Annotated in this window: 46 protein-coding genes and 3 tRNA genes; 20 read left to right on the plus strand and 29 right to left on the minus strand. The window is 70.9% G+C overall.

Annotated features, from left to right (window positions below; genetic code table 11):
* Nucleotides 1-64: 64 nt before the first annotated feature.
* The 5 genes from ACE3T5_RS10920 to ACE3T5_RS10940 all read right to left on the minus strand — a co-directional run bounded on the left by ACE3T5_RS10920 (nucleotide 65) and on the right by ACE3T5_RS10940 (nucleotide 5,298).
* Entirely contained in the window at nucleotides 65-304 is a 240-nt protein-coding gene (locus tag ACE3T5_RS10920; RefSeq protein ID WP_374667458.1) for a hypothetical protein, read from the minus strand.
* Nucleotides 305-395: 91 nt separating this feature from the next.
* The gene (locus tag ACE3T5_RS10925; protein WP_374667460.1) at nucleotides 396-1,508 is read right to left on the minus strand and encodes a mandelate racemase/muconate lactonizing enzyme family protein; all 1,113 of its coding nucleotides are present in this window, start codon (nucleotides 1,506-1,508) and stop codon (nucleotides 396-398) included.
* 65 nt (nucleotides 1,509-1,573) lie between these two features.
* A complete protein-coding gene (locus ACE3T5_RS10930) occupies nucleotides 1,574-2,446 on the minus strand; it encodes an NAD-dependent epimerase/dehydratase family protein (protein WP_374667461.1) in 873 nt (290 codons plus the stop codon).
* 74 nt (nucleotides 2,447-2,520) lie between these two features.
* Nucleotides 2,521-3,516 (minus strand): catalase, encoded by a 996-nt coding sequence (locus tag ACE3T5_RS10935; protein ID WP_374667463.1) that lies wholly within the window; start codon nucleotides 3,514-3,516, stop codon nucleotides 2,521-2,523.
* Between the two features lie 87 nt (nucleotides 3,517-3,603).
* Entirely contained in the window at nucleotides 3,604-5,298 is a 1,695-nt protein-coding gene (locus ACE3T5_RS10940) for a long-chain fatty acid--CoA ligase (protein ID WP_374667465.1), read from the minus strand.
* 147 nt (nucleotides 5,299-5,445) lie between these two features.
* Between ACE3T5_RS10940 and ACE3T5_RS10945 the strand changes: the two genes are divergently transcribed.
* On the plus strand, nucleotides 5,446-6,408 hold the full coding sequence (locus tag ACE3T5_RS10945) for a Bug family tripartite tricarboxylate transporter substrate binding protein (protein WP_374667467.1): 963 nt from the start codon (nucleotides 5,446-5,448) through the stop codon (nucleotides 6,406-6,408).
* 18 nt (nucleotides 6,409-6,426) lie between these two features.
* Here ACE3T5_RS10945 and ACE3T5_RS10950 read toward each other — a convergent pair whose 3' ends face one another.
* From ACE3T5_RS10950 to ACE3T5_RS10960, 3 genes are read right to left on the minus strand one after another with little or no spacing between them, the layout of a single operon-like run.
* Nucleotides 6,427-6,810 (minus strand): hypothetical protein, encoded by a 384-nt coding sequence (locus ACE3T5_RS10950; protein WP_374667468.1) that lies wholly within the window; start codon nucleotides 6,808-6,810, stop codon nucleotides 6,427-6,429.
* A gap of 39 nt (nucleotides 6,811-6,849) precedes the next feature.
* Nucleotides 6,850-7,797 (minus strand): hypothetical protein, encoded by a 948-nt coding sequence (locus ACE3T5_RS10955; protein ID WP_374667470.1) that lies wholly within the window; start codon nucleotides 7,795-7,797, stop codon nucleotides 6,850-6,852.
* Nucleotides 7,794-8,168, minus strand: a complete 375-nt coding sequence (locus tag ACE3T5_RS10960; protein WP_374667472.1) for a PaaI family thioesterase — start codon at nucleotides 8,166-8,168, stop codon at nucleotides 7,794-7,796. The genes ACE3T5_RS10955 and ACE3T5_RS10960 overlap by 4 nt, the downstream gene beginning before the upstream one ends.
* Nucleotides 8,169-8,297: 129 nt before the next feature.
* Here ACE3T5_RS10960 and ACE3T5_RS10965 point away from each other — a divergent pair, with 129 nt between their 5' ends.
* The 10 genes from ACE3T5_RS10965 to ACE3T5_RS11010 all read left to right on the plus strand — a co-directional run bounded on the left by ACE3T5_RS10965 (nucleotide 8,298) and on the right by ACE3T5_RS11010 (nucleotide 14,864).
* Complete coding sequence (locus ACE3T5_RS10965) at nucleotides 8,298-9,308, plus strand: glycerophosphodiester phosphodiesterase (protein WP_374667474.1); 1,011 nt, start codon at nucleotides 8,298-8,300, stop codon at nucleotides 9,306-9,308.
* The gene (locus ACE3T5_RS10970; RefSeq protein ID WP_374667476.1) at nucleotides 9,305-9,574 is read left to right on the plus strand and encodes a hypothetical protein; all 270 of its coding nucleotides are present in this window, start codon (nucleotides 9,305-9,307) and stop codon (nucleotides 9,572-9,574) included. The genes ACE3T5_RS10965 and ACE3T5_RS10970 overlap by 4 nt, the downstream gene beginning before the upstream one ends.
* Nucleotides 9,575-9,608: 34 nt before the next feature.
* Nucleotides 9,609-10,022, plus strand: coding sequence for a hypothetical protein (locus ACE3T5_RS10975; RefSeq protein WP_374667478.1), 414 nt, complete (start codon nucleotides 9,609-9,611; stop codon nucleotides 10,020-10,022).
* A 76-nt stretch (nucleotides 10,023-10,098) separates the two neighbouring features.
* The gene (locus ACE3T5_RS10980; RefSeq protein ID WP_374667480.1) at nucleotides 10,099-10,446 is read left to right on the plus strand and encodes a hypothetical protein; all 348 of its coding nucleotides are present in this window, start codon (nucleotides 10,099-10,101) and stop codon (nucleotides 10,444-10,446) included.
* Nucleotides 10,447-10,455: 9 nt separating this feature from the next.
* Nucleotides 10,456-11,856, plus strand: a complete 1,401-nt coding sequence (locus ACE3T5_RS10985; protein WP_374667482.1) for a TolC family protein — start codon at nucleotides 10,456-10,458, stop codon at nucleotides 11,854-11,856.
* A 2-nt stretch (nucleotides 11,857-11,858) separates the two neighbouring features.
* Nucleotides 11,859-13,241: a multicopper oxidase family protein gene (locus ACE3T5_RS10990; protein WP_374667484.1), complete on the plus strand. Its 1,383-nt coding sequence runs from the start codon at nucleotides 11,859-11,861 to the stop codon at nucleotides 13,239-13,241.
* A complete protein-coding gene (locus ACE3T5_RS10995) occupies nucleotides 13,231-13,746 on the plus strand; it encodes a plastocyanin/azurin family copper-binding protein (protein ID WP_374667486.1) in 516 nt (171 codons plus the stop codon). Before ACE3T5_RS10990 ends, ACE3T5_RS10995 begins: the two co-directional genes overlap by 11 nt.
* Nucleotides 13,743-14,234, plus strand: coding sequence for a DUF411 domain-containing protein (locus ACE3T5_RS11000; RefSeq protein WP_374667488.1), 492 nt, complete (start codon nucleotides 13,743-13,745; stop codon nucleotides 14,232-14,234). Before ACE3T5_RS10995 ends, ACE3T5_RS11000 begins: the two co-directional genes overlap by 4 nt.
* Before the next feature lie 27 nt (nucleotides 14,235-14,261).
* Entirely contained in the window at nucleotides 14,262-14,546 is a 285-nt protein-coding gene (locus ACE3T5_RS11005; RefSeq protein ID WP_374667490.1) for a copper-binding protein, read from the plus strand.
* A 114-nt stretch (nucleotides 14,547-14,660) separates the two neighbouring features.
* Nucleotides 14,661-14,864 (plus strand): hypothetical protein, encoded by a 204-nt coding sequence (locus ACE3T5_RS11010; protein WP_374667491.1) that lies wholly within the window; start codon nucleotides 14,661-14,663, stop codon nucleotides 14,862-14,864.
* 2 nt (nucleotides 14,865-14,866) lie between these two features.
* Here ACE3T5_RS11010 and ACE3T5_RS11015 read toward each other — a convergent pair whose 3' ends face one another.
* The 6 genes from ACE3T5_RS11015 to arfB all read right to left on the minus strand — a co-directional run bounded on the left by ACE3T5_RS11015 (nucleotide 14,867) and on the right by arfB (nucleotide 19,652).
* Nucleotides 14,867-16,135, minus strand: a complete 1,269-nt coding sequence (locus ACE3T5_RS11015) for an MgtC/SapB family protein (RefSeq protein ID WP_374667492.1) — start codon at nucleotides 16,133-16,135, stop codon at nucleotides 14,867-14,869.
* An 85-nt stretch (nucleotides 16,136-16,220) separates the two neighbouring features.
* On the minus strand, nucleotides 16,221-16,916 hold the full coding sequence (locus ACE3T5_RS11020) for an enoyl-CoA hydratase/isomerase family protein (protein WP_374667494.1): 696 nt from the start codon (nucleotides 16,914-16,916) through the stop codon (nucleotides 16,221-16,223).
* A gap of 111 nt (nucleotides 16,917-17,027) precedes the next feature.
* Nucleotides 17,028-18,062, minus strand: coding sequence for an MBL fold metallo-hydrolase (locus ACE3T5_RS11025; RefSeq protein WP_374667496.1), 1,035 nt, complete (start codon nucleotides 18,060-18,062; stop codon nucleotides 17,028-17,030).
* A 71-nt stretch (nucleotides 18,063-18,133) separates the two neighbouring features.
* The gene (locus ACE3T5_RS11030) at nucleotides 18,134-18,673 is read right to left on the minus strand and encodes a DUF924 family protein (RefSeq protein ID WP_374667498.1); all 540 of its coding nucleotides are present in this window, start codon (nucleotides 18,671-18,673) and stop codon (nucleotides 18,134-18,136) included.
* 33 nt (nucleotides 18,674-18,706) lie between these two features.
* Complete coding sequence (locus tag ACE3T5_RS11035; protein WP_374667500.1) at nucleotides 18,707-19,153, minus strand: SRPBCC family protein; 447 nt, start codon at nucleotides 19,151-19,153, stop codon at nucleotides 18,707-18,709.
* Between the two features lie 91 nt (nucleotides 19,154-19,244).
* Nucleotides 19,245-19,652 (minus strand): alternative ribosome rescue aminoacyl-tRNA hydrolase ArfB, encoded by a 408-nt coding sequence (arfB, locus tag ACE3T5_RS11040; RefSeq protein ID WP_374667502.1) that lies wholly within the window; start codon nucleotides 19,650-19,652, stop codon nucleotides 19,245-19,247.
* 115 nt (nucleotides 19,653-19,767) lie between these two features.
* Here arfB and ACE3T5_RS11045 point away from each other — a divergent pair, with 115 nt between their 5' ends.
* The 4 genes from ACE3T5_RS11045 (at nucleotide 19,768) to ACE3T5_RS11060 (ending at nucleotide 21,920) form a co-directional block, all read left to right on the plus strand.
* Complete coding sequence (locus ACE3T5_RS11045; RefSeq protein ID WP_374667504.1) at nucleotides 19,768-20,748, plus strand: Bug family tripartite tricarboxylate transporter substrate binding protein; 981 nt, start codon at nucleotides 19,768-19,770, stop codon at nucleotides 20,746-20,748.
* A gap of 16 nt (nucleotides 20,749-20,764) precedes the next feature.
* Nucleotides 20,765-21,145 carry a tautomerase family protein gene (locus ACE3T5_RS11050; RefSeq protein WP_374667506.1) on the plus strand — a complete coding sequence of 127 codons (381 nt, stop codon included), beginning with the start codon at nucleotides 20,765-20,767 and terminating at the stop codon, nucleotides 21,143-21,145.
* Between the two features lie 15 nt (nucleotides 21,146-21,160).
* Nucleotides 21,161-21,565 (plus strand): MAPEG family protein, encoded by a 405-nt coding sequence (locus tag ACE3T5_RS11055; protein WP_374667508.1) that lies wholly within the window; start codon nucleotides 21,161-21,163, stop codon nucleotides 21,563-21,565.
* A 64-nt stretch (nucleotides 21,566-21,629) separates the two neighbouring features.
* Nucleotides 21,630-21,920, plus strand: coding sequence for a hypothetical protein (locus ACE3T5_RS11060; RefSeq protein WP_374667510.1), 291 nt, complete (start codon nucleotides 21,630-21,632; stop codon nucleotides 21,918-21,920).
* 97 nt (nucleotides 21,921-22,017) lie between these two features.
* Here ACE3T5_RS11060 and ACE3T5_RS11065 read toward each other — a convergent pair whose 3' ends face one another.
* The 12 genes from ACE3T5_RS11065 to folC form a co-directional block, all read right to left on the minus strand.
* The gene (locus tag ACE3T5_RS11065) at nucleotides 22,018-24,141 is read right to left on the minus strand and encodes a 3-hydroxyacyl-CoA dehydrogenase NAD-binding domain-containing protein (protein WP_374667512.1); all 2,124 of its coding nucleotides are present in this window, start codon (nucleotides 24,139-24,141) and stop codon (nucleotides 22,018-22,020) included.
* Between the two features lie 42 nt (nucleotides 24,142-24,183).
* Nucleotides 24,184-25,098 carry a metallophosphoesterase gene (locus tag ACE3T5_RS11070; protein ID WP_374667514.1) on the minus strand — a complete coding sequence of 305 codons (915 nt, stop codon included), beginning with the start codon at nucleotides 25,096-25,098 and terminating at the stop codon, nucleotides 24,184-24,186.
* Nucleotides 25,099-25,130: 32 nt separating this feature from the next.
* Nucleotides 25,131-26,339 carry a serine hydrolase domain-containing protein gene (locus ACE3T5_RS11075; protein ID WP_374667516.1) on the minus strand — a complete coding sequence of 403 codons (1,209 nt, stop codon included), beginning with the start codon at nucleotides 26,337-26,339 and terminating at the stop codon, nucleotides 25,131-25,133.
* 164 nt (nucleotides 26,340-26,503) lie between these two features.
* Nucleotides 26,504-26,580, minus strand: a tRNA-Asp gene (locus tag ACE3T5_RS11080).
* 46 nt (nucleotides 26,581-26,626) lie between these two features.
* Nucleotides 26,627-26,702: transfer RNA gene (locus tag ACE3T5_RS11085), tRNA-Glu, on the minus strand.
* Nucleotides 26,703-26,734: 32 nt separating this feature from the next.
* A tRNA-Ala gene (locus ACE3T5_RS11090) sits at nucleotides 26,735-26,810 on the minus strand.
* Nucleotides 26,811-26,844: 34 nt separating this feature from the next.
* The gene (gene gltX / locus ACE3T5_RS11095; RefSeq protein ID WP_374667518.1) at nucleotides 26,845-28,227 is read right to left on the minus strand and encodes a glutamate--tRNA ligase; all 1,383 of its coding nucleotides are present in this window, start codon (nucleotides 28,225-28,227) and stop codon (nucleotides 26,845-26,847) included.
* Nucleotides 28,228-28,240: 13 nt separating this feature from the next.
* Nucleotides 28,241-29,473, minus strand: coding sequence for an O-succinylhomoserine sulfhydrylase (locus ACE3T5_RS11100; protein WP_374667521.1), 1,233 nt, complete (start codon nucleotides 29,471-29,473; stop codon nucleotides 28,241-28,243).
* Nucleotides 29,457-30,965, minus strand: a complete 1,509-nt coding sequence (gene purF, locus ACE3T5_RS11105; RefSeq protein ID WP_374667523.1) for an amidophosphoribosyltransferase — start codon at nucleotides 30,963-30,965, stop codon at nucleotides 29,457-29,459. Before purF ends, ACE3T5_RS11100 begins: the two co-directional genes overlap by 17 nt.
* A 12-nt stretch (nucleotides 30,966-30,977) precedes the next feature.
* A complete protein-coding gene (locus ACE3T5_RS11110) occupies nucleotides 30,978-31,466 on the minus strand; it encodes a CvpA family protein (RefSeq protein WP_374667525.1) in 489 nt (162 codons plus the stop codon).
* Between the two features lie 2 nt (nucleotides 31,467-31,468).
* Entirely contained in the window at nucleotides 31,469-32,257 is a 789-nt protein-coding gene (locus tag ACE3T5_RS11115; protein WP_374667527.1) for an SPOR domain-containing protein, read from the minus strand.
* A gap of 15 nt (nucleotides 32,258-32,272) precedes the next feature.
* Nucleotides 32,273-33,568, minus strand: a complete 1,296-nt coding sequence (folC, locus tag ACE3T5_RS11120; RefSeq protein ID WP_374667529.1) for a bifunctional tetrahydrofolate synthase/dihydrofolate synthase — start codon at nucleotides 33,566-33,568, stop codon at nucleotides 32,273-32,275.
* Nucleotides 33,569-33,609: 41 nt separating this feature from the next.
* On the opposite strand from folC, the gene ACE3T5_RS11125 reads away from it, so the two are divergent.
* From ACE3T5_RS11125 to argG, 4 genes are all read left to right on the plus strand, one after another.
* Complete coding sequence (locus tag ACE3T5_RS11125) at nucleotides 33,610-33,966, plus strand: ArsC family reductase (RefSeq protein ID WP_374667531.1); 357 nt, start codon at nucleotides 33,610-33,612, stop codon at nucleotides 33,964-33,966.
* A gap of 127 nt (nucleotides 33,967-34,093) precedes the next feature.
* Nucleotides 34,094-34,810, plus strand: a complete 717-nt coding sequence (locus ACE3T5_RS11130) for a glycine zipper 2TM domain-containing protein (RefSeq protein WP_374667533.1) — start codon at nucleotides 34,094-34,096, stop codon at nucleotides 34,808-34,810.
* Nucleotides 34,811-34,907: 97 nt separating this feature from the next.
* Nucleotides 34,908-35,225, plus strand: coding sequence for a pyrimidine/purine nucleoside phosphorylase (locus ACE3T5_RS11135; protein ID WP_374667535.1), 318 nt, complete (start codon nucleotides 34,908-34,910; stop codon nucleotides 35,223-35,225).
* Nucleotides 35,226-35,229: 4 nt separating this feature from the next.
* Nucleotides 35,230-36,558 (plus strand): argininosuccinate synthase, encoded by a 1,329-nt coding sequence (argG, locus tag ACE3T5_RS11140; protein ID WP_374667537.1) that lies wholly within the window; start codon nucleotides 35,230-35,232, stop codon nucleotides 36,556-36,558.
* A 210-nt stretch (nucleotides 36,559-36,768) separates the two neighbouring features.
* On the opposite strand, the gene ACE3T5_RS11145 is transcribed toward argG, so the two are convergent.
* From ACE3T5_RS11145 to murB, 3 genes are all read right to left on the minus strand, one after another.
* The gene (locus ACE3T5_RS11145) at nucleotides 36,769-37,884 is read right to left on the minus strand and encodes a hypothetical protein (RefSeq protein WP_374667539.1); all 1,116 of its coding nucleotides are present in this window, start codon (nucleotides 37,882-37,884) and stop codon (nucleotides 36,769-36,771) included.
* 113 nt (nucleotides 37,885-37,997) lie between these two features.
* Entirely contained in the window at nucleotides 37,998-39,677 is a 1,680-nt protein-coding gene (locus ACE3T5_RS11150; RefSeq protein ID WP_374667541.1) for a DUF5979 domain-containing protein, read from the minus strand.
* Between the two features lie 185 nt (nucleotides 39,678-39,862).
* A complete protein-coding gene (gene murB, locus ACE3T5_RS11155) occupies nucleotides 39,863-40,903 on the minus strand; it encodes a UDP-N-acetylmuramate dehydrogenase (protein WP_374667543.1) in 1,041 nt (346 codons plus the stop codon).
* A 45-nt stretch (nucleotides 40,904-40,948) separates the two neighbouring features.
* Between murB and ACE3T5_RS11160 the strand changes: the two genes are divergently transcribed.
* A partial coding sequence (locus tag ACE3T5_RS11160) for a YajQ family cyclic di-GMP-binding protein (RefSeq protein WP_374667545.1) occupies nucleotides 40,949-41,308 on the plus strand: 360 nt, incomplete at its 3' end.

Genomic DNA, 41,308 nt, shown 5'->3' on the forward strand with positions numbered 1-41,308 from the left:
GCTTTACCCCACCCCGCCCCCGTAGGCTGGCGATGGAGCGCAGCGCAATCCCAGCGATCGCGCCTCAGAGCCCCAGCATCTTCTTCGCTTCGCCGAGGTCCTTCATCGACTCGGTGTGCTTGCCAGCCTTGTGATGGTCTTCGCCGCTCTTGCGCAGGGCCATCACCTTGTCCATGTTTTCCTTCGACATCTGCGGCTTCGTGGCCAGCTTCGCGTCGATGGCCTTCATCTCGTTCGGACAGTTGTGGGCCCAGGCGGATGCGCCGAAGGCCAGGCCCAGCGCGAGGACGAGGGGTGCACGCATGACGGACTCCTTGGTTGGATGAGGCCGCCACGGTAGCGCAGGCGGCGCCGAAGCGCAGGGTTGGCCCTGCGGCGCTCAGGGGCATGGCGCCTCAAGCCGTCGGCTGCCGATACCGGGCCCATGCCTCCGGCGTGGGCGTGGTGCCCGCGCCCGGCTCCGCCGGCCGGCGGAAGAAGCCCCCCACCACCTCGGCCGGGTCGGTGAAGCAGTCCTTGATCCAGGGGATGTACTCCAGCACCTGGCAGGCCGGATGCGCGTAGCTCAGGTGCACGTGCACCTGGCTCATGTCGCCGGCGTGCGGCGCCACCGGCAGGCGGTACGCGTGCGCCGTCTCGCAGACGCGCCACACCTCCGTCACGCCGGCCATGCGCGTCACGTCCGGCTGCACCCAGTGGATGGCGCCCTGGTGGAAGAACTCGCTGAACGCATCCTGCGTGTAGAGCTGCTCGCCCAGCGCCACCGGCACCGTGGTGGCGCGGGCCAGCGCGGCGTGGCCCTTCACGTCGTCGTACCAGAGCGGCTCCTCGAACCAGTACACGTCGTGCGGCTCCGCGCCCCGGCAGAAGCGCAGGCAGGTCGCCAGGTCCCACTTGCCATTGCCGTCCACGGCCAGCGTCACATCCGGCCCTATGGCGGCGCGCACGGCGGCCAAGCGGCGCAGGTCCCGCTCCACCGTGGAGCCGACCTTGATCTTGATGCCGCTGAAGCCCTGCGCCACGGCGCGGCGCGCGCCTTCGACCAGCTGTTCGTCGGGAATCGAGAGCCAGCCGATGTCGGTGTTGTACGCGCGGACCTTCTCGCGCACCTGGCCGCCCAGCAGCTGCCACAGGGGCACGCCCGCGGCCTTGGCCTTCAGATCCCACAGCGCCACGTCGATGGCGGCCTGCGACAGCGTGGTGATGCCGGCGCGGCCGATCCACTGCAGCGCGGGGTTGCGCGCCAGCTTGAGCCACAGCCGCTGCACGTCGCGCGGATCCTCCCCCAGCAGCAGGGGCGCATGGCAGGTCTCGATGCAACGCGTGATGAGCTGGTCACCGGGCAGATGGGCATGGGTGCCGGTGAAGCCGTAGCCGGACAGCCCGGTGTCGGTGTCGATGCGCGCGCCCACCACGCCCCAGTGGGTGATGCTGTGCGTGCTGTCGGCGATCTGCGAGCCGGTGACCGGCACGTGGAGGATGAAGGGTTCGATGCGGGTGATGTGCATGGTTCGGGATCGCTGGGGTTGCGCGGGCGCTCCACCCCAGCCTACACGGAAATCGCGAGCCCGGCTCAGCCAGCCACGAAAGCCTCCACCGCCCGCGGCGCATGCCCCAGCAAGGCTGGCAAGGCATTCTGATCCGTGCGACTGCCCGCCAGCAGCATCGCCGCGGTATCGGCATCCAGCGGGCTCGCCGGCACCAGGCCCGCGAGCGAAGCGCCCAGCCGGAACAGCGGCGCCGGCAGGGGCAAGGTGCGCAGCGGACTGCGGACGCCCAGCGCCGCGCGCAGCCGCGCGAGGAACTCGCGGAACGGCATGGCCTCTGGCCCGGCGAAGTGCAGCGTGCGCACCGGCTTCGGCGGCGCATCGAGCACGGCGAGGATGCCGGCCACCACGTCGGCCACGTGCACCGGCTGCATCGCCATGCGGCCGCCATCGGGCAGCGCGAGCACCGGCGCGCGCGCCATGGTGTTGAACATCGCGGTGCTGCTGCCGCCCGGGCCGTACACGGCCGAGGGCTGCACCACGGCACCTGCCAGCGGCAGGCTGCGCAGCACGTCGTCCGCTGCCTTCTTGCTGCGCTGGTAGGCGGTGAAACCGTTCTCGTCCGACCCGAGCGAGGACACCTGCACCACCACCGGCACGCCCGCGGCCGCACAGGCATGGAACAGCTCCGCCGGTGCCTCGGTGTGCAGCGCGCGGAAGCTGCGCTGCCGGTCCTCGCGCAGGATGCCCACGGCGTTCACCACCGCGTCGATGCCGGCGAGCCGGGGCTGCCACCAGTCACGACCGGGCACCGAGGCGAAGTCGGCCTGCAGCACGTCGCGCGCGCCGGCGGGCGGATGCCGGAGCACGCGCACGACCGTGTCGCCACGCGCCTGGAGAGCGCGCACGAGGGTGCCGCCGATGAAGCCGGACGCGCCGGTGACGAGGATGCGGGCCATGTCGAAGGGAAGTTGCGCCGCGAGTCTAGGCGCGCCGCGATGCCCCCGCGTGACGCGCAGGCATCCGGGGGCGGTCAGCCGGCCCCGCGCCCCTGCTGACTGCGGTAGTAGACCGCCTTTCGGGCCCGCTGGATGTCGCCCAGGGGCCGGTGGTCGGCCAGAGCCTGCCATGGGTCGATGACCGTGGCCTCGACCTCGCGCGAGAAGGCCTCGCCCTCGGGTGAGGCCAGGTCCTGCGGGGGGAGCATCAGGCGCGCCACCGTCGTGTAGGGCGTGGGCCAGTTGACCGTGGGATCCTCGATCGGCGTGTCGCCATCCGAGGCGTAGTACTGAAGCTGAAGATCCCAGTGCAGCGGGCCGGCCGCCAGGCGCCGCGCGAAATCGGCGCCCCAGTCGGCCTTGGCGGCGCCGTCGGGCGCGCCGTTGGAGGCCGCTGGCACCAGCCGCACCCGCACCGCGTAGGGCCCGCAGGCCATGGGCAGGCAGCTGAAGAGGGTTTCGGTGGCGAAGCCGCTGAAGGGCCGCCCGGCCGTGCGCGCCAGCAGCGCCAGCTGGCGCGGCAGGCCGAACACGCCATGGCGCCGGAACAGGTATTTCAGCAGCTCGCCGTTGCCGTTGGAGGCAGCGGCGGCGAACGCGACGAACTCGTCGCTGGACGGGAAGGCGAACACTTCCTGGTTGATGAGGGTGAAGTCCTGGCTGCGGGCCGGCCCGTTGCCGAGCGCCGAATCGCCTTCGACGCCGAACACACGCATCGCGAAACCGCGGATGTCGGGCACGCGGTCGGGGGCGCGGTCGAAGCCGCCGTTGGACAGGCGGACCCACACCTCGTGGTCCATCGGCTGCGCGAACAGGCCGTGCGCCGCATAGGCCGGAATGCCATCGAGCACCTCCAGCGTGCCACGCGCGGCGGCCAGCTGCTTGCGGTGCAGGGTCCGGCCGTTGCCCCAGCGTTCGTTCTTGCGCTGCTGGATGCCCGCGAACACATCGGCATGGCGGGCATAGCGCGCCGCCTCGTCGGGCGCAACACGCTCACGCCAGGCGGTGCTGGGCGGCAGGGTGGTCGTCATGGATCCCTCCATCCACCTCGACAGGTGGAGAGGCACCAGTGTAGGGCCGCCGCTCGACCCGGCGCAATCGGGCCTGCGGCGCCGGCGCTACGAACGGCCCTCGGCCTCCTGCAGCGTGCGCCACATCACCTTGCCGCTGCCGCTCTTGGGCAGCGCCTCGGCAAACTGCACGATGCGGGGCACCTTGTAGACGGCCATGTGCTCGCGGCACCAGTCGATGATGGCCTGCTCACTCACCTGGCCCTTGTGGCTGGCGCGCAGCACGACCACTGCCTTCACGGTCTCGCCGCGGTAGCTGTCGCGCGCGGCGATGACGCAGGCCTCCTGGATGGCGGGGTGGCGGAACATCAGTGCCTCCACCTCGGCTGGCCACACCTTGAAGCCGGAGGCATTGATCATGCGCTTCAAGCGGTCGGTGAGGAAGAAGTAGCCCTCCTCGTCCACCCGCCCGAGATCGCCCGAGCGGAAGAACCGCTTGCCCTCGAACTCGATGAAGGCGGCGGCCGTGGCCTCGGGCCGCTGCCAGTAGCCCTCGAACACCATCGGGCCATGGATGATGATCTCGCCCTGCTCGCCGGGCGGCATCTCCTGCAGGGTCTCGGGGTCGATCACCCGCGCGTCGCAGCTCATGAACGGGATGCCCAGGCACTGCTGCTTGGGGGCGTCCGGCGGGTTGCTGTGCGACGGCGCGGCCGTCTCGGTGAGGCCGTAGCCCTCGACGTAGCGCAGGCCATACAGGTCCAGCAGGCGCTGCGCCACCGCCTGCGGCATGGCGGCGCCACCACCGCCGATGTGGACCAGGCTGGTGAGGTCGAAGCTGGCGAAGTTCGGGCTGCCCAGCAGGTCGATCACCATGGTGGGGATGTTCGTCCAGCTCGTCACCTGGTGGCGCGAGATCAGCGCACCGGCCAGCTCGCGGTCCCAGCGGGGCATGAGCACGATGGTGGCGGCCATGTAGATGCTGGCGTGCATCACGCTCACCATGCCGGTGATGTGGAACATGGGCACCACCAGCAGCGTCACGTTCTCCTGCGTGCCATTGCCCCAGACGGTGCTGGCGATGGCGTTGTGCATCAGGCTGCGGTGCGGGTGCATGCAGCCCTTGGGCTGGCCCGTGGTGCCGCTGGTGTAAGGCAGCACGGCCAGGTCGGCCGGGCCGACCGTGAGCGCGGGTGGCGCCAGCGCATTGTCCAGCGCTTCGGTCCACGCATGGGTGTGCGCGCCTTCCAGCGCGGGCAGCGCGTGCCGGGTGAGCAGCCAGTCGCGCCAGGCCGCCGGCATGGCCTGCGCCTCGGCATGGGCGGGGTCGAAGGCATCGGTGAACTGCGTGACGATCAGGTGCGCCAGGCGGCCGCCCGCCGGCAGCTCCGCATGCGCCTGGGCCCACTCGGCCGCGAGGTCCCCGGTGGTGATGGCCACCCGCGCCTGCGGATCGGTGATGTAGTGCTTCAGCTCCTCGGCCCGGTTCATCGGGTTGACCGGCACCACCACCGCGTTGGCGCGCAGGATGGCGAAGTGCGCGATCACGAGCTGCGGGCAGTTCTGCATGCACAGCACGACGCGGTCACCGCGGGCCACGCCGAGCGCCGCCAGGCGGGCCGCCAGGCGCTCGGCCTGCGCCTGCAGTCCGGCGTAGGTGATGACCTGGCCGAAGAAGACGAGGGCCGCCTTGTCCGGGTAGCGGCGCGCACTGGTCTCGAGGTTGTCCCACAGCGACGTGGCGGGCAGGGTCAGCGAACGGGGCAGGCGCTTGGGCCAGAAGCGGTGGTGCGGTCGGTCCATGGAAAGGTGTCCGGAAGGGTCCGCCATCATGGCGAGCCGGTGCGGCCGCAGCATCGGGAAAGCCCCGATCCGGGGTCGCCTGGGCGACGCCACGGCAGAGCTACGATCCGGCTTCACCCTGAAGAACGATCCCCACGGAGACTCCGCATGACCCTCTGGAAAGCCGCCGCCGCGGCCCTGATCTCGCTGGCCACGCTCGGCGCCCACGCCGCCTACCCCGAGAAGCCGATCCGCCTGGTGATCGGCTTCCCCGCCGGCGGCCCGCTGGACCAGCACGCGCGGCTGCTGTCCGAGCGCCTGCAGGCCGTGCTGGGCCAGCCCATCGTGATCGACTACAAGGCCGGCGCCGGCGGCACCGTGGGCGCGCAGGAGGTGATGAAGTCCGCGCCCGACGGCTACACCCTGATGCTGGCCAACACCGGCGTGATGGTGATCAACCCCGCCCTGTACGGCAAGCTGCCCTACCAGACCCTGCGCGACTTCACGCCCATCGCCCGCAGCGCCATGCAGCCGCTGGCGCTGCTGGTCAACCCCAAGGTGCCGGTCCTGAGCCTCAAGGACTTCATGGACTACGCCCGCGCCCGGCCCGGACAGGTGAACTACGGCTCGGCCGGCAACGGCGGCATCAGCCACCTGGTGCCGGAGATGTTCAAGAGCGCCACCGGCCTGTTCATGGTGCACATCCCCTACCGCGGCAGCGCGCCCGCCTTCACCGACCTGATGGCCGGCCAGGTGCAGTTCATGGCCGAGTCGATCCCGCAGGCGGCGGCCTATCACAAGCAGGGCAAGGTGCGCGCGCTGGCCGTGACCAGCCGCGAGCGCAACCCGGCCCTGCCGGACATCCCGACCGTGATGGAGAGCGGCCTGAAGGATTTCGAGGTGGTCGGCTTCTATGGCTTCCTGGCGCCGGCCAACCTGCCGCGTGACGTGCGCGACCGCCTGAGCGACGCGTTCCGGCAGGTGCTCACCAGCCCGGAGATCCGCAACCGCATGATCACGCAGGGCGCCGACCCGGCCTTCCTGGGCGCGGAGGATTTCGCGAAGTTCCTGGCCGCCGAGATGCCGCGCTGGGCCGAGGCGGTGAAGAAGTCGGGCGCGAAGCTGGACTGAGCGGTCGAGGGAAGCGGGTCAGGCGGAGGACTGGTCCGGCAGGCGGCCGAGCGAGGCCGCGCCGACCACGCCGATGAAGCCGGCCACCAGCATCACGTACCACAGCGACAGGCTGCTGCCGTTGGCGCCCAGCACGTCGGCGGCCTGCAGCACCAGGCCGGCGGCGGAGGCGAGCGCCAGCACCAGCAGCAGGGCGGAGACGGCGAGCGAGCCGCTGCGCACCTGGGCGCTGCGCCCGCCGATGGCGAACAGCACGAAGCCGGTGATGCTGAAGGCCGGGAACAGCACCCACAGCACCGCGCCCGGGTGCCAGGGCACCAGGCCCAGCGGGGCGGCGACCAGCACCACGCCGGCAAACAGCCCGAGCAGGATCAGGAACAGACCGGCGAAGAGCAGCAGCATGATGGATCCCTCCGGGAACGGTTTATAGCAGCCAAGGGGTCAGCGCGCGACCCAGACCGCCAGCATGCCCAGCAGCAGCATCACGCCGGCGGCGGCGAAGTAGACCCACAGCGAATGCTGGTAGCCGTGCGCCGGCCGCGAAGGCGGCAGGCCGGTGGGCGCGCCGTCCAGCGACTCGGCCAGGCGACGGCGCCGCAACTCAGGCGTGGCCTGGCCGGCCTCCACCGCGGGGGCCAGGGGTTCGATCAGCCGCAGCGCCTCACCCAGGTGGCTCAGCGCCACCGGCATGGTGCAGCTCTCGCAGCGCCGGTCACGCAGCAGGTCCACCTGCGCGCCGCAGTGCGGGCAGGCGTGATGCATGGGCTTGAGCCCGCCCGTGGTGGCCGACCCGGCCCCGAGCTGGCCGGTCTGGCGGTCCACCGCGCGCAGCAAGGGCAGCACGTCCACCACCTGCACCGGCGAGGCGCAGAAGCTGCATGCCTCGCGTGAGCGCGGGTCCAGCGGGGCGCCGCAGTTCAGGCAGAAGTACACCTGCCGGTCCTCGGGGCGCTTGCGCAGCTGCTCCACCTCGGGCCGGTAGAGCGGCCGCAGGAAGCCCTTCTCCGCGAGGTAAAGCGAGAAGGATTGCGCAGCACCGTGGCCGCGCGGACACTCATGGTGGGCGGTCGGGCCGAGCGCGGTGAGGTTGGCGCTGCGCTGCAGCCGTGTCTCGCAGCGGGGGCAGGCCAGCGTGGAAGCCAGCGGTTCGTGCGCCTGCCCGTGCGAAGCCTGGATGGCGCGCAGCACGTCCAGAACGCCGCGGCCGCTGAGGCGCACCGACTCGGTGCCATCGAACCACAGCAGATGGCAGGCCGGACACAGGTCGATCTCCACCCGGCGGCCGTAGTGGGCGCTCAGGTCCAGCACCTGCATGGCGCGGCGGCAGCTCGGGCAGCGCGTCGCCCCGGGTGCCGCAGGGGTGGCCGCGACGCTGGCGGCCCCGCTCATGGCTTGCGGTCGATCACGGCGAAGGTGCCCGTGGCGCGGGCGATCAGTCGTTCGCCGGCGTGGACGTCCGCCTCCACGTGGGCCAGGGTGCGGCCCAGGTGCACCACGCGCGCCACGGCCACCAGCTCGTCGCCCTGGGCGGGCTTGAAAAAGCTGATCTTGATCTCCACTGTCACGCAGGCCTGTCCGGGCGCCAGCCGGGAATGGACCGCCGCGCCCATGGCCGTGTCGGCCAGGGTGAAGGGCACCCCGCCGTGCACGATGCCATGCACGTTGAGGTGCAGCGGCGCCAGGGACAGGCGCAGGACGCTGCGGCCCTCCGCCGCCTCGTCGACCCGGACGCCGACGACATCCGCGAAGCGGGCGCTCACGCGCGCACCCCGCGGGCGGTCACGGTCGGCTGCGGGAACCAAGGGGCGGCTGGGGGGCTCTGGGTCATGGGTCTGGCCTGGCTGGACCTCGGGAATCTACCAAAGCCGAACTTGAGACAATCGCACCCCATGAAAAAGAGAAGCCTGCTCCTTGCCCCCTTCGCCATGGCCGCCCTGGCGGCCTGCGCCCCGATGCCCGCCAGCCAGGCGCCCGCCAGCGGCGCGGCGGCCCGCCGCTTCGACCTGCAGGGCCACCGCGGCGCGCGCGGCCTGGCCCCGGAGAACACCATGGTGGCCTTCGAGCGCGCCCTGCGCATCGGCGTGAACACGCTCGAACTCGACGTCGGCGTCGCCGCCGACCAGCAGCTCGTGGTGGCCCATGACCCCTACCTGAACCCGGTGTTCACCCGCGATCTGGTGGGCCAGTGGCTGGAGGGCGAGCGCGGCCCGCTGCTGAAGAACATGAGCACCAAGATGATCCAGGCCTACGACGTGGGCCGCATCAAGCCGGGCACCTCGTACGCCGAGACCTTCAAGGAGCAGCAGCCCGCCGACCGCACCCGGATTCCGCGGCTGGTGGACGTGTTCCAGATGGTCAACGCGGTGGCCGGCCGCCAGGTGGGCTTCAACATCGAGACCAAGATCAACCCCACCCGCCCGGACGAGACCGTGTCGCCGGAGTCCATGGTCGACCTGCTGATCGGCGCCATCAAGGAACACAAGGTGACCGACCGGGTCACGATCCAGTCCTTCGACTGGCGCACGCTGCAGCTGATGCAGAAGCGCGAGCCGTCCATCCCCACCGTGTACCTGACCATCCAGACCGCCAACAACGACAACGTGAAGGACGAGCGCTGGACGGCCGGCTTCAAGCTGGCCGACCATGGCGGCAGCGTGCCGCGCATGGTCAAGGCCGCCGGCGGCGCCACCTGGTCGCCCAACCAGGGCGCGCTCACGGAGGCGCTGGTCAAGGAGGCGCAAGGCCTGGGCCTGAAGGTGATCCCGTGGACGGTCAACGAGCCGGCAGCGATGGAGCGGCTGATCGACTGGGGCGTGGACGGCATCATCACCGACTACCCGAACCGCCTGCGCGAGGTGATGCAGCGCAAGCGCATGCCGCTGCCGCGGCCGATCCAGTGACACCGCTGGACGAACTGGAGGCCGCGCTCGCGCGGCTGCGCGCCGGAGAGGTCACGCCGGCGCAGTTCGTGGTGCTGGCCCGCGGCCATGCGGCCGCGCTGCCAGCTCTGCCGCCCCGCTATGACGAGGTACTGGGCCGGCTGCTGGACAGCGTCGAGTCCAGCGCCCTCTTCAGCGGCGAGAGCTGCTCGTTCAGCGACGCCGACCTGCTCGACGGCCTGGCTGGCTGGATCACCCAGGCCCGCGCCCGCCTGGCGCCGGCCTGAGCGCCGGATCGCACAGCCCCGTATCATCCGTTCCATGCGCCGCTGGCTGCTCCTCACCCTCGTCCTGCTGCTGTCCGTGCGCGGCTGGGTGGGCGATGCCATGGCCGGCGAGATGCTCGTCACCCGGCTTGCGGCGGCCAGCCAGGGGGTGCACCTGGATGCGACGCATGACCTGCACGACAAGGCCCCAGCAGCCGAGCCGGATTGCCATGGCATGCAAGCCGCCGCCCTGCTGCCCGCGCCAGCCGACGCGGATGCGCCGCAGCCGGCCGACACGCGCGCTGACTGCCCCACCTGTTCGGCCTGCCAGATCTGTTCCGCCGTGGGCGTGCTGCTGCCCTCCGCGCCCCACCTGCCGGCTGCCGTGGCGCAGCCTGTGCCCGCCTCCCGCAACGACGCGATCATGAGCATCGCGCCGGCCGGGCTGTTCAAGCCGCCCATTTCCTGATCTCCCTGCCCGTGGTGCGTCCGGCGCGTCCCTGAACGGGATGCCCGACGCTGTGTTCCGCAGCCGGAGAGATTCCATGCATGCCCTGTTTCGGGCGGCCGCGCTGGCCGCCACCTGCATCCCGCTGGTCGCGCCCGCGTCCGGCCCCGCCGACCCGGCGGACCCCGCGGCCTCCGCGCCGCGCCCGACCTACCGCTCCGTGCTGCCGCCACGCCCGGCCGGCGTGGCCGAAGGCCCGGGCGACTGGAAGCGCGCCAATGCCGAGGTCGCGCGCTTCCCGCGCGGCCACATCGACATCCTGCGCTGGGAGCAGCAGCAAGTGGCCCCGGCGGGCAGCCCCCGGCTGGCACCGCGCGCAGCCGATGTCGCCCCGACGCCAGCGCCCACGCCAGCACCGGCGCCGGCGCCCGCCCATCGCCACTAGGAGGCCGGCATGACCCCTTCCCCCCGACTTCTCGCCACGCTGGCGGCCGCGCTGCTGCTCGCCGGCTGCGCCAGCGTGCCCGAGCCCCAGGTCCAGCGGCAGCAGGTGCTGCAGACCGCCGGCGATCGCATCGGCGTGACCGGTGCCGCAGGTACGGCGCGCGCGCAGTTGCCCGCCGGACCGCTGGACGCCGACACCGCCGTGCGGATCGCCCTCGCGCGCAACCCGGCGCTCGACGCCAGCCTGGCCGCGCTCTCGCTGTCCGAGGCCGACCGCGCGCAGGCCGCCGCGCTGCCCAATCCGCACTTCGCCTTCAGCCGCCTGCGCGAAGGCCAGACGGTGGAGTTCGAACGGCTGCTGCGCTTCAACGTGCTGGATCTCTTCACGCTGCCCTGGCGGGCCCGCCTGGCTGGCGAGCAGACGGCCATCGCCCGGCTGCAGGCGGCGCAGGAGGTGATCCGCGTCGCCGCGGACACGCGCAAGGCCTGGGTACAGGCCGTCGCCGCGGCGCAGACGGCGCGCTACCTGCGCGACGCGATGGAGGCCGCCGAGGCGGGTGCCGAACTGGCGCGCCGGATGGTCGGCGCGGGCAACTTCAGCCGCCTGCAGCAGGCCCGCGAGCAGTCGACGATGGCGGAGGTGACCGCGCAGCTCGCCCGCGCCGAGCAGCAGGCCGTGGCGGCGCGCGAGCGCCTCACGCGCCTCATGGGGCTGTGGGGTGCCGAGGCCGCCGCCTACACCCTGGCGGACCGCCTGCCCGACCTGCCCGCCGCCCTGGCGGAGCCGGCGGACATCGAAGCCACCGCGATCCGCGAGCGGCTGGACGTGCGCGCCGCGCGAGACCAGGCGCTGCAGACAGCCGGCCAGCTGGGCTACGCCCGCGCCACCGCGCTCGTCGATGGCGTGGAGCTGGCCCTGATGCGCAACACCACCTTCGACAACGCCGCCGGCCACCGGGACACCACGCGCGGCTGGGAGCTGGAGCTGGGCCTGCCCCTCTTCGACCAGGGTCAGGCACGCACCGCGCGCGCCGACGCCACCCTGCGCCTCGCCCAGGCCCGCCTGCGCGACACCGCCGTGCGCGCCCGCAGCGAGGCACGCGAGGCCTGGCACGGCTGGCGCACCGCGTACGACCTGGCGCGCCATTACCGCGACGAGGTGGTGCCGCTGCGCCGCTTCATCAGCGACGAGACGCTGCTGCGCTACAACGGCATGCTCGCCAGCGTGTGGGACCTGCTGGCCGAGACCCGCAACCACGTCACCGCCGTCACCGGCGCGATCGCGGCGCAACGCGACTTCTGGATCGCCGACACCGACCTGCGCACCGCGCTCACCGGCACCTCGCCCGGCGCGCTGGCCGATCTCGCGGGCGGCGCCGCCGCGCCCGCCAACGAAGCAAAGGGACACTGACCATGCAACGCAGAGCCTTCTTTGGCGGCGCCGCCCTGGCCGGCGTGGCCGCCGCCTCGGTGAGCCGGGTGGCCATGGCCGCCCTGCCCGAACCCGTGACGATGGACAAGCCCGACACGGCCCCGCCCCTGGCGCCACCCAATGGCCGCCCCTACAACCCGGTGGTCACCCTCAACGGCTGGACGCTGCCTTGGCGCATGCGCGATGGCGTGAAGGAGTTTCACCTGGTGGCCGAGCCGGTGCTGCGCGAGATCGCGCCCGGCATGACGGCCCACCTGTGGGGCTACAACGGCCAGAGCCCCGGCCCCACCATCGAGGTGGTCGAGGGCGACCGGGTGCGCATCTACGTCACCAACAAGCTGCCCGAGCACACGGCCGTGCACTGGCATGGCCAGCGCCTGCCCAACGGCATGGACGGCGTGGGCGGCATCACGCAGCCGCAGATCCCGGTGGGCAAGACCTTCGTCTACGAGTTCGAGGCGCGCCGCCCCGGCACCTTCATGTACCACCCGCACGCCGACGAGATGACGCAGATGGCGATGGGGATGATGGGCATGTGGATCACGCACCCGAAGGGCCGGCATCCGCTGATCGACCCGGTGGACCGCGACTACTGCTGGCTGCTCGCCGCCTACGACATCGACCCCGGCAGCCACACGCCGCGCGTGAACACCATGCTGGACTTCAACCTGTGGACCTTCAACAGCCGCGTGTTCCCCGGCATCGCGCCGCTGGTGGCGCGCCAGGGCGAACGGGTGCGCATGCGCGTGGGCAACCTCACCATGACCAACCACCCGGTGCACCTGCACGGCCATGAGTTCGTGATGACGGGCACCGACGGCGGGCCGGTGCCGAAATCGGCGCGCTGGCACGAGGTGACGGCCGACGTGGCCGTGGGCCAGATGCGGCAGCTCGACTTCATCGCCGACGAGGAGGGCGACTGGGCCCTCCACTGCCACAAGAGCCACCACACCATGAACGCCATGGGCCACGGCGTGCCCACCATGATCGGCGTGGACCACCGCGGCCTGGTGCGCAAGATGCAGAAACTGGTGCCCGACTACATGGTGATGGGTGAGCGCGGCATGGCCGACATGGGCGAGATGGAGATGCCCCTGCCGGACAACACCCTGCCCATGATGACCGGCAAGGGGCCCTTCGGCCCGGCCGAGATGGGCGGCATGTTCACCGTGCTGAAGGTCCGGCGCGACCAGAAGCGCGGCGACTACGGCGATCCGGGCTGGTTCCGGCACCCGCCGGGCACCGTGGCCCACGAGTTCACTGGCGAGCTGCCAGCGCCCAGTCGCCAGCCAGCCGCCACCCCCGCGCGCGGGGCACATCCCATGCGCGTACGCAAACCCCATGGAGGTCACCATGAACATTGATTCGACACGCCGCCTGGCCCTGGCCTGGTGCGCGGCCCTCGCGGTGCCGGCGGCGCTCGCCCACGGCGAAGCCCACAAGCGGCACGGGACGGCCCCCGTGGTGAAGGAACAGAAGCCCTGGGGCATCGCCGGCGAGGCCCGGGGCGCCCGCACCATCGAGATCCGCATGAGCGACCAGATGCGCTTCACGCCGGACCGCCTGACCGTGCGCGAGGGCGAGACCATCCGCTTCGTCGTGCGCAACAACGGCCGCCTGCTGCACGAGATGGTGATCGGCACGCCCGAGGAGCTGGCGGCCCACGCCGAGCTGATGAAGAAGCACCCCGGCATGGAACACGACGAGCCCTACATGGCCCACGTGGCCGCCGGCCAGCGTGGCCAGCTCGTGTGGCATTTCAACCGCCCCGGCACCTTCCAGTTCGCCTGCCTGCTGCCCGGCCACTTCGAGGCCGGCATGGTGGGAACCGTCGTCGTCACGCCCGCCTCACAGGAGAAGAAGCCATGAACCCCGTGCCTGCCCGACCGATCTGGCGGCGCCGCCGCCTGCTGGCCCTGGCCGCTGCCCTGCCCTTCGCCGCCGCCGGCGTGCGCGCCCAGGGCCCCAGCCGCGTGCTGGTGGAGGTGTGGAAGGACCCCAACTGCGGCTGCTGCAAGGACTGGATCACCTACCTGGAGGCCAATGGCTTCGCCAGCCGCGTGCATGACAAGGGCAACGCCGCCATGCGCGCCCGCCTGGGCATGCCGCAGGCCCTGGGCTCGTGCCACACCGCCCTGGTGGGCGGCTACGCGATCGAAGGCCATGTGCCGGCGCGCGAGATCCGCCGCCTGCTGCAGGAGCGGCCCGACGCGATCGGCCTCACCGTGCCGGGCATGCCAGTGGGGTCGCCTGGCATGGACGGCCCGATCTACGGCAATCGACGTGACCCGCATGATGTGCTGCTGGTCCAGCGCGACGGCACCACCCGCGTCTACGCCTCGTACTTCAAGACCTGACCCTTACCGACGCCCGAAGGAGCTTCCATGAAACGCATCACCACGTTGCTGGCCACCACCCTGATCGCCTTCGCCGCGCACGCGCAGGCCGACCGCGCCGAGGCTGAAGTACGCAAGGTCGACAAGTCCGCCGGCAAGATCACGCTGAAGCATGGCGAGATCAAGAACCTGGACATGCCGCCCATGACGATGGTGTTCGAGGTGAAGGACCGTGCCTGGCTGGACAAGGTGAAGGCGGGCGACAAGGTCACCTTCACCGCCGCCAAGGAAGGCGGCCAATACGTCGTGACTTCGCTGCAGACGCAGCCTTGATGTCACGGCGGTGTGCGCAAAACCACACAGCCGACGAACGTGGCTCGCCGACGGCGCGCGGCCTGCCTACGATGGCGGGCAGCGTCGCTCGTGGCGCGTGCCCGTCCTACCTTCATGCTGTTGCCGCGCACCGCGCCCTATGCCTTCTCCACCCGCCGCGAGCCCCCTTGGGTGCGCGCCGTGGTGGACTACCTGCGCCTGCGTCATGCCTATGACCGGCTGTGCGCCGAGGAGCCCGAGAACGACATCGGCCGCACGCTGATCGGCATGGACCTGGCCCGCGCGCAGCAGGCCCTGGAGCAGCTGGAAGGCGGCTGAACTCAGGCCACGGTGGCCGCGAGCGCGATGCCGCCCACGACCAGTGCGGCGGCATAGCCGCCCGCCACACGCTGGCCCACCGCCCGGCCACCGATGAACCACGCCATGGTGGCCTTCACGACCATGTTGGCGAGCACCGCCAGCGCGATGGCCTGCGCGGCCACCTCCACCGGGGCGGTGCCGTCCCGCACCAGCCCGATGGTGGAGATGGTGATCGCGTCCACGTCCGTCAGGCCGGACACGAAGGCCACGCCATACAGGCCGGACTCGCCCAGGTGCTCACGTGCCGCACGGGCCAGCAGGGCCACCGCGCCCAGCATCACGCCGAATCCCACCGCCGTCGGCAGATCGAACACCTTGCCATTCGTCGCGATCTCGGCGGACGCCACGGGCGGCTTCAGCCGCCACAGCACCGCACCGGCCGTGAGGCAGGCCAGGGCCATCACCATCAGCAGCGCACCCAGGCTGGTGGCCAGGCGCGGCTGCAGCAGGCTCACCACCACGGCCATGCGCACGAACATGACGCCGCAGGCCGCCACCGCAGCCGAGCCGGCCGCAGGGGCGAGCGTGGGCTCCGCCCGGGCGGCGCGGGCCAGCGCCAGCGTGGCGGCCGTCGAGGAAGCCAGGCTGCCCAGCAGGGCGGCCCATAGCAGGCCCTGGTGCGCGCCGCGCCAGCGGCTGGCCGCATGGCCGGCCAGCGACAGGCCGGCAATCAGCAGCACCGCCACCCAGAGCCGGAAGGGATTGATCGCGCCGTAGGGTCCGTAGCCTGCGTCAGGCAGCAGGGGCAGCACGACGACCGTGAGCACACCGAGCTGCAGCACCGCGTCCAGCTCCGCCGGGGCGATCTGGCGGATCCCGCGATGCAGCTCCTCCTTCAGGTCCAGCAGCAAGGCCACCACCGTGGCGGCGCCTACGGCGATCAGCACATGCCCCTGCGCAGCCAGCACACCCAGCGCATAAGTCACCAGCCCCGCGATGGCCGTGGTGATGCTCAGCGTGCCCGAGGCCGACGCGGCCTGCCTGAACGACACCGCGAACAGCAACGCCACGGCTACCAGCCCCGCCGCGGCGGGCCAGGTGCTGCCCGCGAGCCCGAGCGCACCGCCCAGCAGGCCGATGAGCGTGAAGGTGCGCAAGCCCGCCACCCTGCCGCCTTCAGGCACGTCACGATCGTTCCAGCCGCGCTCCAGGCCCACCACCAGGCCGACGGCCAGCGCGGCGCCCAGACGGGCGGCCGCCACCGGAAAGTCAGTCTCGATCAGGTCCATGGCTGGGGCCCAGTCTATTCAGGCTGCACCGGCCGCCGTTGATGCCCGTCAACCCGTTGCGCAGGCACCTGCCGCCGCAACGGCCTCAAGCGACGGCGCGCACCGCGAAGCGCGGGGTGCGCCGCTCGGCGAAGGCCTGCAGGCCCTCGGCCACGTCGGGCCCCGAGATGGCGACACCGGCCAGCTCGCGCTCCAGCGCCAGGGCGGCGGGCAGCGGCTGCTCCAGGCCCTCGCGCGCGAGGCGCTTCATGGCCGCGAGCCCGCTGGCGCTGCGGGCCGCAAGCGCCTGCGCGTAGTCCAGCGCCGCCTGCCGCAGATCGGCGGCCGGCACCACATGATTCACCAGCCCCCAGTCGCGCGCGGTGGCAGCGTCGAGCCGGCCCGCCGTGTAGAACAGGTCCATCGCGCGGCGCAGGCCCACGATGCGCGGCAGGCGCTGGCTGCCGCCCCAGCCGGGCACCAGGCCATAGGCCGCGTGCTGGTCCCCGAACTGCGCATCCTCGGCCGCGAAGGCCACGTCGGCGCCCAGCATCAGCTCCAGCCCGCCGGCCAGACACAGCCCCTGCACCGCCACCACCACCGGCAGCGGCGAGGCCTCCAGCCGGTCGAGCGTGACATGGCCGTCGGCCAGCAGCTTCTCCAGACCGCCGGGGACGGCGCGCGCGGCCTGCACCGCGTCGAGGTCGGCGCCGGTGCAGAAGTGGCGGCCAGTGGAACAGACCAGCACGGCCCGCACCGCGGCATCGCGCTCGAAGGCCGCGAGCCCGGCCTGCAGTTCCACATGCGACTACGGCGACAGGCAGTTGAACTTGTCGGCGCGGTTCAGTTCCAGCACGCCGACCGCGCCTTCGACGCGGGCGATGACGGCAGGGGTGTCGCTCATGACTTCTCCTCAGGCCAGCCGGTACCAGGCCACGCCGTCGCGCAGCTCGCGACGCACCTCGTCGCGCTGCACCAGGTAGTTCAGGCAGGCCAGCGCCTCACCGGTGGCCAGGCCCAGCTGGCTGGCATCGGCCGGGTCGATGGCGCGGCGAAACAGCGCCGGGAACACATCGATCACGCGCTTGGGTTCGCGCAGGATCTCGCGCAACTGGTCGAAGGCCTGCTCCTGCCCCCGGCGCAGCTGCTCAATGCGCACGTGCAGGCCGTGGAAGCAATCGTTGTGGGCGGGCAGCACCAGCACGTCGTCCGGCACGCGCGCCTGCAGCTTGTCGAGCGAGGCCATCCAGTCGCCCATGGGGTTGGCCTCGGGCTCATTGGGGTGCAGCGACACGTTGCTGGAGATCTTGGGCAGGATCTGGTCGCCGGAGATCAGCAGCTTGAGCGCAGGGCAGTACAGGCACGAATGCTCGGGCGAGTGGCCGTTGCCGCCCACCACCTCCCAGTCGTGCACGCCGATGCGGATGCACTGGCCGTCCTCCAGCCGCTTGTAGCTGGCGGGCAGCGCATGGATGTGCAGGCCGAACTTGCCGAAGCGCGCGCGGTAGGCCTCGATGGCTGCCGGCGACCAGCCCGCTTGCTGGTAGAAGCGCACCGCGTCGGCCGGCGCCTCGCGGTTGGTGTCGGACACCAGCACCCGGCAGGTGAGGTATTCCAGCCGCGAGATCCATAGCCGGGCACCGTACTTGCGCGAGAGCCAACCGGCCATGCCGATGTGGTCCGGGTGCATGTGCGTGACGAAGATCCGGGTGAGCGGCCGGTCGTGCGGCGCCTGCGCGGTGAGGCGCTCCCAGGCGGCCGCCGTCTCCTCGGTGCGCACGCCGGTATCCACCAGCGCCCAGCCGTCGCCGTCGTCGATGGTCCACACGTTGATGTGGTTCAGCCGGAAGGGCAGCGGCAGGCGGATCCAGCGCACGCCGGGCACGATCTCGTGGAACTCGCCGCGCGGCGGCACCGGGTGCGGGTAGTCGACCTTGTCGTGGAGCATCGCCCGATTGTGCGCGGACGTCCGGGCCGGGGGGTGCAAATTCCGGACACCCGGCGGCTGGCGCACCGGCCTCAGAACCGGGATCCCGGCTCGCGCAGGAACTGCATCTCCTCCAGCGTGGAGGCACGGCCCAGCACCGCGTTGCGATGCGGGTAGCGGCCGAAGCGGTCCACGATGGCCTGGTGCGCACGCTCGTAGCGCAGCACGTCGGCATCGCCCAGGCGCGTGAACAGCTCCACCGCCTGGGCATGGATGGCGCGCGACTCGCTGTGCATCCAGGGCATGTAGAGGAAGCGCCGTTCGGCCGGCGGCAGGGCCATGTCATGCCCGCCGGCCACGGCCTCCTGCGCCAGGGCGAGCGCCATCGGGTCGGCCGCGAACGCCCGCGCCGTGCCGCGATGAATGTTGCGCGAGAACTGGTCGAGCACGATCACCTCCGCCAGGCGGCCACGCGGCGTGGCCCGCCATGCGTGCAGTTCGCCCTGGACCGCCGCGGCGTGCAGGGCGCCGAAGCGCTCGGCCAGCGCGGCGTCGAACGCGGGATCGACCTTCCACCACTGGGCGGGGGTGATCTCGGTGAACCAGAAGGCAAGAATGGCATCGGCGGTCATGGCCGCCAGCATACGCCGGGCCGGGCTGCTCACTCACCCCGGAATCTCGGGCTCCACCAGCTGCGTGAAGAGCGTGAGCGACTCCTGCCAGCCGAGGTGGCAGGCCTGCACGGGAATGACCTCCGGAATGCCCTGCTGCACCACGCGCAGCTCGACGCCGCAGAACACGGGCGTGATGTCCACCGTGGTCGTCATCTCGCCGGGCAGGCCGGGATCGTCGAAAGCCGAGGTGTAGACGAGGCGCTGGCCGGGCACCAGTTCCAGGTAGCGGCCGCCGAAGTGGTGCGAGTGGCCGGAATGGAAGTTGGTGAATGACATGCGCCAGGCACCGCCGACGCGGGCATCCATCTCGTGCACCGTGGCCGTGAAGCCGTGCGGCGGCAGCCACTTGGCCATGGCGGCGGGGGTGATGAAGGCGCGCCAGGCGCGGTCGGCCGTGCAGCGGATCACGCGGTGCAGGGTGACGGTGTGGGTGGGCATCCGGAATCTCCTGGATCGGGGGCTGGAGGAAGGCCCTCCATCGAGACGACGAGCGGGCGGCGCTGAATTCGACAGGGACGGCCTCGGCCGATCACTCCGCGGCCCGCGCCACCTTGGCCCGCAGCGCCTTGACGGTCGAGCGCTGGGCCTTGCCCTGCAGCCGCCGCTGGACCGACCCGCGGGTCGGCCGCGTGGCCTTGCGCGGGATCACCGGCTCGGCCGCGGCCTCCACCAGGGCCTGCAGGCGCGCCAGGGCCTCGGCCTTGTTCTGCTCCTGCGTGCGCGCCGTCTGCGCCTTGATGACCAGCACGCCGTGCTTGTTGAGGCGCTGGTCGGATGTGGCCAGCAGGCGCTGCTTCACATCCTCCGGCAACGAGGAGGCCGCGACGTCGTAGCGCAGTTGCACGGCGCTGGAGACCTTGTTGACGTTCTGGCCGCCCGGGCCCTGCGCGCGGATGGCGATGAACGCCACTTCGCCGGGGAGGATGAGGGGACGCATGGTGGCGCGATCTTGCCTCGGGAAGCCGACAGCGTCGAGTGTCGTGCGCGATGTTCCGCGCCTGGGGTGGTCCGATTGGTGCTAACTTGCGGTCTTCGCTGCACGGAGACCCCACATGCACAAGCGCCATCTGCTGCGCGCGGCCGCCGCGGCCGCCTCCCTTGCCCTCGCGGGCGCCGCCCACGCCCAGGCGCCGGCCTTTCCGCCGGCCAAGCCGATCACGCTGTACGTGGGCTTCGCGCCCGGCGGCGCCGCCGACTCGGCCGCGCGACTGATCGCCAAGAAGCTGGGCGAGAACATCGGCCACTCGGTGGTGGTGGAGAACAAGGCCGGCGCCGGCGGCAACATCGTCCACCAGCAGGTGGCGCAGGGCCCGGCCGACGGCACCGTGCTGCTGTTCGGCTCCATCGGGCCGCTGACCATCGCGCCGCACATGATGAAGGTGGGCTACGACCCCTTCAAGGACCTCGCGCCCATCTCCGGCGGCGTGCACTTCCCCAACCTGCTGGTGGTGCACCCGGGCGCCGGCATCAAGACCATGGCGGACTTCATCGCCGCCGCGAAGAAGGCACCCAACAACGTGTCGTATGCCTCCACCGGCAATGGCTCCGCCTCGCACCTGACCGGCGAGCTGTTCGCATCGCGCCTGGGCACCGAGATGCTGCACGTGCCCTACAAGGGCGGCGCGCCAGCCATGAACGACCTGCTGGGCGGCCGCTTCACCGGCTACTTCTCGGCGCCGCCCACCTCGCTGCCGCACGTGGAGGCGGGCAAGCTCATCCCCATCGCCACCACCGGGCTCACCCGGCCCTCGTACATGCCGAACATTCCCACCGTGGCCGAGTCGGGCCTGCCGGGCTTCGAGGCGCTGAACTGGTACGCCTTCGTCGCCTCGGCGAAGACGCCTGCGCCTCTGCTGGACCGCTACAACACCGAACTTGTGAAGGTGCTCAACGACCCCGCGATCCGCGAGGCGCTCTCCAAGCACGGCCTGTCGCCCCACCCCACCAGCCGCGCCGAACTGGCGGACTTCATGCAGAAGGAATCTGCCAAGTGGGAGAAGGTGGTGAAGGAACGGAACATCAAGCCGGAGTAGTCATCTCCCCATCACCATGCCACTCATCACCCTGACCGTCCGCCGCCCCAAGACCGCCCAGTTCAAGTCCGACGTGCTCGACTGCGTGCACGAGGCCCTGAAGCACGTGGGCGTACCGGCCACGGACAAGTTCCACCGCGTGCTGGAACTGGATGCGGACGACTTCCGCTTCGACCCCACCTACCCTGATGCGCAGCGCGAGCGCAGCGACGACTTCGTGCTGATCGAGGTGCTGTGGTCGGTCGGCCGCAGCGTGACAGTCAAGAAGCAGATGGTCGGCTTCCTGATGACGCAGCTGGCCGCGAAGGGCTTCGACCCCGAGGACGTGATGGTCGTGTTCAAGGAAACGCAGTGGGAGAACTGGTCGTTCGCGGGCGGGCGGTTCATCCACACCTGAGGGAGGCTGCCCACCATGTCCGCTTCACTGACCGCCCTGCTGGGCTTCATGGCCTGGACGCTTGTTCTGCTGGTGCTGATGGAGGCCATCCGCTCCAAGCTGGTCCTCACCGGCGAAGTGCCGGCCAACGGTTTCAACCCCGAGAACACCAACCTGTCGCCCTTCATGCAGCGGCTGGCGCGAGCGCACGCCAATTGCCTGGAGGGCCTGCCGATCTTCGGCGGGCTTCTGCTGCTGGCCGCGGTGGCCGGCAAGACCAGCGTGACCGATCCCCTGGCCTACCTGCTGCTGGCCGCGCGCATCGTCCAGTCGGTCATCCACCTCGCCTCACTGTCGCCCGCCGCCGTGACGGCGCGCTTCACCGCGTTCGCTGTTCAGGTGGGGATCGCGGTGTATTGGGTGGTTCGCCTGGCGGCCTGACAAGGCATTGCCGTCAGCAGGTACGGCATCGCACAATGTCCCTCACGAACAACGGAGGGGCCCCATGCAACCGATTCACTTTCCCACGCTGGATTTCGGCCTGAAGATTGCCCTGTGCTGGAGCTTCTTCTGGCGCGGGATCGTCATCACGCTCGGCTCCATGATCGCCGGTGGCCTGCTGGGCTTCGTGCTCGGATTCGTGTTGGCCTTGGTGGGCGTGTCGCGAGGCGCTGTGACGGCCGTGGGCGGGCTGTCCGGCATCGTCTGCGGCTTCGGCGCCTTCTACTTCTACGTGCGCTGGCTTCTGTCCTCGAAGCTCGGCGCCTTCCGGCTTCAATTGGTGAAGGCCGCCTAGGAGTCAGCACCGCACAAGATAGAGCTGGGTCCGCCGGACCGGGACGCGGGTGTGCCCAATTCCGACTTCACGTGCGACCCACCTTGTCCCGCCCGCATCACCCCCAACGCGGCGACACCACCGTGGCCAGCGCCTGGCCCTGCGCGGCCAGCTGGCGCAGCAGCGGCGAGACGGTCCAATAGCCATGCGCGTTCCCCCGCGTGGCGGCATAGTGGTCCAGCCGCGCCACGACGTGAGCTAGCCCGGTCTGGTCGGCCCACTCCATGGGGCCGCCGCGGTGATCCGGGAAGCCATAGCCGGCGGTCCACACGATGTCGATGTCGCTGCCGCGATAAGCGATGCCTTCTTCCAGAATGCGCGCACCCTCGTTCACCATCGGCAGCAGCAGACGCTCCATGATCTCCTGCGGACCGATGTCCCCGCGGCGCTGGATCCCGTGCTGGCGTGCCAGCGCTTCGCACACAGCCAGGGTCTGCGGGTTCTCCAGCGGCTTGCGGCCCTCGTAGCGGTAGTAGCCCGCGCCCGTCTTCTGGCCGAACTGGCCGTCGGCAAAGAGCTGCTGCACCACGGCGCGATAGGCCGGGTCTGCCGGTCGGCCGCCTGTCTTGCCCCACTCGATGACGGTCTTGGCGCCGACGTCGATGCCGGCCATGTCCAGCATGCGGCAAGGCCCCATGGCGAAGCCCAGCGCCTCCACCGCGGCATCCACCTGCGCGGGCGTGGCGCCCTCCATCAGCAGGAACTCGGCCTCGCGCATGTAGACCTCGGCCATGCGGTTGCCGATGAAGCCGTAGCACACGCCCGACACCACCGCCACCTTGCCGATGCGGCCGGCCAGCTTCATCACCGTGGCCAGCGCGTCCGGCGCGGTGGCGGCGCCGCGCACCACTTCCAGCAGGCGCATCACGTGCGCCGGGCTGAAGAAGTGCATGCCCAGCACGTCGGCCGGCCGGCCCGTGGCCTGCGCGATGCGGTCCACGTCCAGCGTGGAGGTGTTGGTGGCGATAATCGCGCCCGGCCGGCACACGCGGCCCAGCCGCTCGGCGATCTGCAACTTGAGCGCGAGATCCTCGTACACCGCCTCGATCACCAGGTCGCAGGCGGCCAGGTCTTCGTCAGCGAGCGTGGGCGTCACGCGCGCCAGCCGTTCGGCCACCTGCGCCTGGGTCAGCCGGCCCTTGGCGGCGGTCGCCTCCCAGTTCGCGCGGATGATGCCGACGCCGCGGTCCAGCCCGGCCTGGTTCGCGTCCAGCAGCGTGACCTCGAAGCCCGCGTTGGCGAACGTCATCGCGATGCCGCCGCCCATGGTGCCCGCGCCCACCACGCCCACACGGCGGATGTCCCGCAGGGCCGTGCCCGCTGGCAGACCAGGGATCTTGGCGGCCTGCCGCTCGGCAAAGAACAGGTGCCGCAATGCATGCGACTGTGGCGAACGCAGCAGCGCGAGGAACTCACGCGCCTCCACCGCCTCGCCATGCGCAAAGGGGTGGCCGATGGCGGCTTCCACCGCGTTCACCGACGCCAGCAGCGCGGGGTATTGCGGCTTCTTCAACGCCTCGGCCCGCGCCTGGGCGACGAAGTCCGCCGGCAGGCCGGCCACCGGCACGTCCAGCGTGCTGGCGCGACGAATCCCCTTCGGGTCCGCGGCGAGCGCCCGCGCGCGGGCCAGGCCGGCCTGCAGGGGCGGCAGCTCGCTGACCTCGTCAACGATCCCCGCGGCCAGCGCCTGCTTCGCGTCGATCATGCGGCCGCTCAGGATGAGATCCAGCGCGAGCCTGGCGCCGGCCAGGCGCGGCAGGCGTTGCGTGCCCAGCGAGCCGGGGATCAGGCCGAGCTTGATCTCCGGCTGCCCCACGCGCGTGCCCGGCGCGGCCACGCGCCAGTGGCAGGCCATGGCCAGCTCCAGCCCGCCGCCCAGGGCCGTGCCGTGCAGCGCCGCGACCACGGGGCGATCCTGCGCCTCCAGCCGGGCCAGGCTGCGGTTCAGTGGCGCGGCACTGAAGGCCGGGTGCTCGAACGACGCGATGTCGCCCCCCGCCACGAACGTGCGGCCTTCGCAATGCACCACCAGCGCCCGCAGCGACCGATCGGCCTCGAACGCGTCGAGCGCCCGGGCCAGGCCGTCGATGACCGCGGCCGAGATCGCGTTGACGGGCGGGTTGTCGATGCGCAGGATGCCGATGGCGTCCTCGCGGTCGAGGGTGACGGGGGACGGGCGCATGAGGGGCCTCGGCGGTGGCGTTGAAAGCGGTCAGCCGTCAGTTTAGCGGCGCGGCGCGGTGAAGGTCGGCACCCAGCCGTCTTCCGTCAGCACCACCTGCAGGTCGGCGCGGAAGTGCGGGTTCTCCAGCGCGCCGCTGCGCAAGGGGTAGCCGCGAGGGTTGCACACCACGCGTGTGGCCACCGGGCCGCGCCCGTCCACCACATAGGTGCAGCTGTCGTGCGTGTGGCCGTGCAGCCAGGCACCGCAATGGCCCATGAGTGCCTCCAGATCGGAGCCGAAGCCGGCCGACACCGGATCGTCCATGAACCGCGCCGCGCAGGACCGCACGCTCGGGAAGTGATGGGTGACGACCACCGTGCGCAGCGGATCCGGGTTGCACGCCGGCGCCAGTTGCGCGGCCAGCCAGCGCCGGCTGGCCGCATGCAGCGCCAGCGTGTCCGCGGCGCGCAACGGATGCGCGGGCGCCCGGCCGCTGAAGCGGCCGACCGGCGTGTCCACGGCCCACTGCGGCGCTTCGCCATCGGCGTGCGCATACGGTTGGCCGGCCTGCCCGATGAGGTGGTAGTCCATCAGCACGCGCTCGCAACGCTCGGTGTCCGCGGCCGCGCGCGCCTCGCCCCACAGTTGGAAGTCCGTCCACAGCGTCGCACCGAGAAAGCGCACGCCGCCCAGCGTGACCGCCACGTCCTGCAGCACGTGCACGCCGTGCGTGCGGCCGGCCTGCGCCATGGCGGCTTCCACCTCGTCGAGGGCGCCCTCGTAGTACTCGTGATTGCCGGGAACGTAGAGGAGCTCGTGACGCGGAAACGCCTCGCGCGCCCACGCGATGCCGGCGGCGCCGTTGGCGATGTCGCCGGCCAGCACCACCACGTCGGGCGCCTCGTGCGGCGCGAAGGCCGGCGGCTCGAAGCGGTGGAACTCCAGGTGCAGGTCGGACAGCAGCAGCAGACGCATGGGCGGATTGTGCGTGGGGCTGCGCGCGGCGCCTAAGGCGCCCCCAGCCCCGCGACCCGCGCAGAGAGCGTGCTCACCTCGGTGTAGAGCGGCAGGATCGCGCCCTTGTCGTCGGGGTACACGCGATTGGAGAGGAAGACGTAGAAGCTGCGCGACCCGGGGTCGATCCAGAGAATGCAGCCGGTGAAGCCGGTGTGGCCGAAGCTGCCGACCGGAAACACCAGGCCGCGCGGCCGGACCGCATAGGGTGAATCGATGTCCCAGCCGATGCCGCGGCGGGCCCCGGTTTCGGCCGGGGTCTGCACGGTGTGCATCAGGCGCACGGACGCCTCGCTCAGCACCCGCTGCCCGTCGAGCGCGCCGCCGGTCAGCAGCATGCGTGCGTAGCGGGCCAGGTCGCCGGCCGTGGTGAACAGGCCGGCATGCCCCGCCACGCCCCCCATGAAGCGCGCCGTGGGATCGTGGACGACGCCGCGCAGCGGCTGACCCGGGGCGAGGTCCCCGTGCAGGCCCGTGTGCGGCGACTGCGTGCGCTGCGTGGGCGCGATGCGCGCCACGTTGAAATGCCGCAGGGGCAGGTACATGCTGTCCTTCATGCCCAGTGGCGCGAAGATGCGCGTGGCGGCGTACTGGTCCAGCGGCAGGCCGCTCACGCGCTCGACGATGAGGCCCAGCAGGATGAAGTTGATGTCGGAGTAGCGGAACAGCGTGCCGGGCGGATGCGTGGGGACTTCACGGCAGGCGAGGGACAGCGCCGACGGCACGCCCCGCCACGTCGGCAGGGCGGGAATGCCCGGCGCGAGACCTGATGTGTGCGTGAGCAGGTGGCGCAAGGTGATGGCCTCGCGGCCATCGCCCGCGCACTCCGGCACGTGACGCGCCAGCGGATCGTCCAGCACCAGCCGCCCGGCCTCGGCCAGCTGCAGGATGGCAGGCGTGGTGACGGCCGCCTTGGTGAGCGAAGCGGCGTCGAACACGGTGTCCACGCGCATGGGCACGGCATCGGCATCGTAGGTGTGCCGACCCACAGCCACGGCGTAGGAGCGGCCCTCGCGCTCGACCCAGAGCACCGCGCCGGGCAGCTGGCGCTTGTCCACGTAGGCCTGGATGGCCGCGGGAATGGCGGGCTGCAGTGCGGCGCGCCAGGCAGTCTCTGCGACCGGCGTGGCGCAACCGGCGAGAACGAACAGCACGAGCGCCGCGGCCACGAAACGGCGCGGCAACTGCGCCCAAGACTTCATCCAGCGATGCACGGCAGCCCCCGCGATGACCAGGAAGAAGGCGCACTGTACGCTGCGCCGGCGCCGGCATGCGTGCGGCCGCTACAGGGGCGTGCAGAAGCAAAAAAGCCCGACTCGGTGAGTCGGGCTCTTTCTCCGAAGTGCTTGTCGCACCTGGCATTTCTTGGCGGAGTGGACGGGACTCGAACCCGCGACCCCCGGCGTGACAGGCCGGTATTCTAACCGACTGAACTACCACTCCGCGTCGGTGCGGCTTTCACTGCTTGCGCAGTCAAGTGCCACGAACTTGGCGACCCTACGGGGATTCGAACCCCGGTACTCACCGTGAAAGGGTGATGTCCTAGGCCTCTAGACGATAGGGTCAAAACCTTGGACTTTCCGTCTCGACACTTTGATGGTGGAGGTAAGCGGGATCGAACCGCTGACCTCTTGCATGCCATGCAAGCGCTCTCCCAGCTGAGCTATACCCCCGTCTGGTGTCGAGCCTCGCATTATATACAGAATTTCAGGCGTGTCCGAGCCGCTGTTGAACGACCTCGCGCGTGCACAGCGCGAGCACCGCATCCAGCGACGGCGTCTGCGCCGTGCCCATCACCAGCACGCGCACCGGCATCGCGAGTTGCGGCATCTTCAGGCCCGATTCGGCCAGCGTCTGCTTGATGGCGGCGGCAATGCCCTCCTTCGTCCACGCGCAGTCGGCCAGCAGGCGCGCGAGCGTGGCGATGGCGGGCTTCACGGCCTCGGTCACGTGCTTGTCGCGCTCGGCTTCGTCGGGCTGCACCGGCGCGTAGAAGCGCACGGCCCAGTCGGCCAGAGCCACGGTGGTGTCGCAGCGGTCCTTGAACAGGCCGCACAGGGCCGGCAGGCGATCATCGGCTTGCACGTTGCGTGCCGCGAGGTGCGCCGCCACCAGCGGGGCCAGCGCCTCGTCGGCCATGGCCTTCAGGTGCTGGGCGTTCACCCAGCGCAGCTTGGCTTCGTCGAACTGCGCGGCGCTGCGGCCCAGGTGGTCCAGGTCGAACCAGGCCAGGAACTGCTCGCGCGAGAAGATCTCGTCGTCGCCGTGGCTCCAGCCCAGGCGGGCCAGGTAGTTCACCATCGCATCGGGCAGGTAGCCCTCGTCGCGGTACTGCGTGACGGGCTTGGCGCCGTTGCGCTTGCTCATCTTCTCGCCCTGCTCGTTCAGCACGGTGGGCAGGTGCGCGTACACCGGCGGCTCCACGCCGAGCGCGCGGAAGATGTTGATCTGCCGCGGCGTGTTGTTCACGTGGTCGTCACCGCGGATCACGTGCGTGATGACCATGTCGATGTCGTCCACCACCACGCAGAAGTTGTAGGTGGGCGTGCCGTCGGGGCGCGCGATCACCAGGTCGTCGAGTTCGTCGTTGCGGATCTCGATGCGGCCCTTGACCTTGTCGTCCCAGGCCACCACGCCCCCGGTCGGGTTGCGGAAGCGCAGCACCGGCTGCACGCCCTCGGGCACGGGCGGCAGCGTCTTGCCCGGCTCGGGCCGCCAGGTGCCGTCGTAGCGCGGCTTCTCCTTGGCGGCCATCTGCCGCTCACGCAGGGCGTCGAGTTCGGCCACGCTCATGTAGCAGGGGTAGACCAGGTCCTTCGCGCGCATCTGCGCCAGCACCTCGCGGTAGCGGTCCATGCGCTGCATCTGGTAGAACGGGCCTTCGTCCGGGTCCAGGCCCAGCCAGCGCATGCCCTCCAGGATGACATCCACCGCGGCCTGCGAGGAGCGCTCGAGGTCGGTGTCCTCGATGCGCAGGATGAACGTGCCGCCCTGCGAGCGGGCGAAGGCCCACGGGTACAGGGCCGAGCGGATGTTGCCGAGGTGGATGAAGCCGGTCGGCGACGGCGCGAAACGGGTGCGGACTTTCAAGGACTTGCTCGGTTCAGATCTGGCCCAGCCCGCGCTGCAGGTCGGCCTGGATGTCGTTCACATGCTCCAGCCCCACGGCCAGGCGGATCAGCCCCTGGCCGATGCCGGCGGCCTGGCGCTGCGCCTCGGTCAGGCGCCCGTGCGAGGTGGTGGCCGGGTGGGTGATGATGGTCTTGGTGTCGCCCAGGTTGGTGGCGATGCTCATCACCTCGGCGCTGTCGATCACGCGGAAGGCGTTGCGACGCAGTGACTCAGGACCGTCGCCGCGCACATCGAACGACAGCACCGCGCCTCCCAGCCCCGACTGCTGGCGCATCGCCAGTTCGTGTTGCGGATGCGAGGCCAGCCCCGGGTAGTACACGCGCGTCACGGCCTGGTGCGCCTGCAGGAACTTCGCGATGGCCAGTGCGTTGGCGCACTGCGCCTGCATGCGGATACCCAGCGTCTCCAGGCCCTTGAGCACCACCCAGGCATTGAAGGGCGCGAGTGTCATGCCGGCCGTCCGCACGATGGGCGCGAACACCTCGTTCACCCACTTGTCACTGGTGCAGATCGCCCCCGCCATCACGCGGCCCTGTCCGTCCAGGTACTTGGTGCCGGAATGGATGATGAAGTCCGCGCCCAGTTCCACCGGTCGCTGCAGCGCGGGCGAGCAGAAGCAGTTGTCCACTGCCAGCAGCGCCCCGGCGCCATGCGCCAGATCGGCCAGCGCGCGGATGTCGCACACCTCGGTGAGCGGGTTGGTGGGGGTCTCGGCGAACAGCAGGCGCGTGTTCGGGCGCAGCGCCTCGCGCCACTGCGCCAGGTCGGTCTGCGCGACGAAGGTGGAGGCGACGCCGAACTTGCCGAACTCCTTGGCGAACAGGTTGAGCGTGGAGCCGAACACCGACTGCGAGCACACCACGTGGTCGCCTGCCTTCAGCGCGCCCATGCCCAGCAGCAGGATGGCCGCCATGCCGGTGGAGGTACCGATGGCCGCCTCCGTGCCTTCCATCACGGCCAGCCGCTGCTCGAAGCTGGTGACGGTGGGGTTGGAGGTACGGCCGTAGGTGTAGCCCTCCTGCGGGTTCGCGAACCGGTGCGCCATGGTCTCGGCGTCCGGCTGGGTGAAGCCGCTGGTGAGGTAGAGCGCTTCGGAGTTCTCGCCCCACTGGCTGGCGGGCAGCGCGGTGCGCACCGCCAGCGTGTCGCGGTGCAGGCCCTCGGGCAGGGGTTTCTTCTGCGTCACCTCAGCCCTCCTGCGCATTCGGGATGGCCAGGCGCGAGGTGTCGGCGTCGGCCGGCTCCTCCTGGCCCACGCGGTCCTGGTTCAGGCGCGCGATGTCTTCGGCGCTCACGTCACCGGTGACGTACACGCCGTCGAAGCACGAGGCATCGAAGCCGGTGATGGCCGGGTTGAGCGAGCCGATGGCGCGCTTCATGCCGTCCACGTCCTGGTAGATCAGCGCGTCGGCGCCGATCAGCTCCCGCACCTCGTCCACCGTGCGGCCATGGGCCACCAGTTCCTGCGGCGTGGGCATGTCGATGCCATACACGTTGGGGTAGCGCACCGGCGGCGCGGCGCTGGCCATGTAGACCTTGCGCGCGCCGGCCTCGCGGGCCATCTGCACGATCTCGCGGCTGGTGGTGCCGCGCACGATGGAGTCATCCACCAGCAGCACGTTGCGGCCCTTGAATTCGCTCTCGATCACGTTCAGCTTCTGGCGCACGCTCTTCTTGCGCACCGCCTGGCCGGGCATGATGAAGGTGCGGCCCACGTAGCGGTTCTTGACGAAGCCCTCGCGGTAGGGGATGCCCAGCAGCTGCGCGAGCTGCATGGCGCTGGGCCGGCTCGATTCCGGAATCGGGATCACCACGTCGATCTGGTTCGGCGGCACGGTGGAGATGACGCGCTTGGCGAGCGTCTCGCCCAGGTTCAGCCGCGCCTGGTAGACCGAGATGCCGTCCAGCACCGAATCGGGCCGGGCCAGGTAGACAAACTCGAAGATGCAGGGATTGAGCTTCGGGTTCTCCGCGCACTGGCTGGCGTGCAGCTGGCCCTGCATGTCGATGAACAGCGCCTCGCCGGGCGCCACGTTGCGCTCGAACTTGTGGCCCGTGCCTTCCAGCGTGACGGACTCGCTGGCGATCATCACCGTGCCGTCGGCGCTGCGGCCGACCGCCAGCGGGCGGATGCCGTACGGATCGCGGAAGGCGACCAGGCCGTGGCCGGCGATCAGCGCCACCACCGCGTAGGAGCCGCGCACCCGCCGGTGCACGTTGGCGACCGCCGCGAACACGTCCTCGGGCTTGAGCGGCAGGCCGCGCGTGGTGCGCTCCAGCTCGTGCGCGAACACGTTCACCAGCACCTCGGTGTCGCTCTCGGTGTTGATGTGCCGGTGGTCGGTGGAGAACAGCTCCGACTTCAGCGCCTGCGCGTTGGTGAGGTTGCCGTTGTGCGCGAGCGTGATGCCGAAGGGCGCGTTCACGTAGAAGGGCTGCGCCTCCTCCTCGCTGTAGGCATTGCCCGCGGTCGGGTAGCGCACCTGGCCCAGGCCCACGTTGCCCGGCAGCGCGCGCATGTTGCGGGTGCGGAACACGTCGCGCACCATGCCCTTGGCCTTGTGCATGTAGACCTTGCGGCCCTGCTGGGTGACGATGCCCGCGGCATCCTGGCCGCGATGCTGCAGCAGCAGCAACGCGTCGTAGATCAACTGGTTCACGGGGCCCTGGCTCACCACCCCGACGATTCCGCACATGTCGCTCTTCCTTCAATCCGGCAGGTAGACCCCGAAGGGTTCGGGCACCGCCGGCTTCATGCCCCGCAAGGCCGTCGTCGCCACGCCGGCCGCCATTGATTCCTTCCACCACGGCGCGTTCTTCCACGCCGTCAGCTGCACCACCACCGCCAGCGCCAGCATCAGCACGATGCCGCGCGCCAGGCCGAACAGCCCGCCCAGCGCCCTGTCCACCGGTCGCAGGCCCACCGCCTCGACCAGCTTCTTGGCGATCCAGGCGATGAAGCCGCCCAGGAACAGCGCCGCCACGAACACCACCACGAAGCCGGCCGCGTAGCGCAGCTGCGTGGGCGACTCACCCATCGGCAGCCAGGCGGCGACGTCCGGCGCCAGCCACTGCCCCAGCACGAAGGCCGCGATCCAGTTCAGCACGGACAGCACCTCGTACACCAGGCCGCGCCACAGCCCCAGCAGCATCGACGCGCCCAGCATTGCCAGCGCCAGCCAGTCGAGCGTGGCCAAGCCTACAACGTCAGGATGGCGGCCGGCAGATCCAGCCCCTTGATCTTCTCGGCAGCGCGGTCGGCCTCGGCGCGCGTGGCGAACGGGCCCACCCGCACCCGGGTGCGCTTGCCGTCCTTGGTGTCCGCCACATGCACGTAGGTCTTCAGACCCGCGCGTTCCAGTTTCTGCCGCGCCTCGCGCGCCTTGTCGGCATCGCCGTACGCGCCCACCTGCACCACGAAGCGCGCGCCCGGCGCGTCCGCCTCGGGCTCGCGGCCCTCCAGCAGGGCGCGCGCGCGGGCGCCGTCGTCGGCGGGCGCGGCCCTGGCTTCGGCGGGCTTGGGTTCAGGGGGTTTGGCTTCGGGCTTGGGCGCGGCCGGCCTGGGTTCGGGCTTGGGCTCCACCTTGGCCTGCGGCGCGGCCGCGGGCCTGGCATCGGCCTCGGCGGGCGCCTTGGCCGCCGGACGCGCCGAGGCAGCGGGGGCCGCGGGCGGCGCCGCGGCCACGGCAGGCGCCTGCGGCGCGGGTGCGGGCTTCTCGGCAGCCTTCTCCGTCACCGGCGCCACCTCGGGCACGGGCAGCGGCTTGGCCTTGTTGCGATCCGGGATCTCGATGGGGATGTCCACCGCCACCGGACGCGGCTGCGTATCGAACAGCAGGGGGAATCCGATCACGCCGATGAGCACCAGCACCACGGCGCCGATCAGGCGGTGCCGCGCGCGGCGGCGCATGGCTTCGATGCTCTCGGCCACCGGTGGCGCGGGCGCCGCGTCTGCGGCACCCTTGTTGCGGAACTTGAACAGGGCCATGGAAGAGGCGGCGTCTCAGCCGAGGTGCTTGGCCTGCAGGCGGGGCAGGCCCTCCTGAAGCACGCCGCCCACCGTGAAGAACGATCCGAAGACCAGGATTCTATCAGTGGGGTCCGCTTCGGCCGTGGCGGCACGCAGCGCCTCCAGCGGGCCCGCGTGGCAGGTGCCGCGCGTGTCTGCTCGTGGCGGCAGGGCCTGCCACATCGCATGCACGTCCCGCGCATGGGCGGCACGTGGCGTGGGCAGATCGCAGAAATGCCAGCGGTCCACCAGGGGCGCCATCCGGGCCAGCATGGCGGGAATGTCCTTGTCGCTCATCGCGCCGAACACGGCGTGCGTGCAAGGGTAGAAGCCCATCGCGTCCAGGTTCACCGCCAGCGTCGCCACCGCGTGCGGGTTGTGCGCCACGTCCAGCACCAGCGTGGGCTGGCCCGGCACGATCTGGAAGCGGCCGGGCAACTCCACCATCGCCAGGCCGTTGCGGATCGCCTGCGCCGTCACCGGCAGTCGTGCACGCAGCGCCTCGAAGGCGGCCAGCACGCCCGATGCGTTGATGAGCTGGTTCGCCCCGCGCAGCGCCGGATACGCCAGCCCCGCGTAGCGGCGGCCGCGCCCGGCCCAGGCCCACTGCTGGCGGTCGCCGGTATGGTTGAAGTCGCGGCCCGGCAGCCACAGATCCGCACCGATCGCCTCCGCATGGGCGATCACGCTGGCCGGCGGCACGGGGTCGCTCACGATGGCCGGCTTGCCCGGGCGCATGACGCCGGCCTTCTCGCGGCCGATGCTCTCGCGGTCCGGCCCCAGCCATTCGGTGTGGTCGAGGTCGATGCTGGTGATGACGGCGCAGTCGGTGTCGATGGCATTCACCGCGTCCAGCCGGCCGCCCAGGCCCACTTCCAGGATGGCGACGTCCAGCTCGCTGGCAGCCATCAGGCTCAGGATGGCGAGCGTGCTGAACTCGAAGTAGGTCAGCGTCTCGCCCTGGCGCGCAGCCTCCACGCGCTCGAAGTGCGGCACCAGCGCATCGGCGCTGACGATCTCGCCGGCGATGCGACAGCGCTCCTCGAAGTGCACGAGGTGCGGCGAGGTGTAGACGCCGGTGCGCCAGCCCGCCTGCAGCGCGATCGCCTCCAGCATGGCGCAGGTGGAGCCCTTGCCGTTGGTGCCCGCCACGGTGATCACCGGGCATTCCAGCCGCACCTGCATGCGGTCCAGCACCGCGCGCACGCGGTCCAGCCCCATGTCGATGCCCTTGTGGTGCAGCCGCTCGCAGTGCGCGAGCCAGTCGCCTAGCGTTTTCATGGGCGGCATTGTCCCAGGGTCGGCGCGCGGGTCGCGGCTATCATCGCCGCATGGGCATCACGGTCTACGGCATTCCCAACTGCGACACGGTGAAGAAGGCGCGCGCCTGGCTCGCGGCCCAGGGCGCCGAGCATGTGTTTCATGACTTCAAGAAGCAGGGCGTGCCGCCCGAGCACCTGACGCGCTGGCTGGAGGCCGCCGGTTGGCAGAAACTGCTGAATCGGCAGGGCACCACCTGGCGCAAGCTCGACGCGGCCACGCAGGCCGCCGCCGCGGATGAGGCCGGTGCCCGCGCGCTGATGCTCGCGCAGCCCAGCGTGATCAAGCGGCCGGTGGTGGAATGGGCCGACGCGCAGGTCACCGTGGGCTTCGCGCCGGAAGACTGGGCGCCGCGGATCGGCCGCTGAGCGCTGCCCCCGCGCCCACGCCGGCGCGCGCCCCACGGCCGTGCGGATTTCACGCCCGCTCGCCTTGTTTACCGCAGCTTTACCCGCCGCTTGCACGGGGCCGCGGCGCGCTGCCTAAACTGGCTGCATGAACACCTTTCGCCCCCTTGCTCTTGCCGTGCTCGGCGTCGTCGCCAGCGGCGTGTCGGCCCAGGAAGTCATGGGTCGCGTCATCTCCTCCGCACCGGTGATCCAGCAGGTCGCGGTGCCGCGCCAGGTGTGCAGCCCTGGCGCGGCGGTACAGCCGCAGACCAGCGGCGCGGGCGGCGTCATCGGCGCGCTGGTCGGCGCCGCCATCGGCAGCCAGTTCGGCAGCGGCAGCGGTCGTGGCGCCGCCCCCCGGGCCGGCCCGGGGGCGGGCGCGGTCATCGGCAACCGCGGCGGGGCGCAGAACCAGCGCCAGGCGCAGGCCCCGCAGTGCACGACTGAGACCTACTACGAGAACCGCACCGTGGCCTGGCAGGTCACCTACGAATACGCCGGCCGCGAGTACAGCACCCGCCTGCCCTACGACCCGGGCCCCACCATCCGCCTGCAGGTCACACCGGTCGGCGCGGTGGGTGATGCGCCGCCGCCGCAGGCCTACGCGCCCCAGCCCATGGACCCGGTGCAGGTCGCCGCGGTGCCGCCGACGGTCATGGCACCGCCGACCACCTTCGTCTACAGCACCACCTACGCAGCGCCCTACCCCGTCTATCAGACGGTGGTTCCCGTGGCACGGCCCTACTATCCGCCGGTGGGCGTGTCGCTGCAGTTCGACTATTCGCGCCGCGACGGCTGGCGCGGCCGGCCTCACCGGCACTGAGCACCCGGGGGACCCGCTGGGTTCCCGCCTGCGCGGGAATGACGGGGTTCCGTCCTCCCCGCGCCTAAAATGGCGGGTTTTCCCCAGCCCCGCCCCCATGACCACCGAAAAGATCGACGGCGTGTCCGTCACCACGCGCGCCAACGTGTACTTCGACGGCAAGTGCGTGAGCCACGGCATCCAGCTCCCCGACGGCACGAAGAAATCCGTGGGCGTCATCCTGCCCGCCACGCTGACCTTCAACACCGGTGCGCCGGAGATCATGGAATGCGTGGCCGGCGCCTGCGAGTACAAGCTCGCGGGCAGCAGCGAGTGGGTGAAGTCCGAAGCGGGCCAGCAGTTCAGCGTGCCCGGCCACTCCAGCTTCGAGATCCGGGTCGCCGAGGCGTATCACTACATCTGTCACTTCGGGTGAAGCCATGAGCACCATCCTCGAACACCTGCCCGTCGGCCAGAAGGTCGGCATCGCCTTCTCGGGCGGCCTGGACACCAGCGCCGCGCTGCACTGGATGCGCAAGAAGGGCGCCGTGCCCTACGCCTACACGGCCAACCTGGGCCAGCCCGACGAAGCCGACTACGACGCCATCCCGAAGAAGGCGATGGAGTACGGCGCCGAGCAGGCGCGGCTGATCGACTGCCGCAAGCAGCTCGCGCATGAGGGCATCGCGGCCCTGCAGTGCGGCGCCTTCCACATCTCCACCGGCGGCCTCACCTACTTCAACACCACGCCGCTCGGCCGCGCGGTGACCGGCACCATGCTGGTAGCGGCGATGAAGGAGGACGACGTCCACATCTGGGGCGACGGCAGCACCTTCAAGGGCAACGACATCGAGCGCTTCTACCGCTACGGCCTGCTCACCAACCCCAGCCTGCGCATCTACAAGCCCTGGCTGGACCAGCAGTTCATCGACGAACTGGGCGGCCGCGCCGAGATGTCCGCCTTCATGACGGCCGCCGGCTTCGGCTACAAGATGTCGGCCGAGAAGGCGTATTCCACCGACAGCAACATGCTGGGCGCCACCCACGAGGCCAAGGACCTGGAGTTCCTGAACGCCGGCATCCGCATCGTCAACCCGATCATGGGCGTGGCCTTCTGGAAGCCCGAGGTGGAAGTCAAGGCCGAGGAAGTGCGCGTGCGCTTCGAAGAGGGCCAGCCGGTCGCGCTGAACGGCCAGGTGTTCGACGACCCGGTGGCGCTGATGCTGGAGGCCAACCGCATCGGCGGCCGCCACGGCCTGGGCATGAGCGACCAGATCGAGAACCGCATCATCGAGGCCAAGAGCCGCGGCATCTACGAGGCCCCGGGCCTGGCGCTGCTGTTCATCGCCTACGAGCGCCTGGTCACCGGCATCCACAACGAGGACACCATCGAGCAGTACCGCGAGAACGGCCGCAAGCTCGGCCGCCTGCTGTACCAGGGCCGCTGGTTCGACCCGCAGGCCATCATGCTGCGCGAGGCGTCGCAGCGCTGGGTGGCGCGCGCCGTCACCGGCGAGGTGACGCTGGAGCTGCGGCGCGGCAACGACTACTCGCTGCTGAACACCGAGTCGCCCAACCTCACCTACGCGCCGGAGCGGCTGTCGATGGAGAAGGTGGAGAACGCGCCGTTCACGCCGAAGGACCGCATCGGCCAGCTGACCATGCGCAACCTGGACATCACCGACACGCGCGAGAAGCTGGGCGTGTACTCGCGCGCCGGCCTGCTCACTCTGGGCGGCGACGCGCCGCTGCCGAAGCTGGAGCAGTGAGGGCGGGGCATCTCGTCAAACGCTGGGGTTGCGCTGACGCTCCACCCCAGCCTACGAGAGACCGTGCCCATCTTCGGAGGCTGGCGGTGACCGAAGGGAACCCCAGCGTTTCCGCAGCACCCCGGCGCCCGCCCCCCGTAGGCTGGCGGTGACCGAAGGGAACCCCAGCTCCGCCCCAGCCAGCGCCGATGCATCGGACCCGCCGGGGCCTCACTGCGCCGGATACTTCCGCAACCACGCCCCGAAGACGCTGTTCATGCGCTTGAGCGCATCGCCTGCCGCCTCCGCGTAGGCGGCGTCCGTTGTCTCGGCCACGGCCTTCTTGCTGCTGCGCGCGGCGCCGCCGGCGTTGAGCAAACCCGCCGCCTTGCCCAGGGCGTCGAACACGCCCTTGACGGCGCTGTTGTCCTCGCTCGCCGTCTCCACCATCTTGCCGAAAGGCAGCGGGCTTTCCACCGGCCGGTTCATCGTGAATCCACCCTGGTCGCCCCCCACCTGCATGCCGCTGCGGAACTCCGTGGCACGGGTGTAGAAGGCCTGCACGTGGGCCACCGACATGCCGAGCTCGGCGCCGGTCTCCGCGCTGCGCGCGATCAGGCCGGACTGGTTGCCGCTGGAGGACATCTTCGCGAAGTTCACCACCACCATCGGCGCGATGACCGCGGCGTTCCACTTCATCGAGTACTCCTCCAGTCGCCGATAGTTGTTCAGGTCGAACACGCCGCGATCCCCCCAGCCCTGCTCGAGATGCAGGAACAGGAGCGGCATGCCCGTGGGCGCGAAGAACGCCGCCGTCTGGCCGTTCTGTGCCTTGCTGTACGGCTTGGCGGACTCCGTCGGCGTGGGCTGGATGGCACCGAAGAACTCCTTCATCTCCTCGACGGGAACCACCTCGCGCCCCGAGGCCTTGATCTGCGCCAGCAGGTCCGCGTAGGCCTGGTCGGTGATTGCCTGCAGGGTCCGGGCGTCCACGCCCTTCAACGCCACGAACAGCGACGAGCGCGCGCCGCTGCGATCGATGCCGCCGGGCAGGTAGGCGCCGCGCACCTGGGCCGTCACGCTGTTGTCGGTGATGAAGGCCACCCGGAAGGCCGGCACCGCAATGCGCTTGCCGGCCGGCAGCACCTCGATGATGTCCTTGCCGAAGGTGCCGCCCATCTTGCCCTTGAAGAAGGCATCGGGGTCGGCGGCCGGATCCGCGGCAGGCGCCGCCGCGGCAGCGGGCTGCGTCGCGGGGGGATCTGTCTGGGCCTGGGCGGCCGGCACGAAGACGCAGGCGGCCGCGGCCAGGAGCAGCAGGCCAAGAGACGGGCGGGAGTGGGACATGGATGGGCGCGGATGACTGGGATGCGCCCATGGTAGGCGCGCCATGCGGCGCCGCATCCCCCATCCACAGGGGATCCCCCCGGTTCAGGGGGGTCCCTTTCCGCCGAGCCCCGCTACGGCCGGTTGGACACGGTGAGCTGCGTGTTGGTGTTCAGCGGGCCCACCTGCGCCGTCCACCCGTTCGAGGTGTGGGGCGTCGGGCTGGTGCTCCAGATCGGCGGGCTCCAGCCGGCGACCGGCGTCTCGCTCACGGTGCACATCGCGCCCTGCGGCACACCAGTGATGACCGACGGCCCGGGCAGCGTGACCACCACCGGGTTCGGGCCGGTGTAGGGGCCGCTGCCGCCCGTGCACGAGATGTTGAAGCTGTAGCTGCCCGGCACCAGATTGGAGCCGGTGTTCTTGGTGATGTGCAACCGCACCTGGGCCCCCCCGCCCCCACCGCCGCTCGCATTGCCGCCACCGCCGGAGGTCGGCGGCCGATTCGACACCGTGAGCTGCGTGTTCGTGTTCAGCGGCCCCACCTGGGCCGTCCAGCCGCTGGAGGTGTTGGGCGTGGGGCTGCTCCCCCAGATCGGCGGGCTCCAGCCCGCGACCGGCGTCTCGCTCAGCGTGCACATGGCACCTTGCGGCACGCCGACCATCGCCGACGGCCCTGGCAGGGTGATGACCATGGAACTCGGGCCCGTGTAGGGGCCGCTGCCACCGCTGCAGGTGATGCCGAAGGTGTAGTTGCCCGGCACCAGGCTGGAGCCCGTGTTCTTGGTGATGTGCAGCCGCACCTGGGCGCCGCCGCCTCCACCGCCACTCGCATTGCCCCCGCCACTCGAAGCCGGCGGCTGGTTGGACACGGTGAGCTGCGTGTTGGTGTTCAGCGGCCCCACCTGCGCCGTCCAGCCGTTGGAGGTGTTCGGCGTCGGGCTGCTGGCCCAGATCGGCGGGTTCCAGCCGGCAACCGGCGCCTCACTCAGCGTGCACATCGCGCCCTGAGGCACGCCGGTGATGACCGGCGACCCGGGCAGCGTGACCACCACCGGGTTCGGGCCGGTGTAGGGGCCGCTGCCGCCCGTGCACGAGATGTTGAAGCTGTAGCTGCCCGGCACCAGGCTGGAGCCCGTGTTCTTGGTGATGTGCAGCCGCACCTGCGCGCCGCCGCCCCCACCGCTGGCGTTGCCCCCGCCACCCTGGGCCGACGCATTGCCGTTGATCACCACCTGGCTGTGGGCCGCGAAGGTCGGCGCCATCGGGGTGCTGTTGATGATGGCGTACGGGTGGATGCGCAGCGAGAACTTGCCACCGGCCGCAACGGGCGGCGCGTTCACCGGCATGCTGAAGGTGTTCATGGCCTGCGGCGCATACACGATCGCGGGCGCCAGCACGGTGGACGTGCTCCAGTTGTCGGTGGAGATGCGCACCTCGGCGCGGATCTGGTTGTTGACGTTCGCGCCGCCGTGCTTGAAGGAGACACTGGTCACCGCGAGCTGCTGGCCCGCGGCGGGCATGGCGTCGAACTGCAGGTAGCGCCCGGGGCTCGCGGGCCCGGCGGTCCAGCCGGAGCCGCCGGCGTTGAGCCGCTGGGCCTGGCCGCTCCAGTAGTCGAAGACGGTCACGGTCGGCAGCGCGCCCCCGCTCAGCACCGCGGGCGCGCCGGAGGCGAGCGAGGGCTGCGAGCTCGTCGCGGCGGTACCGGTGGTGAGCGGCCAGGTCACGGTGACGGGCTGCGCGGTCACCGCGCCAGCCAGCAGGCAGGCAGCGGCGGCCAGCGCCGGCAGGAAGGGGTTGCGACGACTCATTCGGCGGCTCCGGTCAGGATGGGTGGGTGCGCGGCTGTCGTGCCCCCTGGGCGTGGTGGCCGGTGCGCATCGGCCTCATGCATTCAACGATGATCCGGCCGCGGCGCCGTTAGCGGATTCCCTGACAACGCGCTTCGGCGGGTTGCATGCGTTCCCATTCAATCGCGGTCCATGCTGGCATGGCCCTACACCACCACCGGCTCCGGCTCCAGCCGGATGCCGAAACGCTCGTACACGCTGGTCTGGATGGCGCGCGCGAGCGTCACGACCTCGCCGCCGGTGGCGCCGCCGCGATTGACCAGCACCAGGGCCTGCTTCTCGTACACCCCGGCCTGGCCGACCGACTTGCCCTTCCAGCCGCAGGCGTCGATCAGCCAGCCCGCCGCCAGCTTGACGCTGCCATCGGGCATGGGGTAGTGCACGATGCCCGGGTCGCGCGCGATGATATCCTGGCACTGCTCGGGGGTGACGGTGGGGTTCTTGAAGAAGCTGCCGGCGTTGCCCAGCACGCGCGGATCAGGCAACTTGCCGCGGCGGATGGCACACACCCAGTCGAACACCTGCCGCGCATCGGGCTCGGCGCCGCCCGCCTCGGCCTGCTTGCGCTGCAGATCCAGGTAGCCCAGCTCGGGCTTCCAGGGCCGCGGCAGGCGCAGCCGCACACGCAGGATCAGCGCGCGACCGGCGAGGCCGAAGTCGCCCTCGCGCGCGGGCTCGTGCTTGAACACCGAGTCGCGGTAGCCGAAGGCGCATTGCGTCGCGTCCAGCGTGAATTCGCGCCCGGTCTGCAGGTCGATGGCGTCCAGCGAATCGAAGCGGTCCTGCAGTTCCACCCCGTAGGCGCCGATGTTCTGCACCGGCGCCGCGCCCACCGTGCCGGGGATCAGCGCCAGGTTCTCCAGGCCGGGCAGGCCCTCGTCCAGGGTCCAGGCCACGAAGTCGTGCCAGTTCTCACCAGCACCCGCCTCCACCAGCGCGCCGCGCGGGCCATCCGCCAGCACGCGACGGCCCGCCACCTCCACCTTCAGCACCGTGGCCTTCACGTCGCCGGTGAGCACGATGTTGCTGCCGCCGCCCAGCACGAAGACCGGCCCGCCGCCCAGGGCCGGGTCCGCCCGGGCGGCACGCACGTCGTCCGCGCCGCGCACCCGCACCAGCGCGCGCGCCCTGGCCACGATGCCGAAGGTGTTGAGCGCCTGCAGGGGTGCGTTGGACTCCACGATCATGGGAGAATTGTCACCCAGGAACCCGGGGAGTCTGGAGAGAGCGCCATGCCGTCATTCGATATCGTCTGCGAGCCCAACCTGGTGGAGGTTCGCAACGCCGTGGACAACGCCGCCAAGGAGATCGGCACCCGCTTCGATTTCAAGGGCACGTCGGCCGCGGTGGAGATCAAGGACAAGGAAATCACCCTCACCGGCGACGCCGACTTCCAGCTCCAGCAGGTGCTGGACGTGCTGCTGACCAAGATGGCCAAGCGCAACGTGGACGTGCGCTTCCTCGACAAGGGCGACGTCACCCGGGCCGGCGGCGACAAGGTGCGGCAGGTCGTGCGGGTGCGCAGCGGCGTGGAATCCGACCAGGCCAAGAAGATCCAGCGCGTCATCAAGGACAGCAAGCTGAAGGTGCAG

This window comes from Ramlibacter sp., assembly GCF_041916345.1.
Classification (GTDB): Bacteria; Pseudomonadota; Gammaproteobacteria; order Burkholderiales; family Burkholderiaceae_C; genus Ramlibacter.

What these genes read in the sequence shown, in the direction of transcription:
- ACE3T5_RS10920 (WP_374667458.1), bottom strand. Translation starts at nt 304, where the DNA reads ATGCGTGCACCCCTCGTCCTCGCGCTGGGCCTGGCCTTCGGCGCATCC.
- ACE3T5_RS10925 (WP_374667460.1), bottom strand. Translation starts at nt 1,508, where the DNA reads ATGCACATCACCCGCATCGAACCCTTCATCCTCCACGTGCCGGTCACC.
- ACE3T5_RS10930 (WP_374667461.1), bottom strand. Translation starts at nt 2,446, where the DNA reads ATGGCCCGCATCCTCGTCACCGGCGCGTCCGGCTTCATCGGCGGCACC.
- ACE3T5_RS10935 (WP_374667463.1), bottom strand. Translation starts at nt 3,516, where the DNA reads ATGACGACCACCCTGCCGCCCAGCACCGCCTGGCGTGAGCGTGTTGCG.
- ACE3T5_RS10940 (WP_374667465.1), bottom strand. Translation starts at nt 5,298, where the DNA reads ATGGACCGACCGCACCACCGCTTCTGGCCCAAGCGCCTGCCCCGTTCG.
- ACE3T5_RS10945 (WP_374667467.1), top strand. Translation starts at nt 5,446, where the DNA reads ATGACCCTCTGGAAAGCCGCCGCCGCGGCCCTGATCTCGCTGGCCACG.
- ACE3T5_RS10950 (WP_374667468.1), bottom strand. Translation starts at nt 6,810, where the DNA reads ATGCTGCTGCTCTTCGCCGGTCTGTTCCTGATCCTGCTCGGGCTGTTT.
- ACE3T5_RS10955 (WP_374667470.1), bottom strand. Translation starts at nt 7,797, where the DNA reads ATGAGCGGGGCCGCCAGCGTCGCGGCCACCCCTGCGGCACCCGGGGCG.
- ACE3T5_RS10965 (WP_374667474.1), top strand. Translation starts at nt 8,298, where the DNA reads ATGAAAAAGAGAAGCCTGCTCCTTGCCCCCTTCGCCATGGCCGCCCTG.
- ACE3T5_RS10975 (WP_374667478.1), top strand. Translation starts at nt 9,609, where the DNA reads ATGCGCCGCTGGCTGCTCCTCACCCTCGTCCTGCTGCTGTCCGTGCGC.
- ACE3T5_RS10980 (WP_374667480.1), top strand. Translation starts at nt 10,099, where the DNA reads ATGCATGCCCTGTTTCGGGCGGCCGCGCTGGCCGCCACCTGCATCCCG.
- ACE3T5_RS10985 (WP_374667482.1), top strand. Translation starts at nt 10,456, where the DNA reads ATGACCCCTTCCCCCCGACTTCTCGCCACGCTGGCGGCCGCGCTGCTG.
- ACE3T5_RS10990 (WP_374667484.1), top strand. Translation starts at nt 11,859, where the DNA reads ATGCAACGCAGAGCCTTCTTTGGCGGCGCCGCCCTGGCCGGCGTGGCC.
- ACE3T5_RS10995 (WP_374667486.1), top strand. Translation starts at nt 13,231, where the DNA reads ATGAACATTGATTCGACACGCCGCCTGGCCCTGGCCTGGTGCGCGGCC.
- ACE3T5_RS11000 (WP_374667488.1), top strand. Translation starts at nt 13,743, where the DNA reads ATGAACCCCGTGCCTGCCCGACCGATCTGGCGGCGCCGCCGCCTGCTG.
- ACE3T5_RS11005 (WP_374667490.1), top strand. Translation starts at nt 14,262, where the DNA reads ATGAAACGCATCACCACGTTGCTGGCCACCACCCTGATCGCCTTCGCC.
- ACE3T5_RS11010 (WP_374667491.1), top strand. Translation starts at nt 14,661, where the DNA reads ATGCTGTTGCCGCGCACCGCGCCCTATGCCTTCTCCACCCGCCGCGAG.
- ACE3T5_RS11015 (WP_374667492.1), bottom strand. Translation starts at nt 16,135, where the DNA reads ATGGACCTGATCGAGACTGACTTTCCGGTGGCGGCCGCCCGTCTGGGC.
- ACE3T5_RS11025 (WP_374667496.1), bottom strand. Translation starts at nt 18,062, where the DNA reads ATGCTCCACGACAAGGTCGACTACCCGCACCCGGTGCCGCCGCGCGGC.
- ACE3T5_RS11030 (WP_374667498.1), bottom strand. Translation starts at nt 18,673, where the DNA reads ATGACCGCCGATGCCATTCTTGCCTTCTGGTTCACCGAGATCACCCCC.
- ACE3T5_RS11035 (WP_374667500.1), bottom strand. Translation starts at nt 19,153, where the DNA reads ATGCCCACCCACACCGTCACCCTGCACCGCGTGATCCGCTGCACGGCC.
- arfB (WP_374667502.1), bottom strand. Translation starts at nt 19,652, where the DNA reads ATGCGTCCCCTCATCCTCCCCGGCGAAGTGGCGTTCATCGCCATCCGC.
- ACE3T5_RS11045 (WP_374667504.1), top strand. Translation starts at nt 19,768, where the DNA reads ATGCACAAGCGCCATCTGCTGCGCGCGGCCGCCGCGGCCGCCTCCCTT.
- ACE3T5_RS11050 (WP_374667506.1), top strand. Translation starts at nt 20,765, where the DNA reads ATGCCACTCATCACCCTGACCGTCCGCCGCCCCAAGACCGCCCAGTTC.
- ACE3T5_RS11055 (WP_374667508.1), top strand. Translation starts at nt 21,161, where the DNA reads ATGTCCGCTTCACTGACCGCCCTGCTGGGCTTCATGGCCTGGACGCTT.
- ACE3T5_RS11060 (WP_374667510.1), top strand. Translation starts at nt 21,630, where the DNA reads ATGCAACCGATTCACTTTCCCACGCTGGATTTCGGCCTGAAGATTGCC.
- ACE3T5_RS11065 (WP_374667512.1), bottom strand. Translation starts at nt 24,141, where the DNA reads ATGCGCCCGTCCCCCGTCACCCTCGACCGCGAGGACGCCATCGGCATC.
- ACE3T5_RS11070 (WP_374667514.1), bottom strand. Translation starts at nt 25,098, where the DNA reads ATGCGTCTGCTGCTGCTGTCCGACCTGCACCTGGAGTTCCACCGCTTC.
- ACE3T5_RS11075 (WP_374667516.1), bottom strand. Translation starts at nt 26,339, where the DNA reads ATGAAGTCTTGGGCGCAGTTGCCGCGCCGTTTCGTGGCCGCGGCGCTC.
- ACE3T5_RS11100 (WP_374667521.1), bottom strand. Translation starts at nt 29,473, where the DNA reads ATGCGCAGGAGGGCTGAGGTGACGCAGAAGAAACCCCTGCCCGAGGGC.
- purF (WP_374667523.1), bottom strand. Translation starts at nt 30,965, where the DNA reads ATGTGCGGAATCGTCGGGGTGGTGAGCCAGGGCCCCGTGAACCAGTTG.
- ACE3T5_RS11115 (WP_374667527.1), bottom strand. Translation starts at nt 32,257, where the DNA reads ATGGCCCTGTTCAAGTTCCGCAACAAGGGTGCCGCAGACGCGGCGCCC.
- folC (WP_374667529.1), bottom strand. Translation starts at nt 33,568, where the DNA reads ATGCCGCCCATGAAAACGCTAGGCGACTGGCTCGCGCACTGCGAGCGG.
- ACE3T5_RS11125 (WP_374667531.1), top strand. Translation starts at nt 33,610, where the DNA reads ATGGGCATCACGGTCTACGGCATTCCCAACTGCGACACGGTGAAGAAG.
- ACE3T5_RS11130 (WP_374667533.1), top strand. Translation starts at nt 34,094, where the DNA reads ATGAACACCTTTCGCCCCCTTGCTCTTGCCGTGCTCGGCGTCGTCGCC.
- ACE3T5_RS11135 (WP_374667535.1), top strand. Translation starts at nt 34,908, where the DNA reads ATGACCACCGAAAAGATCGACGGCGTGTCCGTCACCACGCGCGCCAAC.
- argG (WP_374667537.1), top strand. Translation starts at nt 35,230, where the DNA reads ATGAGCACCATCCTCGAACACCTGCCCGTCGGCCAGAAGGTCGGCATC.
- ACE3T5_RS11145 (WP_374667539.1), bottom strand. Translation starts at nt 37,884, where the DNA reads ATGTCCCACTCCCGCCCGTCTCTTGGCCTGCTGCTCCTGGCCGCGGCC.
- ACE3T5_RS11150 (WP_374667541.1), bottom strand. Translation starts at nt 39,677, where the DNA reads ATGAGTCGTCGCAACCCCTTCCTGCCGGCGCTGGCCGCCGCTGCCTGC.
- murB (WP_374667543.1), bottom strand. Translation starts at nt 40,903, where the DNA reads ATGATCGTGGAGTCCAACGCACCCCTGCAGGCGCTCAACACCTTCGGC.